Consider the following 57,671-nt stretch of genomic DNA (forward strand, 5'->3'; position numbering starts at 1 on the left):
CCAGGAAGGAGCTGCGGCCCGCGGTGGAGGGCCGCGCAGGTCACCCGGATCTACGTTCTGATCTTCGTGGAGCACGGTACGCGCCGCCCGCACATCGCCGGCGTGACAACCCGACCGGCGCCTGGGCCACTCAGCAGGCACGTAACCTGAGACACGCTGACGGTGTCGGTGGGAGCGGAGACGCGCTCCGGGACTCGTTCCGATGATCAGCCGTAGACGTGACAAGTCGGTGTTGTATAGCCTTTCTCAAGGTTCTCCCGGGACTCAAGGGGCCTATGAACAGGCTGGCTGATGAGGACTTGGCGCTGCTGCTGCTGATCCGGTCCTTCGAACAGAAGCTGCTCGCGCTCTTCGAGCGGGGCGAGCTCCACGGCACCACCCACACCTGCCTCGGGCAGGAGTACGTCCCCGTCTCCCTGCGCCCGCTGCTGAGCGATGGTGACTGGGTGTTCAGCAACCATCGCGGTCACGGCCACTACCTGGCCCGGTTCGAGGACCCCGAAGGGTTGCTCGCCGAGATCATGGGACGGAAGGGCGCCGTGTGCGATGGGGTTGGGGGCAGTCAGCATCTGCGCCGCGACCGCTACCTGTCGACCGGGGTGCAAGGGCAGAGCCTGCCGGTGGCCGCCGGGGTCGCCCTGCACCTGAAGCGGCACGAGCCCGGCGCGCTCGCCTGCGTGTACATCGGTGACGGGACGTGGGGCGAGGGTGCGGTGTACGAGGCGTTGAACATGGCGCAGCTCTGGCGGTTGCCGCTGCTCGTGGTGGTCGAGCACAACGGCATCGCCCAGTCCACGCCCACCGAGCTCCAGATGGCGGGCACGGTCGCGGGGCGGGCGGCCGCCTTCGGGATCGGGTGCACACAGGTGTCGAGCTTGGATGTCGCCGAAATACGGCGGCATCTGGCGCCTTTGGTGGAGACCGTCAGGGATGGCTCGCCGCTGGTGGTGGAATTCGCCACGCACCGCCTCGGCCCGCACAGCAAGGGTGACGACACGCGCCCGCCGGATGCCGTTCGCCTCGACTGGTACGCCTCTTACCAGGCCGAACACCCCGACCAGTCGGCCCGGATCGAAGCGGTGGCCCGCTCCCGCATGGACACGATCGCCGAAGAGGTGGCCGCCCGGCCCCTGGCCGCCTGGACCGCCGCGTGAGGGTGGGCGAGAACCTCAACCAGGCCCTGCACGGCCTGCTCGGCGACGACCCCGGCGTGTACGTGCTCGGCGAGGACCTCCTGGACCCCTACGGCGGCGCCTTCAAGATCACCCGTGGCCTGTCCACCCGCTTCCCCGACCGGGTCCTGACGACGCCGCTCAGCGAGAACGCGATCGTCGGCGCCGCCTCCGGCCTCGCACTGGCGGGGGAGAAGGCCATCGTCGAGATCATGTTCGGCGACTTCGCCGCGCTCGCCTTCGACCAGATCGTGAACTTCGCCAGCAAGTCCGTCTCCATGTACGGCCGGCGCGTCCCCATGCCGCTGATCATCCGTTGCCCCTCCGGAGGCAACCGCGGCTACGGCCCCACGCACAGCCAGAACCTGCAGAAGCACTTCATCGGCGTGCCCGGCCTCTCCCTCTTCGAGATGTCGCCGTTCCACGACAACCGCGCCGTCCTCGACCGCATGCTCGCGCTGGAAGAGCCCTGCCTGCTCTTCGAGGACAAGGTCCTCTACACCCGCCGGATGTACGACGTGGACGAGCTGTTCACCTGGGACCTCATGGAAGACGTCGCCGTGGTGCGGTTCGACGGCGACCTCGACTACGCGCTGATCGCCCCCGGTGGCGTGGCACACCGGGCCATCGCCGCCATGCGGACCCTGCTGCTCTCCCATGACCTCGCCGGCGCCGTGCTCGTCCCGTCGCGCCTGTACCCGTTCGACCCCGCCGCGCTGCTGCCACTGCTCGGTCAGGTGGGACTGATCTGCGTGGCGGAGGACGGCAGCGCGGGCGGCACCTGGGGCGGCCACCTCGCCGCCGACCTGCACACCCGGCTGTGGGGCTCACTCCGGCGGCCGATCCGCCTGGTCAGCTCGGCCGACAGCGTGATCCCCACGGCCGCTCACCTGGAGCGTGACGTGGTGTTGCAGGACAGCACGATCTGCAGGGCCGTACTGGAGGCGCTCGATGGGTGAGATCCGGGTCCCGAAGCTGAACAACAACGACTCGGAGTACACGCTGCTGGAGTGGCTGGCGGAGGACGGCGCGCCGGTGCGGCGGGATGACCCGCTGGTGACGCTGGAGACGTCGAAGACAGTGGACGAGCTGGTCAGCGAGCAGGACGGGGTGCTCACCCAGTTGTTGCGGACGGGCGCGACGTGCACCCCGGGCCAGCTGATCGCCCGAGTCGGCCCGGTGCCCGCCGCGGAGCCTGACCCCGATCCGGAGCCGGTGCCCGCCGCCGACGGGCCGATCATCACGGCGCCGGCGCGCGCGTTGCTGGACGAGCTCGGCCTCGACCCCGCGCTGGTGGCCGGGCTGGACGTCAAGGTGGTACGGCGAACCGACGTGGAACGGCTCGCCGCCGCCGAAATGTCCACCGGCAGCGGGCAGCCCCGTACGCTGTCCAACCACCAGCGCGCCGTCGGCCGAATCGTCACCCTTTCGCACCAGACCATCCCCGCCGGATACACCGCAATAAAGGTGGACGTAACCCCCGCCCTGACGACGGCCCGGACCCTGACCAGACGACTACGCAGGCTGGTGGGCCTCCCTGACCTGCTCATCGCCGCCGTCGCCCGACTGCACGACGACTTCCCGATGTTCTTCGCCGAGCTCATCGACGACCGGACCGTCCGCATCCCCGATCAGCCACGCGTAGGCGTGACGATCGACATGGGAACCGGCCTCTACGTGCCGGTGATCCGTGACCGCCTGGCCGTGCCCGACATCGCCGAGCGCCTGGCCGAATTCCGCAAGCTCGCTCAGCACGGCGGCTTCAGCGAAGAGCACCTCACGGGCGGGAACATCGTCGTCACCCTCCATCACGACGCCGACATCATCATGGCCATCCCGATCATCTTCCCCGGCCAGGCCTGCGCCATCGCCCTCACCTCGCCACAGCCCGAAGGCGAGCGCACGGTGGCGGCGATCGGCCTGGCCTACGACCACAGGATGATCAACGGCAGAGAGGTCGTCCTGTTCCTCCAGGCGCTGAAGGAGATCCTAGAGCGTTCGTCCGAGGGCCTGTAGCCCGACCAGGTCGTCCGGGGTCGCGTCGGCGCTCCTGTCCAGTAGCCCCGGCAGTCTCGATCGCAGCGCCACCACCGCCAGCACCGCCATCGCCAGGGCGAACAGCAGGTACATCAGCCCCACCCCGCGCCCGGCGCCCGTCCCGATGAGCGCTCCGACGGTCGGCGCGAGCGACCCGTCAGGGGCGAGCAGCGGGTCGAACACCGCGGCGCCGTACGGCGCCACGAGCCCGAAGCCGAGCGGCAGTGTGGACCAGGCGATCAGCGTGTTCAGCGCGAACACCCGCCCATGGAACCGCTGCGGTACCTTGACCTGCACGATCGTGGCATAGATGCCGTTCAGCAGCGTCACCCAGAGCGACATCCCGAACGCCCCGATCCCGATCGTGACCAGATCCGCCCGCAACCCCGTCACCAGGCAGAACACCGCCAGCGCCAGCGTGCACCACAGAACCGCCCGCATCCGCCCCCGCCTGGGGCCGCCCCAGGCCGTCATGGTCAGACCGCCGAGGAAGACCCCCAGGCCGGACACGAACGAGATCCGGCCCACGTCCGCCAGCGTGCCGAAGGAGAGCACCAACGGCGAGATCAGCAGGAACAGGGGCGACAGGAAGATGTTCAGCACCGCGAAGTACAGGAGCATCTGGCGGAACCCCGGGTTCCGCCAGGAGTAGCGGAACCCGGCCGTCATCTCCGCCAGCACCGGCTCCTTCCGGCGCCAGGCCATCGCGGCGGGGAAGCGCACCAGCGACGTCACCACGATCGCGAACACGTAGCTGGCCACGTCGAGCACGAGTATCCCCTCCAGCCCGATCGCGGCCATCAGCCCGACGGCTGCGAGGGGGACGAGCAACTGCGTCATGCCACCGGCCATCTGGACGATGCCGTTGGCGTGCCCGAGATAACGCTTGGGGACGAGTTGCGGCACGGCCGAGGTGTAGGCCAGCCGCTGGAATGTGAGCGCCACGGACAACACCGCGAGGAGGGGGTAGACGTGCCAGGTCTGCAGGTTCCCCGTCCAGAGAAGTGCCCCGAAGAGGAGCTGGGTGCCGACGGCGGCGGCGTCGCTGCCGAGCATGACGGCCCGCCGGTTCCCCCGGTCGACGATCGCGCCCGCCAACGGGGCCACCACCATCCCCGGGACCAGCCCGATCACGGAGAGCAAGGCGAACTGCGCCAGCGAGCCCGTGGTCAGATAGATCCAGATGGGGATGGCGAACCCGGTCAGCGCTGACCCCAGGAGAGACACCAACTGACCGGAGGCGACGGCCATGAACCGCTTCATGCTCGGCTGCGGCCCGGTCGCGGCGGCCCGCGCTCCGGCTCGCGACACCTCCCGCACCCGCCAACTGACCCCACCTATGGCCTCTGGACCCGCCTCTGGGGCTGTGACCGGGGCTGAGTCCGGGGCTGAGTCCGGCTCGCTCGGTCGGGTGGCGAGGTGTTCGGTGGCGAGGTGTTCGGTGGCGACGTTTTCGGTGGCGAGGTGTCCGATGGCGGGGTGAGTGCGGGTGACGATCTCGGCGAGCTCAGCCGCCCGATATTTCAGGAAAAAGTGCCCAGCCTCGTCCAACTCCACCACGGCGGCCGTGGGCGTGAGGAAGTGCCACTCGCGATACCGCTCTTCGAAGTACTCGGTCGCCGGGTCGTGCTCTCCCGCCACGCTGATGATCGGCGCCCGCAACCGCTCCACCGAGCTCTCGAACAGCCCGGTGAAATACTCCTCCGCGGCCTCGCTGTCACGCCGCATGTTCTTGATGATGTGCCGAGCCTGCCCCGGCTCCAGGTCGCCCATGTCCAGACCCATGGACGTCAGCCAGTTGACATAGCTGCGGTCGCTCCGCAGGAACTCGCGCCTGGCCAGCTTGGACAGCGCCGCCATGGGCCCGTTCCCCGGGCGGGCGAACGGGAAGATCGCCCCGATGTACACCGCTTCGAGCTCGCGCCCCGCTGCCTCCAGCCGCCGCGCGATCTCGACGATCAGGGCCGACCCCACGCCGCAGTGCCCGTACAACGCGACGGGCCCGTGCACCTTCTCCTGGATCTCGCTCACGCACCTGCTCGCCACCTCGTCCAGCGGCAGCCGCTCCTCATCCAGGCCGACATCATGCCCGGGGATGGCGAGCGACCACAGGGCGTACGTCTCCGGCAGGGCATCCGCCAGCGGCTGGTAGACCACCGCCGCGCCTCCGCCGTACGGCACACACACATAGGTGAGCTCAGGAGGTGCGGCACGGCGAGGCGTCAGCTCGTGCAGGAGGCCCCGCGACGCGGTAGCGGTGCCGTCGGCCAGCGCGGCCAGCTCGCGGACGGTCGGGTGCTTGAACAGGTCCACCACGGCGATGGGCGCCGCGCCGGGTGGCAACACCCTGCGTAGCCTGGCCACCACCTTGATCGCCAGCAGGGAGTGTCCGCCGACGTCGAAGAAGTCGTCATCGACCCCGATGGCCGCGCCGTCAGGGGTGGCCACGTCGAGTACCTCGGCCCAGACCGCGGCGACCAGGCGCTCCGCCTCCGTGGCCGGCGCGATGCGCTCGCCCGCTTCCGCCCGTTCCACCGATGACGTGGGGGCGGGGAGGCGGCGCCGGTCCACCTTGCCGTTGGCCGTCAAAGGCAGCTGGGGGAGGGGGACGAAGAGGCTGGGGATCATGTACCCGGGCAGGGTCTCGGCGAGATGGGCGCGCAGGCGTACCGGATCCGGCTCGCCGACCACGTACGCCACCAGCTGGGCCTGGGTGCCGGAGCCGTGGGTGGTGACCACGCACTCGGTCACGTCCGGGTGGCGGGAGAGGTGGGTCTCGATCTCGCCCAGTTCGATGCGGTAGCCGCGGATCTTCACCTGCGCGTCGGCGCGGCCGAGGAACTCGATCGTGCCGTCCGGGGCGTAGCGGCCCAGATCCCCCGTCCGGTAGAGGGGCTCGCCGGTGCGCGGGTGGGGGATGAAGGCGGCGGCGGTTCGGTCTGGGTCGCGCCAGTAGCCGGTGGCCACGCCCGCTCCGCCGATGTAGAGGTCGCCGGGCACGCCCACGGGCACGTCGCACAGGCCGCGGTCCAGGATGTGGAAGGACTGGTTGGCCAGCGGGCGGCCATAGGGGATGGACGACCACCCCGGGTCCACCTCGCCGATCGGGTGGAAGATGGACCAGATCGAACCTTCGGTGGCGCCGCCCAGACTGATGATCTCGGCCTCCGGGGCCAGGGCGCGGATCCGGTCGGGGAGGGTCAGCGGGATCCAGTCGCCTGACATCATCACCAGGCGCAGCGAGCTCAGGTCGGTGCCTTCGTGCTCGGCGTGGTCGACCAGGAGCTCCATGAGGGCGGGGACCGAGTTCCAGACGGTGACGCCGTGCTCGGTGACCAGGCGAGCCCAGGCGGCGGGGTCCTTGTCGGCCGACGGCTCGCCCATGACGAGGGTCGCCCCGGCTGCCAGGGCGCCGTAGACGTCGTACACGGAGAGGTCGAAGCTCAGGGCCGACAGGGCGAGGACCCGGTCGGCGGGGCCGACGCGGAAGCGGTGGTTGATGTCGCGGATGGTGTTGAGTGCGGCTCGGTGCTCGATCATCACGCCTTTCGGCGCGCCGGTCGAGCCCGATGTGAAGATCACGTAGGCGAGGTCGCCGGGCGACGCCGGGCACTCGGGGTACGCGCTGTCCGCCGGGGACGCGGTGGGACAGGTCACTGTCACGCGGGTCACGTCGGCGGGCCAGGTCAGGTCGAGCCGCGGCTGGGTCACCGCGACGCGGCACTCGCCGCGTGCCATCAGCTCGAAGCGTCGCTGGTCCGGCAGGTCCGCGTCGATCGGCAGGTACGCCGCTCCGGCCTTGCCGATGGCCAGCACCGCGACCACCTGCTCCCACCCTCGCTCCATCACGACCGCGACCAGTTCGCCACGCCCCACGCCCGCTGACGTCAGCTCGGCGGCCAGCAGCCCGGCCCGCCGGTCCAGCTCCGCGTACGTGATCTCGCCGCCCGGGTGGGTCACCGCGACGGCATCAGGCGCGTACGGCACCCGCTCTTCGAACGGGCGGTGCAACAGGCCGGCCGCGCCGAGGTCGAGCCCTGTGTCGTTCCACCGCTCCCGTTCCGCCCGTTCCGGTGCCGTGAGCAGCTCGATCGTGGAGACGGGGGCCGAGGGGTCGGCCGCGATCCCGTCGAGCATGGCGCTGAGATGCCCGGCCATGCGCGAGATCCGCTCGGCGGAGAACAGTGCGACGTTGTAGACGAACAGGAACGAACCATCGCCGCCGGTGTACAGCTCCAGATCGAATCGGGTGGCCCACACTCCCGGCGAGAACCCTTCGACGGCCAGCTCGCCAGTGGATGACGGCTCGCCACCGTAGTTCTGCATCGCGAACAGGACCTGGAACAGCGGCGACCGTGACACGTCCCGCGGCACGTTCAGCTCCGAGACCAGCCGTTCGAACGGCAGCTCCTGATGCGCGTAGGCGTCCATGGACATGTCCCGCACCCGGTGCGACAACTCCAGGAACGACGGATCGCCCGACAGATCCACCCGCATAGGGAGCATGTTGATGAAGCAGCCGACGAGCCCGTCCAGCTCCGGCAGCGACCGCCCGGCCACGGGGGAGCCCACCGCCACGTCCTCCTGCCCGGCGTAGCGGCCGAGCAGCGCCGCGAAAGCCGCCAGCAGCACCATGTACGGCGTGGCGCCGTGCTCCCGCCCGAGCCGCTCCAGCCGCGTGACCAGAGCGGGGTCCACGGCGAAATGGTGTGCCGCACCGCGGTAGGTCAGCTCGGGCGGCCGGGGGAAGTCCGTGGGCAGCTCCAGCGGCGGCAGGCCGGCCAGCCGCTCGCGCCAGTAGGCCACGTCGTCCGCGTCGCCGGGCCGCCCGCGCTGCCAGGCGGCGAAGTCCCCGTAGGTGACGGGCAGTTCGGGCAGCGGATCCCGGTCGTAGCAGGTCAGGATCTCGCGGAGCAGGATGTTCGCGGACCAGCCGTCGGCTGCGATGTGGTGTACGGCGATGGCCAGCACATGATCGTCGGCCGCCAGCCGTACCAGCAGGGCTTTGATCACCGGCCCGGTCGCCAGGTCGAACGGCTCGGCGAGGAAACGGTCGGCCAGAGCCCGCGCCTCGTCGGTGGAGCACCCAGTGGATCCCCCAGCGGGGGAGGTGAGGTCGGCGACGGTGAGCGGGACCGTGACGGCGGCCGAGACCGTCACCGCGGGCTGCCCGTCGTCACCGACCGGGAAGCGGGTCCTCAACGGCTGGTGGCGGGCGGCGACCCGGTTCAGTGCGTCGCCCAGCAGGTCCGCGGAGAGCGGGCCGCGCAGGCGCCGTACGAACGGGATCGTGTGCGCGGGGTTGCCCGGCGCGTACTGCTCCATGAACCACAGCCGCTCCTGGGCGTAGGACAGCGGCGGCGCCTGCCCTTCCCGCAGCGCCGGAATCGTCGCCGCGCTCTTGCGCCGCCGCAGCCGCTGGGTCAGCAGCGCCCGCTGGGCCTCGGTCAGCTCGGTCACGCCGTGTCCTCCGGATCCAGCATGCTCAGCGCCTGTTCGTCGGACAGCCCGGACACCTCCGCCAGCAACGCCTCCTCGACGGCGCGCGCCAGTTCGGCGACGGTCCGGCGGGCGAACAGCGTACGGATCGGCAGATCCACACCCGCGATCGCCCGGAGCCGGGCCGCCACTCTGATGGCGAGCAGCGAGTGCCCGCCGAGCGCGAAGAAGTCGTCGAACGCGCCCACCTTGTCCGCGCCGAGCACCTCGGCCCAGACGTCGGCGACCAGCTCCTCCGCGTCCGAACGCGGCGGCGTGGCCTCCTGGCCCGCGGCGCGGCCCGGCTCCGGCAGCGCGCCGCGGTCGAGCTTGCCGTTCGCGGTGAGCGGCAGCGCGTCGAGTACGACCCAGCGAGTGGGGACCATGTACGGCGGAAGCCGCCCGGCCACATGGTCGGCCAGTCCGGCCACCTCGCCCACCACATAGGCGACGAGCTCGCCGTCCCTGGCGACAACCGCGGCCTGCCGCACGTCCGGATGCGTGCGCAGGCAGTGCTCGACCTCGCCCGGCTCGATGCGGAAGCCCCGCACCTTGACCTGCTCGTCCATCCGCCCGAGGAACTCCAGCAGACCGTCAGGGCGCAGCCGGACCCGGTCGCCGGTGCGGAAGTACCGGCCGCCGTCGGGGAGCCGGACGAAGCGCTGGGCCGTCAGCTCCGGCAGGCCGAGATAGCCGCGGGCGACGCCCGGCCCGCCGATGTACAGCTCACCGGGCGCGCCGGGCGGTGTGGGCGCTCCATGGGCGTCGAGGACGCGGATCGTGGTGGCCTGGATCGGGCGGCCGATCGGCGGGTGCGGATCGTCGCCGTAGGTCGTCCGTGGCGGCGCGCCGCCACCCTGCCGGCCGGCGCCGGGGCCGCCCGCCAGGTCGGCGGCGGTCGCGACGATCGTGGTCTCGGTGGGGCCGTACGTGTTGACCAGCCGCACCCGATCGCCGAAACGCCGCCGCCAACGGGTCAGCGCGGTGGCGTGCACCTGTTCGCCGCCGATGACGACCAGGCGCAGGGCGGCCGGCCAGGCGATCTCGTCGATCAGGTCCACGAGCTGGTGGAAGTACGCCGTCGGGAGGTCGAGCACGGTGATGCCGGGACGTTCGGCGAGCAGATCGGGGAGGGTGGCGCCGCCGTCGGGGACGAGCACGACCGTGGCGCCGGTGGTCAGCGCCGGGTAGAGCTCCTCGGCGTGGGTGTCGAAGCTCAGGGAGGCCAGCTGGACCACCTGATCTCCGGGACGCAGGCCGTACTCGCGGCGCATCCACCGGACCCGGGCGGCCAGGCCGGCGTGCTCGACCGCCACCCCCTTGGGGGTGCCGGTGGAGCCGGAGGTGTAGATGACGTACGCGAGGCCGTCGCCGGGGTCCTGGCCGAGGTGGGGACCGTCCGGGACAAGCCGATCGTGGGGATCCCGGTTCGTGCCGGAGGCGGAAAGGCCGCCTGAGATGCGCAGGCCGTCGGAGACGATCAGGCGGGCGCCGCTCGTGGTGATCATGTGCTGGTGGCGCGCGGCGGGATAGCCGGGGTCGAGGGGCAGGTAGGCGGCTCCGGTGCGCCAGATCGCCAGCATCGCCACCACGGCGTCGACCGACCGGCCGAGACGGAGGCCGACGACGTCACCACGCCCCGCGCCGCGCCGCGTCAGTTCGGTGGCCAGCCGGGACACCCGCTCGGCCAGCTCGCCGTAGGTCACGCTCTCGGACCCGCAGACGACGGCCGGCTCATGGGAGTGGGCGGCGACGGCTTCCGCGATCATCTCCGGCACGTCGGCACCCGGCACGGCGTTCCCGTCGCCACCCGCCGAAGCGATCAGCTCCGAGTCGGCGGCGGTGAGCATCGGCAGGCTCGACAGGCGGGCATGCCGGTTGTCCGGGTCGGCGATTCCGCGTAGCAGCACCGCGAACCGTTCAGCCAGCCCCGCCACCGTCTCCGGGTCGAACAGCCCCGCGTCGTACCCGAACGCCACCCGCAGCCGCCCCGGCGCCCGCCAGGCCTCCACCACCAGATCGAATTTGGCCTGACGACAGCCATCGTCGAAGTACGACATCTCCAGCTCGTCGCCGAGCCGATCCTGCTCCCCGTCCGCCGTCTGGCTGTTCAGCGTCAGCATGGTCTGGAACATCGGCTTCCTGGTGATGTCCCGCTCGACATCCAGATCCGCCAGCAGCCGCTCGAACGGCACGTCCTGGTGCGCCATCGCGTCCAGCACCGTTCGCCGCGTCCTGGCCAGCAGCTCGTCCAGCGTGGGGTCGCCCGACAGGTCACCGCGCAGCACCAGCGTGGTGCTGAGATAGCCGACGATCGGCTCCAGCTCCACCCGGTCCCGCCCGGCGGTGGGCGAGCCGACCAGGACGTCCGTCTGACCGGTGTGCCGCGCCAGCAGCACCTGGTAGGCCGTCAGCAGCACCATGAACAGCGTGCTGCGCTGCCTCCGCGCCGTCGCGTCCAGCGCCTTGGCCAGATCGCCGGGGATGTCCAGCACGTGGAAGTCACCCCGCGCCGGACCCGGCGTGTGCGGCCGGTCGGTGTGCAGCGCCAGTGTGGGCGGGTCGGCGAGCCGTTCCCGCCAGTACTCCAGCGCCGCGGTCCCGTCCTGCTCCCGCTGCCACCGCGCGACATCCCCGTGCTGGACGACCAGCGGCGCCAGGCCCCCCGCCCCGCTCGACAGGGACTCGCTCGACAGGGCCTCGGTGTACAGGGCGGCCAGGTCGTTCAGGAGGACGGTGATCGACCAACCGTCGGCGATGATGTGGTGGAGCACCATGCACAGCACGTGATCGTCGGCGCCCAGACGGATCAGCGTGATCCGGAGCGGCGGCGCCGTACCGAGGTCCATGGGGGCATTGGTGCGGGCGGCGACCCACGTACGGGCCTCCGCCTCGTCACGCGCGTCGAGCCGTTCGACGGCTGCGGGCGCGGCGTGCTCGACGACGGCGACCGGCCGCCCGTCCACCTCGGGAAAGCGCGTACGCAGCGACTCGTGCCTGGCGAGCAGCGCGGTCAGTGCCCGTCGCAGCGCCTCGGGGTCGAGCGGGCCGCGAAGCCTGCGCACGATGTACATGTTGTACGAGGCGTCGTCCGGATCGAGCCGGTGCAGGAACCACAGCCGTTCCTGGGCGGCCGAGAGCGGAGGCAGCGTGCCGGGCGGGCGCGGGGCCGGGGGACGGCCCGGTTCGTCGGGCAGACCCTCCAGCGTCGCCGCGAACCCGGCCACGGTCGGCTGCCCGAACAACGTCCGCAGCGGCACCGTCGCCCCCGCGGCCTCCAGCCTGGCGATGACCTGGGTGGCCAGCAGCGAGTGCCCGCCGAGGGCGAAGAAGTCGTCGTCCACGCCGATGTCGCCGATCCTGAGCACGTCGCCGAAGATCTTGGCCACCTGCCGCTCGCGGGCGGTGCGCGGCCTGCCTCCCCTGCCCGCCACCGGCCCCTCCGGCGCGGGCAGCGACAGCCGATCGACCTTGCCGTTGGGCGTCATCGGCAGCGCGTCGAGCGCCACCACGACACGGGGCACCATGGAGGCGGGCAACCATCCGGCCGCGTGTTCGAGCAGGTCCGCCGGGTGGCCCAGGGGACCGGCGGTCCGGGCGGGAGGCGTGCTCACCACGTAGGCGACCAGTTCGTCCTCGCGGACGACGACGACCGCCTGCCGCACCTCCGGATGCGACTCCAGGGCGGTCTCGATCTCGCCCAGCTCGATCCGGTGCCCGCGCAGCTTCACCTGGCCGTCGCCCCGCCCGAGGAACTCCAGGTTGCCGTCGCCGAGCCACCTGACCCGGTCGCCGGTCCGGTAGAGCCCGTTCGCGAAGCGCTCGGCGGTCAGCTCCGGCCTGCCCAGGTAGCCGAGCGCGAGTCCGGCCCCGCCGATCGCCAGCTCGCCGGGCACGCCGACCGGCGCCGGCGCGCCGGCGCGGTCGAGCACGTGGACGTGGGTGCCGGCGATCGGCCGTCCGATGCTCACCCGGCCGGGCTCGGCGGGGACCTCCCAGGCGGTGGACCAGATCGTGGTCTCCGTCGGGCCGTACATGTTGAACAGCCGCGCCACCCTCCGTCGCAACCGCCTGGCCAGCACCAGCGGCAGCGCCTCGCCACCCGCCAGCGCCACCAGCCCGGACGCGTCGAGCCCGGCGGACAGCAGCATGTTCCAGCCCGACGGGGTGGCCTGGACGTGCGTGACGCCCGACGCGGAGATCAGCCCGGCCAGCGCGGTGCCGTCGCGCACGGTCTCGTCGTCGGCCAGCACCAGCCGCCCGCCGGTCACCAGCGGCAGATAGAGCTCCAGCCCCGCGATGTCGAAGGAGAGGGAGGTGCTGCCCAGCCACACGTCCGCCGGTCCCGCCCCGAGCAGGTGCTCCATCCCGGCCAGCAGGTTCACCAGCGCCGAGTGGGGCACGGCCACCCCTTTCGGGCGGCCGGTCGAACCGGAGGTGTAGAGCACGTAGGCGGCGGCCCCGCCGTCAGGCCCGCCGTCGGGCCCGGCGGTGGCGGGTCCAGAGGTGATGGCCGAGGGTGGGTCGTCGCCGCCCAGGGTGAACCGGGCTCCCGAGTCCGTCAGCACGTAGGCGATCCGGCTCGCCGGAAGCTCCGGGTCGATCGGCAGGTAGGCGGCTCCCGTCAGCATCACGCCGAGCAGCGTCCCGGGCAGTTCCACCGACCGCCGCAGGCGGACGGCCACCACGGCTCCGGGCCCCGCGCCCCGCTCCCGCAGTTCGCCCTCGACCCGCAGGGCCTGGGCGGCGAGTTCGGCGTAGGAGAGGTGGTGGTCGCCGCACGAGACGGCGGTCGCGTCCGGACGCAGCCGGGCCTGCCGCATGACCAGGTCCACCACGGTCGCGGCCGGCAGCTCCAGGGGCGGGCCGTTCGAGGCCCGGTCGAGCAGCGCGCGTTCGGCGGCGGGAAGCAGGCCGAGCTCCGACAGCCGAGCCTCGGGAGAGGCGACGATCGAGGCGAGCAAGGTCAGGAAGCGGGCCGCGAGCCGGGCCACCGTCTCCCGGTCGAACAGCTCGGTGCTGTAGAAGAACGCCCCGTGCCAGCCCCTGCCCGACGGCCAGAGATCCATCCGCAGGTCCACCATGGCCGGAGGGGCCCCGTGCGGGAACGGCAGGCTCGTCATCCCGGCGAACGACTCCGCCTCGCCGTAGCCGACCGCGGAGTTGTGCAGCGCCAGCATCGCCTGGAACAGCGGCGTACGTGACAGGTCGCGCTCGATGTCGAGCGCGGACAGCACCCGCTCGATCGGCACCTCGCGGTGCGCCATCGCCTCCAGCACCGTACGGCGGGTACGGCGCAGCAGCTCGGCGAACGGCGGATCCCCTGACAGATCCCCCCGGAGCACCAGTGTGGAGGCGAACAGCCCGACCATCGGCTCCAGCTCCGGCCGGTCGCGACCGGCGGTGGGCGAGCCGACCACGACGTCGTCCTGCCCGGCATGCCTGGCCAGCAGCACCTGGTACGCGGCCAGCAGCACCATGAACAGCGTCGAGCGCTCGGCCCTGGCCAGCCGGGAGAGCGCGTCGGCGAGTTCGGGCGGCAGGTCGAAGCCCACGTCGTCGCCCGCGCTGCTCCGCTGGGCGGGACGCGGCCGGTCCGTGGGCAGCTCCAGTGGCGTCGCCCCGGCGAGCCGGCTCGTCCAGTAGTCGATGCCGGCGCCGGTGCCGGAGATCCGCTGGGCGTCGGCGTACTCGGCGTAGCGGACGGGCAGGTCGGGAAGGGAGACCGGTACGCCTTCCGCGCGGGCGAGGTAAAAGGCGGCCAGGTCGTTCATCAGCACGTTCAGGGACCAGCCGTCGCCGATGATGTGGTGGAGCACCACGCACAACACGTGGTCGTCGTCCGCCAGCCGGGCCAGCGTGATCCGCAGGGGTGGGGTGGAGGCCAGATCGAAGGGCGTGTTGGCGCGCTCACCGAGCAGCCGCGCGACCTGATCGAGCACGGGCCCCTCCGGGCCCGCCCGTTCGAACGCGACGAGCTCCACCGGGACCGCCCCCGGCGGGTCGATCACCGCGACCGGCAGCCCGTCCTGGTCAGGAAACCTCGTGCGCAACGATTCATGCCGCTCCACGACATCCCCGAACGCCCCCGTCAGCGCCTCGACGTCGAGCGTCCCCCGCAACCGCCGTACCACCGCCACCCGGTAGGCCGCGTCGGACGGGTCGAGCCGCTGCAGGAACCAGAGCCGCTCTTGACCTAAAGAGATCATGGCCGCAGCCCGTCGATGGCCGCGGCCACCCCCATGATCGTCGGATCGTCGAGGAACACGTCGAAGGGCACCTCCACCCCGAGCCGTTTCCTGATCCGCGCGCTGATCTGCGTGATGGTCAGGGAATGCCCGCCGAGGTCGTAGAGGTCCTCGTCCGGCGCGATGTGGTCCATCCGCAGGACCTCCATCCAGATCAGCCGCACCTGCTCGATCAGCTCCTCCTCGATCGGCTCGGCTCCGGCGTGCGCGGGCCCGGCCTCCGGCGTGGCCCCAGTGGTGTGCAGGGTGACGTCCAGAGGGGCAGTGGGGAGCGGCAGGTCGGCGAGTCGCACCTCCGGATCGGCGGAGACCGCGCGCAGCACCGCGGCGAGGTGGTCCGCGGCCAGCTCGACGTCCTGCCGGGAGATGACGTCCGGGCTGTAGTGCAGCGTGAGGAGCAGGCCGTCGGCGCCGTCGACGGCCTGGAGATGGAGGGCGTTCCTGACCATGTGGTTGGACATCTTCCACTCCACCGACAGCCTCAGCCCCGGGAAGACCTGGTCGGGTGCGCGCCGCCGGAAGCTGATGGACACCGGCGCGAGCGCAGCCCTCGGCTTGATGCCGCCCACCGCCCTGGCCACCGGCACCTCGCGGAAGGCGTTCAGCTCGCGTACCTCGTCCCTGATGCCCAGGGCCAGCTCGCGGAAGGAGCCCCCGGACGGGAACGACGAGAACACCGGCAGCTCGGTGGCGAACAGGCCGATGTGGTCCCGGGTCTCGGCGGTCCTGGTCGACATGGCCACGGCCACGGACGTGTCGGCGTTGCCGTACCGGTGAAGGAGGGCGTGCACGGCGGCGAGGAACACCTGGAATCTGGTCACGCCGGGCAGGTCGGGCATGTCGTGAGTCAGGTCGCGCAGCACGGTCTCGCCGCGCTCGGCCAGTTGCGGTGTCCTGGTCACCCCGTTGATCACCACGTGCGGCACCTCGCGCCAGCGCGCCCGCCAGTACGCCTGCGCCTCCAGCGAGGGCTTCTCCGCAGTCCCGTACGGCATGGGCAGGGGCGGAGACGGGGCTCCGGAGTAGGCGGCGGCGAGATCCCGGACGAGCAGGTCCTTCGACATGCCGTCGAAGACGAGGTGATGACCCACGAACAGCAGCAGGTGCCGCGACGGCGAGATCTCCACCAGAGTGAACCGGGCCAGCGGCCCGGTGGACAGCTCGAACGGCAGCGCGATCTCCCGCTCGATCAGGGTCCGCGGGTCCGGCTCCACGACGAACACGATCGGCGGGACGCTCGTGGCGGGCACCAGGTGCAGCGAGCCGTCACGCTCCTCGAAGGCACAGCTCAGCACCGGGTGCCGCGCGACCACGGCCTGGCACGCCGCCAGCATCGCCTCCCGGTCCAGCGGGCCGTCGAACCACATGGCGAACGGCATGTGGTAGGCCGTGCCGGTGCCGTGCATCACCTCGGTGATCCACATCCCGTGCTGCGCCTGCGACGCCAGGACCATGTTCACTCCTCTGCCATACTGCGCAGTTCTCGCTTGATCACTTTTCCGGCGGTGTTCCTGGGCAGCGCGTCCACGCACAGCAGCCGGGTGGGCAGTTCGTGCTGGGCGAGCCGCTCGGACAGGAAGGCCCGCAGGCCCGCCAGCGTCACCGGCTCGCGGGACACGACGGCCGCCGCCACCGCCATGCCCATGACCGGGTGCGTCACGCCGAACACCGACGCCTCGGACACGGCCGGATGCTCGTGCAGCGCGGCCTCGACCTGGAGCGTCGAGACCTTGAAGGCACCCGACTTGATCACGTCGCTCTCCCGGTCGACGAGGTACAGGTAGCCCTCGTCGTCGAGGTAGCCGAGGTCGCCCATGCGTACCCAGCCGTCCCGGAAGGTGTCGTTCCGCTGCTCGCCGTAGTAGGCGCGGGAGTGCGCCGGGGTACGCAGCCACACCTCGCCGGTCTCGCCCGGCCCGGCAGGGTTCCCGTCGGCGTCCGCGATCTTCAAGCTGCCGGCCGCGTGCCCGAGAGCGCCCGGCCGGTCGGGGTCGTAGATCATGACGGTCTGGGCCGGGGCCGCCTCGGTCGAGGTGTAGTAGTTCGCGACCGTCGCGTTCGGGAACGCCTCGCTCAGCTGGGCCGCCACCTTCGGCGGCAGCGCGGCGGCGGCCGAGCCGAGCAGCAGCACGCTCGACAGGTCGTAGCGGTCCTGGACGCGCGCGCCGAGCAGTTCGATGGCCATCGCGGGCACGACGAACACGGTCCCCGCCGCGTACGACTCGATGAGCGCCGCGAAGCGGGCCGGCGTGAACAGCGGCGGGGTGACCACGGTGGGCGCGGCGGTCAACGCGTGGAGCAGCATGACCTGGCCGGCGTTCGTGCCGATGGGGAACGCGTGCACGAGATGCCTGGAGTGAGCGAACGGGCGGCGTTTGGGGTGGACGGGCGGGGAGGTGAGATTCGCGTGGCTCGCGGCCACGCCCTTGGGCTGCCCGGTGGTGCCGGAGGTGTAGAGGATCTGGGCGAGGCCGAGCGGATCGGCCTCGAACGGGACCGCGTCGGACTGGACGGGGCCGGACGCGCTCGGGCCGGACGCGCCATTGAGCTCGTCGCCGCGCCGGATGGTCGTCGTCGCGCCGCAGTGCTCGATCAGGCGGGCCAGCTCCGGCGCGGCCAGGCGGTCCGACAGCGGGACCGCGACGGCGCCCGCCTTCAGCACGGCCATCCAGCTCACCGCGTAGTCGAGCCAGTCACCGCCGCCGAACACCAGCGCGACCCGGTCACCTCGGCGTACGCCCCGGTCGAGCAGGCCGTGTGCGGCGGCGTCGGAGCGCTCGTCCCACTCGCCGAGTGTCAGGCCGCCCGTTCCGGCGACGATGAGAGCTTCGTGGTCGGGGGCGGTGGCGGCTCGTGAGCGTAGTAGAGCAGGGACAGGAAGGGCCGACTGAACCACCCCCCAAAATTATTATCGGGCTGCCGCAAGACGCTAGAAAAAATGCACAATTGCGTCAACCCCTTACCGGTAGGCGCTTGCCGCCATCTGGCCCCGCATGACACACTCGCCCCGGATTTCCCTGAAACGGGAGGACTTTTCCAGGTGCAGACGGACAAGGAGCTACGCGGACGGCTCGCCGATCTGGTCGCCAAGGCCACCGACGGCGAGGTCGAGGCAGCCGAGGTGCTGGCGGGCGAGGCCAGGCTGGCCGATCTCGGCGTCACGTCGCTCGGCTATCTCAGGCTGATCGACGCGGTGGAGGCGGAGTTCGGCGTCGAACTCGACCTGGCGTCGGCCGACAGCCTGGACGAGCTGGTGGACTACCTGCGGCTCCATGCTTGAGTCGCCGCTCACCTGGGGGCAGCAGGACATCTGGCGGGCCGTCGTGGCGGCGCGGCCGGAGGAGCACTATCTCAACATCGGCCGGATCTTCGCCGCGCCGAAGCGGCCCGTGACCATCGAGCGCGCCGTCAAAGCCCTGGACGAACTCGTCGCCAGGCATGAGGCGCTGCGTACCCGGCTCAGCGGGCCCCGCGACCGCCCCCGGCAGCGGATCTCGCCCATCGCCCGGCCGTATGTCGAGGTGACGGACGAGCCCGCGCAGGTGGTGTGCGACCGGTTGTCGGCCGAGCCGTTCGACTATTGGGAGGAGTGGCCGCTGCGGGTGGCGTTCCTCGTGACCGGCGACCATGTCCGGCATGTCGTGCTGGTCCTCTGCCACCTGGCCGCCGACGGGCACGCGGCCGAACTCCTGGTGAAGGACTTCCGGCTGCTCCTGCTGCGCGATTCGCTGCCACCGGTGGAGACCGCCACGCCGCGCGAGATCGCCGAGTGGCAGCGCTCGGCCGAGGGCATGCGTGTGTCGGACGAGGCCCTGTCCTTCTGGCTGTCCGAATACCGTCGCATGGACCCCGTGATCCTTTCAGACGTCCCCCGGCACCCGCGGTTCTGGGAAGCCACGATGACCTCCACGGCGATCGCCGCGGCGGCGCAGGCCGTGGCGGCCCGAGAGCGGGTGAGCTCCTCGACGGTGCTGCTCACGGCCGCGGTCCGGCTCGCCGGGCGGCTCACGGGCCAGCGGTTCTGCGGCATGCGGGTGATCGTCAACAACCGGTTCGCGGCCGATCGCCGCGACGTGGTCTCCACGATCTCGCAGGAGGGGCTCGTGCTCCTCGACCTGCGCACCTCGGACTTCGGGGAGCTGGTGCGGCAGGGCTGGCGAGTGGCCCTGCGGGCGTATCGGCAGGCCCAGTTCGATCCGTACGCGATGGAGGCGGCGGTGTCGGGCGTGGGGCCGGGGATCAGGTCGTTCGGCTGCTTCAACGACCAGCGGCTGGTGCAGAGCGACGGGGCGACAGGACTGGACGAGCGGGCCATCCGCGCCTCGATGGAGCGCACCGAGCTGGCCTGGACGGACACCATGGACCGCAACATCTGCGACTTCCGGCTGCACCTCGGCGGCGAGCCGGGGCGTATGGAGGTGTCGCTGTACGCCGACACCGCGCTGCTCGCGCCGCCGGGGATCGAACGGTTCCTGCTCGACATGGAGTCGATGCTGGTCGAGGCGGCGGTCGCATGAGCCTGTACGCGGCGACCACGTCGTGCGCACAGGGCGAGACCCTCCGGTTCCACCTGCTCGGGGACGGGGGCGCGATCAGCGTCGAGGACGTGCCGTCAGGGCGGGTCGTGCTCCGGGACACGGCCGACGGCGACACCTGGACGCTCAAGGTGGGCTCGGACTGGCCCAGCTCGCTCTATCGCGCCGTCCTGGGCGACGGGTCCGCATATTTCGTCGTACGGGGGAGTGCGCCCGCTTCGTCGGTGCTGGTGGCGATTCCTTTTCCCACCTGGGAGGCGTACAACCGGCCCGGCGTCCCCGGCGAGGGGCTCTACCAGTCCGAGCAGCCCGATCGCGCGGTCAAGGTCAGCTTCGACCGGCCGGGGGCGGGACCGCAGGTCGAGGAGTGGGAGCTCGGGCTGCTGCGGTGGCTCGGGCCGTCGGGGTACGCGGTCGACTACTGCTCGGGGCTGGACCTGCACGACGGTCTCGACCTGCTGAGCCGCTACCGGCTGCTGGTGATCAACGGACACGACGAGTACTGGTCGTGGGAGATGCGGGACGCGGTGGAGGCGTTCGCGCGGGGCGGTGGAAATATCGCCATATTCTCCGGCAACACCTGCTGGTGGCAGGTCCGCTTCGAGGACGACCTTCGTACGATGGTCTGCTACCGCGACGCCGTCGCCGACCCCCTCTCGCGCACCGACCCCGGCCGCACCACCGTCGAGTGGCCCAGCGACCCCGTCAACCGTCCCGAGAACACCCTCACCGGGCTGACCTTTCGCAACGGCGCCGGCTGCTGGGTCGACTCGCGGGTGATGTCCCAGGAGTCCTACACGGCCCGCTTCACCGACCACTGGGTCTACGCGGGCACCGGCCTGCGGGACGGCGACACGTTCGGCAGGGGCGCGCTCGGTTACGAGACGGACGCCGCCGACCTGGAGTGGCTGGACGGCGTACCCCGGGCCACGGGCCGCGACGGCACGCCACCGTCGTTCGTCGTCCTCGCCACGGCGGACCTGTCGCACTGGCGCAGCTACGGCAGGGGCGGCGCGGCCACCATGGGCGTGCACCGGCTGGGGGCCGGGACGATCTTCAACGCGGGCACCATCAACTGGGGCAACACCCTGGCCACCGATCCGGTCCTGGCTCGCATCACCCGCAACGTCCTGGACCGCCTCTCCCGCCCTCCTGGCCCGCCGCAGTGGGAGGACATCGGCCCGGCCGGCCCACTGCGTCCCGCCTCGGAAACCGCGCGGCTCCCGGCACCGGAGCCCCAGCCGCTCCCGGCCGCGGAAGCCCAGCCGGTCGCGCTCGTCGTGTGCGAGAACCGGCTTTTCGCCGCCGGGTCCGGCGGAGTGCTGAGCATGCGCGACCTGTCCGGTCAGAACCTGCCCTGGCGCCCGATCGACGTCACCGACGCCCAGGCGCTGGCCGCCCCCCGCGAGGCCCACGGCGGCCCGCCGGCGGGCCTGTACGGCCTGGCCGCCGACGGCGCCATCCGTTACCGAGACCCCGTTCTCTCCTCGGCCCCGTGGACGGACGTGAGCCGAGCTCCGGAGCGCACAACGGACCTGGCCGCCGCCGACGAGGCCCTGTTCGCCCTCACCTCGGACAACGAGCTCTGGTACCTCCCCATCCGCAGGCTCGCGGACGCCGCCTGGGCCCGGATGGGCGGCGGGGGAGGGGCCACGCGCTTGACGGCGATGAACGGGCGCCTGTTCGCCATCGCGGGCGACCGCGTCCTGACGAGAACGGTCGACCGTCAGGACATCGAGTGGACCGACCTCGGCCCGGCCTGGACCACGACCATCCCCGCATCGGCACCCTCCGGGAGCGGCGGCCCCGGACCGGCTCTCGCCGGGAGCCGTGTCGCGCTGGCCGCCGCCTCAGGACGGCTCGTCATCGCGGCTCCCGACGCACGACTCCGATGGCGGCTCTACTGGCGATCGCTCTCGTAGGCCAGCCACTGCGCACACGTGTGCAGGCCGTAGTCGAGATCCACCTCCGGCCGCCACCCCAGCTCGCTGAAGGCCCGCTCGACGTCCACCGCCGCCCCCGCCGCCCCCGCGTCAGTACCGGCCTCGACCGGTACGGGACGGACCGCCTTGGCCACCGCCTCGGCCAGTTCCAGCCCGCTCACCGGCCGCGGGCCGGCGATGTCGTACACCCCTGCTCCGCGGGTCAGCGCGGCGATGACGGCAGCGGCGACGTCCCGCACGTGCACGAGCTGCCCCGCCTGGCCACCGGCTCGCAGCGGCCGGTTCAGCGACGACCGCAGCACCTGCTCCATCACCGTCCCGCCCTGCGGCATCCCCGGCCCGTACGGCTCGCCGAGGCGCAACACCACCGCCTCCTCGACTTCGATCCCGCGCGAGCCGCCTGGGCTGAGCAGGATCTTCCGCCCGGCGAAGCCCGAGAAGGCCGCTCGCGCCAGCCGTACCTCCTCGGCCGGGTCGGCGTCCGGGTCCGGCGCGCAGACGTGCACCACCGCGTCGGGATCACGGGAGGCCAGGTAGCCGCGGTCCGCGAGCGCCCACGTGACCTGCTCGCGCAGCCACGTGTCAGCCCCCGTCACGGCCACCGTCTGTCGTTCGAGAGCCTGTGGGGACGCCGCGAGCCCCGCCGCGAGCCCGTTCCGCGCGACGTCGTGGAGCTCGTCCGACAGCCGGGCCAGCTCGCGAGACCCGAGCTCATGACAGAGCCCACCGGCACCCATGGTCCCCAACGCCCGATCCAGCACCCGGCGATCCCCCGAACTCTCTTGGACCACGCCCATGGTGAAGGCCGTGAGCCAGAGCGGCCACCAGCGGCCTTCGAAACGCGCCCGCAGGCTGCCGACGTCGAAGCCCCGCCCGTCCAGGTAGTCCTCACAGCGGATGTCCCGCCACCCCGAGGCGCCGGGCACCGCGCACTGCGCCACGCCTCGCTTGAAGAACGGGATCGCGGTCAAAGTCCCGAGCACCCGATCCTCACCGGAGAGTGGCTCGTCGGCGAAGAAGCAGGGCGAGCGCCGCAACCCCTGGAAGTCGTTCTCCACCAGACTCGCCAGGTCCTCGTGCTCGGCCAGGCTGGGCACCGCGACGTACACCGGCACACCGGCCTGCCGGAGATAGCGGCCCATCAGTACGTCGTCCGGCCACGTGTCGCCCCGATCGCGCGCCCATTCCACGTACCCCTCGGCCACCCGCCGGGGCAGCAGCAGCGCCGCGACGGGCGTGTACTCCCCGGCCCCGCGCACCCAGCGTGCCCCGGCGAGCGCGCCCAGCCGCACGGCGGCGCCGTTGCGCGAGTTCCAGAACGCGAACAGCGCGAGCGCCGCGTCCGGCATGGCCTGGGCGGCCGTTGCCGCCCGCTCGAAGAACGTGTCCGACAGCACCATGTCGTCATGGAGCAGCACGTGGTGGGTGGCTCCCTCGGGAATGCTCGACCACGCCAGCAGCGACGTCCGGAACGCCGACGGCCGCCCTCCCGGATCCGGATCGGTGACCACGTCCAGGACGCCGCCCGCCAGGCTGATGGCCGCCTCCCTGCGCTTGGGATGCGCCATCACCGCCCCGGTGAGCGTCACGTCCCCAGGCATGTGCCTACCGGGAGTTCGCCGGACTCCAACAGGGCCAGCGCGTCATGTCGTCCGGCGTCCTCCCACTGAGCCTCGCGGACGACCAGCAGCCCGGAGCCGCACGCCACCAGCACTCCGGCGCTGCCGGTCGACCAGACCGGCGCCAGCACGGTGCCCGGCGGCTCTCGGTGCTCACCCCACTCGATGAGGTCCGCGCTGTGCACGAGCAGCTTGCGCCCGTCGACGAAGGTGAAGGCTCCTGGGTACGGCGCGGCCAGCGCGCGTACCCAGTCGTAGACCTCGCCAGCGGGTTTGGACCAGTCGATCAGGCCGTCCTCCGGCCGCCGCCGCTCCCACACCGATCCGCCCGGCGGCTGCGGGCGCCCCACCACCCGGCCGGCGAGCAGCAGCGGGACGTACTCGGCGAGCAGCCCGATGTTGATCTCGGTCACCTTGCGGTACACCTCGGTGACGTCGTCGCGGCGGCTCACCGCGAACTCGCGCTGGGCGATGAGCTCGCCTTCGTCGGCACCCTCGTTCAGGAAGAACAGACTGACCGCGCTCGACCGGATGCCCTTGATGATCGTCCAGGGCAGGGGAGCCCGCCCCCGGCCCTCGGGCAGCCGGGTGGGGTGCAACCCGACCGAGCCGAGCGGGCACGCCGACAGCAGCGGTTCGCGGACGAGCTGTGACCAGCCGGCGACCACGAGCAGGTCGATGCCCAGGTCGGTGATCAGCTTGTGCGCCCGGCCGTCGTTGATGTCGGCGGTCTCCAGCAGCGGGATGTCGTACTTGGCCGCCGCCTCCTGCAGCGGTGCGTAGCCCGAGCGGTGCCGTAACTGGGGCGGGTAGCCGATGAGCAGCGACGGGGGAGTGCCCTGAGCGGCCATCACGTCCACGGCCGGTGCCGCGAACTCCATACCGGTGCAGAACGCGAACGTCTTCACAGAACCACCCTTACAGGACCTCCCTCAGCACGCCGAACGCCTCGGCGTATGTGACTCCGATCTCAGCGCCACGCAGCGTCGCCAGCGCCGTCACCGACTCCTCGCTCCTGATGTGCGGCGAGGGGCGGTGCTGGCTCTTGTAACCGCGCAGCGCCTCCAGCTTGCGTTCCATGTGGGCGCTGATGTCGCAGTAGGCCGTCGAGCGCGGCATCGGCTCAGCCGCCCACTGGATCTTCGACATCTCGTACAGCAGCACGGTCGGCACGAGCCACTTGCCGAACTGCTGGGCGATGGGCCTGGCCGCCGCGAACCCGGCACCGAACACCGCGAGATGGTCCTGGTCGTAGTCGGCGAAGCTCGGCAGCAGCAGCAGGTCGGGCCGCCGCTCGTTCAGGGCCTGCTCGAACAGGTCGACCAGCTCCCTGCGCGGCAGCGTGTCCAGCCGCTCGGTCAGGTCCATGTCGCCGTACGCGATCTCGTAGGAGAAGCCCAGTGTGGCCCGGACGGCCTCGATCTCGTCCAGCCGTTGCCGGTAGGTGGTGGCGCCGTCGAGGCCGTAGTGCCGCATGCCGTCGACCGCCAGGTACAGGACGTGGACCTCGGCCCCCGCCCCGACCTGCGCGGCGATCAGACCGCCGCAGCCGAGTACCTCGTCATCGGCGTGGGGAGAGATCACCAGCACACGGTCAAAGCGGCGCATTCACTGCCCTCCGGTCCTCGCGGGCGCGATAGTACGCTGCGGTGCTCAGGATCAGCTCGTCGAGCGCGATCCTGGGCTGCCAGCCGAGGCCGGTCGCCGCCCGCAGCGCCGGGATCTTGTGGAACGACTCCGCCTCCGCGTAATACGGCCCGTGCACGCTCCTGCCGTCGACGCTGACGATCGGCGACGCGCTGCCGAGGAGGTCCTTCACCCGATGGGCCAGCTCCATGATGGTGATGGCGTTCGCCGGGTTGCCGACGTTGATGACGATGTCGTCGCTGTCCAGCGCCGCGTCCATGTAGTCGATGAGGAAGCCGGTCAGGTCGCTCGCCGCGATGAACGCCCTGACCTGCTCGCCGCCCGCGAACACGGTGATCGGCTTCTCGGCCAGCGCCTGCTGGACGAACGTGGGCATGACGAACCCGCCCGCCCGGGACTGCCGCGCCCCCGCCACGTTGAACGGCCGGATGACGACGCCGCGCAGACCGCGCCGGCGACTGTTGGAGACCATCGCCTCGGCCAGCGTCTTGGCGATCGCGTACTCGATGCGGGTGTTGTACTGCGTCGGTACGACGATGTCGTCCTTCTCGTCGAGCACGCCGCTGCGCCCGTACACCTCGGCCGAGCTGAACAGGCACAGCGGCGCACCGGCGCCGATGCAGGCGTCGATGACCGGTGCGGTGCTGCCGATGATGTCGTGGCCGAGCCGGCCCGCCCTGGACAGGATGCTCGCGGGACCGACGTATGAGGCCGCGTGGATGACGCGGTCGGCGCCGGCGAAGTCGCCGCCTGCCGCCAGGTAGTCCTCCACCCGCTGCCGGACGACCGTGCAGCGGGGGTCGGCATCGTAGTCCTCGCCGTCGATGACCGCGCCCGCGTTGGAGTCGATGATCGTTACTCGGTGGCCCGCTTCGAGATACGCGTCCACCAGATGTGAGCCGATGAAACCGAGACCGCCCGTGACGATGACTTCGCCACTTGGAGCTCCCACGAGCCTGCCTTTCCCACGAAGCCGCGATTTCGAGGAAACAGCCACACCGGGCTTGTGCCGTCCCGGTGGCACCTAGCGTGGGATTAAAACAGTTTTCGCCACGCTTGTCACGCATGGCACAAGTTTTCACCACTTGTTATGATCCGGCCAGCTCGTCGAGGTCGTCCCGTTCCACCCAGAGCCCGAAGAAGGCTTCATCGAACCCGTGCGCCGCCAGCAGTCCATACTGATCATGTTCTGGTCTGTCCAGTGATCTCTGCGACGTTGACGACGCTGTTGGCGCACCCAACAGGTCACCCGCGGCCATCGGCCACTGCTAGGCCGAGCCACCCACGACGATGTCGGTCGGCAGGTAGACGCCCGGCTCGCCCGTGGGGCCCTCCTCGATCTCGCGCAGGCAGCGCTCCACCAACGCGGCAGCGGCCTGCTCGAAAGGCAGCCGCACTGTCGTCAGCGGCGGATCCGTGAGCCACTGCAGGGGACCGCCGTCGAAGCCGGTCACGGCCACGTCGTGGCCGACCCGCAGCCCCGCCGACCGCACGGCGCGAATCGCCTCGACGGCCAGCCAGTCGGCCGCGGTGACCACCGCGGTGGGGCGCCGCCGCCCGGACACCAGCCGGCCCACGGCGGCCTCGACCTTCTCCCGCGGCTCCTGCACCACCCATGAGTCGGGCACGGACAGCCCGTGGTGCCGCGTCCGGGCGAGAAAACCCTCCAGCCGCTCGCGGAACCAGTAGCCCGGCTGACGGGGCCCCACGTAGGCGATGTGCTCGTGTCCGCTGCCGACCAGGTAGTCGATCATGGAACCGATGCCCGCGACGTTGTCGACGTCGACCCACGACTGTGGCAGGTCGGCCTCGGTACGCCCGAACGAGGCGAAAGGCATCCCCACTCCCGCCAGGTAGCGGGCCCGCGGATCGTCGATGCTGGAGTCGGTGATCACGAATCCGTCGACGCTGTGGGCCGCCACGAGCTCGCTCAGCCGGTCGGTCACGTCGCCGCTCGAGGTGAAGACGAGGATCTGGTAGCCCCGCCGCTCGGCCTCACGCAGCAGATGCGATACGAAGGACACCGCGAAGACGTGATGGGGTTCCAGCAGCTCGCCGGAGACGTGGAACCCGAGCTGACGGGTGCGCTGGAGTCGCAGGCTGCGTGCCTGGCGGTTGGGCTGGTAACCGAGATCCTCGACCGCGGTCAGCACCCGCAGGCGGGTCTCCTCCGGGATGCCGCTGCCCGGACGCTCGTTGATGACGAACGAGACGGTGGTCGGCGAGACACCGGCGAGCCGGGCCACATCCGCCATGGTGGGACGCCGCCTCCGTGACCGGGCCCCCTGCCTGCCGGCGGTGTCGTGCGGTTGCATCGTGCCCTCCCCCTCGGCCCCGGGCGTGATCAGCGTAGCGCAGGCGCTCCGGCCGTTGAGCACCCCTGATCGTGACTCTTCTGTTGGAACGTGATCGAGCGTGACCACACTGGCTCGCGCTCGATCCGAACGGGCGGACATCCGTTCCCCGGGAGTGCCCGGCGCCGGCCGTGACCGGGCCGGGCACTCCGCGCGTCGGCCCGCTCACTGGAACAGGGCGTTGACCTGCTCGTTGGCCTTGCTCAGCGAGCTCGCCGGGGCGGTGCCGCCGATCACGGCGTCCATGGCCGGCTTCATGACGGACTCGATCTGGGCTGCGTGGTCGGTGATCGGGAAGAGGAAGGTCGTCTTGTCCGTGACGTTCACGGTGAATGCCTCGGCGTCGACGCCCTTTTCCCCGAACTTCTTCTGGGCGACCTCCACCGCGGCGGGGATGGCGGGGAAGACGACCGCGTGCTCGCCGACGACATTCTGGCAGGCGGGAGAGGCGAGATACTTCACCCACGCCCACGCGGCGTCCTTGTTCTTGGTGCCGGCGTAGATCGAGTCGGCAAGGCCGTTGAACATGCTCGTCCGCGTGCCGGTAGGGCCGGCGGGCAGCGGGGCGAGCGCCGGCTCGAACTTGTCGGACTTGGAGCCGAACACCGAACCGATCATCCAGCTGCCGTTGGTCGCCATGGCGCCCTTGCCCGCGGAGAGCATGTCATTCCAGGCCACGCCCTCGGTCGCCTTGAGCGGCGGCATGTAACCCTTGTCGATCAGGCTCTTCCACCAGGTGATGGCCTCCTGGAACTTGGGGTCGTCGTAGTTGTAGTGGCTGCCCCACGGGTTCTTGTCGGTGAACTTCCAGCCGTTGCTGACGGCGTACATGCTCCACTGGGTCTGGCCCACGCCGTTGCCGGAGCTCTCCAGCCACAGGCCGTAGGTCTCGACCTTGCTCTTGTCGAAGCCGGGCTCGTCACCGCGCTTGCCGTTCTTGTCCACGGTCAGTTTGGCGATGATCTTCTCGTAGGTGCCGCCGTCGGCCGGGTTCCAGGCCATCTCCTTCAGCTGCGCATCGGTGATCCCCGCCTTCTCGGTGAGCTTCTTGTTGTAGAAGACGGCGATGGTGTCCCAGTCCTTGGGCAGGCCGTACCGCTTGCCGTCGGCGCCGACCCACAGGTCGGCCAGACCCTCCGCGTAGATGCCGGTGTCCACCTTGTCGTTCTTGACGAAATCGTCGATCGGCAGGATGGTGCGCTTCGTGACGAACTCCGGGTACTTGGCCAGGTGGTCGGTGAACACGTCCGGCGCGGACCCGGAGACGAAGCCCGTGGTGAGCTTGGTCCAGTAGTCGTCCCAGCCGAGCTGGGTGATCTTGATGGAGATGTTCGGATTGGCCTTCTGGAAGTCGGCGGCGCACTGCTGGTATGCCGGCTGCTGGTTGGCATCCCAGAGCCAGTAGGAGATGGTCGCCTTCCCGCCGGCGGAGGCGGTGTCTCCGCTGGTGCCGCCACCGCACGCGGCGAGGGTCAGCGAGAGCAGGGCGACGCCGGCGACCGCCGGCACCTTCTTGATCATCAATGTGTCCTTTCCTGTGGAGCTTGGCGAGGAGATCGGGGGGTCACTTCACGCCGGAAAACTGGATGGAGTTGACGATGCGCTTGCCGAACGCCGCGAACAGCAGGAGCACCGGCAACGCCGCGACGAGCGTGGCGGCCATCAGCCCGGCCCAGTCGGGGCTGCCCTGCGGCGTCTGGGACCTGAACAGGCCGAGCGCCACGGTGAGCACGCGGACGTCGTTGTTCGTGGGATCGGTGACGAGCAGCGGCCAGAAGTACTCGTTCCAGGAATTGATGTAGGTGAGGATGGACAGCGTGGCGATCGGCGCTGCGCTCATGGGCAGGATGAGCCGGAAGAAGATGCGGGGATAGCCGGCGCCGTCGAGCATCGCGGCCTCCTCCACCTCGCGGCTCACGTTCAGGAAGAACTGCCGCAGGAAGAAGACGGCGAACGGGGTCATGAACAGGTACGGCAGCACGATCCCGGCGAAGGTGTTGAGCAGCCCCAGGTTCTTCATCAGCTCGAAGTTGGGCAGATGGATGAAGATCGGCGGGACCATCAGCGCGGTCAGGAACAGGAAGAACACCTTGTCCCGGCCCGGCCAGCGCAGCCGCGCGAACGCGTAGGCCGCCATGGCGCTGAAGAACACCTGGCCGATCGTGATGACCGTCGCGACGATCACGGAGTTGCGCAGGTACAGCCAGAAGCTGATGGAGGCGCCCGAGCCGCCCTGCGCCTGGGCCTCCTGGATGGTGGCCAGCCCGAACACCCGCTCGTAACCGCCGAGGGTCGGGGCCACGGGCAGCCAGGACGAGGGGTCGGAGAACAGCATCCGATTGTTGGACAGCGACGTGCGCAGCATCCAGTAGAACGGGAACAGCGTGATCAGGACGAAGATCCAGAGCAGCGCCCAGGCGGCGATCCGGCCGACGCGGACACGACGTCCGTGGCGCTCGGCCGGCACCGGCCTGGCCGCCTCGGCCTTCGCCGAGGGCATGCTTATCGCGGTCATGGCAGCGCTCCTCTAGGACAGGTCCGACTCGCCCGCACGCAGCAAGCGCATCTGGAACAGCGAGACACCGGCGAGGATGGCCATCAGGGCGACTCCCATCGCGGAGGCGTAACCGAAGTCGAACTGGCTGAAGGCCTTCTCGAAGATGTAGTAGTAGACGACCTTGGAGGCGTCCGCCGGGCCGCCCTGGGTGGTGACGGCCACGGTGTCGAAGATCTGGAACGACCCGATGACCGTGATGACCAGCACCATCGCCAGCACCGGCCGCAACAGGGGCAGGGTGATCCGCCAGAACGAGCGCCACTCCGTGGACCCGTCCACCGCCGCCGCCTCGTAGAGCGACCTCGGGATCGCCTGCAGGCCGGCGAAGATCAGCAGCGCCGTGTAACCCATGTGCCGCCAGACGTTCACCAGCGCGATCGTCGGGATCACCAGGTGCTCTTCCCCGAAGAACCCGTAGGGGCCGAGCCCGATCCAGCCGATGAACTGGTTGACCACACCGAGGGTGTAGTCGGCCATCCAGTACCACACCAGGGCGACGACCACGTTGGCGACGAGGTACGGCAGCAGCAGCACGCCGCGCAGCAAGCCCGACTTGGTCAGCCGGTGCATCAGGACCGCCAGCACGATGGCGACGATCGTCTGCACCCCGATGTTGATGACGACGTATTCCAGGGTCACCCCGAGGGAGCGCCAGAAGGAGGCGTCCCCGATGAGCTTGGCGTAGTTCGCCGTCCCGGACCACTCGGGCGGAAGCAGCAGGCTGTAGTCGGTGAAGCTCAGGTACACGCCGCGGATCGTGGGCCACAGGTAGAAGACCGCGAACCCGAGCAGCGCCGGGAGGATGAAGAACAGCGCTGCCCGATGGTCCCGCCTCTCGTGCGATCGGGCCTGCGGCGGCGTGTGGCGCCCGGCGGGCGCCCCGGGCCTTGGCGTGGGTATGGAGACGGTGTCCGCCATCGATCACTCCCTGATCAGCCGGAGCAGCAGTAGGTGTTCGGGATAGAGATCCGGAGCCTGGATGCCGGCCCGCCCCAGCACCGACCCGGGAAGCCGGAGCTCGCCGCGGGCCAGCCACGGCGGGAGTACGTGGTTCACGCCCGCGGCCACGTCGCCCGGCGCGAGCGGCTCGACCCGGTACACCGCACTCGGGTCCAGCCCGGGCAGGCGCACCCGCCCGGGCGGCGCGACGACCGAGGTGGCGACCGCGACCAGCGCGAAGATCGCCTCGGAGCGGTCCTCCGCGACCACCCCGTGCACCCACAGCGCGGGGTCGGGGTGGTCGGCGCGGACGACCCGCCCCGTGTGCAGCAGGCCGCGCACGTCCTTGTAGAGCGCGATCCAGCGGGCCAGCTCCGCTACCTCGGCCGCCGAGGCCGAGGTGAGGTCCCATTCGATGCCGAAGTGGCCGAACAGCGCCGTTCCCGCGCGGAAGGCGAGGTCGTGGCGGCGTCCGGTGGTGTGCGCGTGCGCGGCGCCCACGTGGGAGCCGATGAGCTCGGGCGGGAGCAGGAGCTGGGTCCAGCGCTGGATCGACTGGCGTTCCAGGGCGTCGATGCAGTCGCTGCCCCACACCCGGTCCGTCCGCTGGAGGATGCCGAGGTCCACCCGCGCTCCCCCCGAGGAGCACGACTCGATCTCCAGGCCGGGGTGGCGCCGCCGCAGCTCGTCCAGCAGCCGGTAGACCGCCAGCGTCTGCCGGTGGACGGCCGGCTCTCCGAGCGGGCTGTGGCCCGCGTCGATCAGGTCGCGGTTGTGGTCCCACTTCAGGTAGTCGAGGGCGTACTCGCCGATCAGCCGGTCCAGGCGGTCCAGCACGTACGCGTACGCCTCGTTGTGCACGAGGTCGAGCACCTGCTGGTGGCGCACCTCCGGCGGCATCCGCCCGCCCGTCGACATGATCCACTCCGGGTGGGCCCGGGCCAGGTCGGAGTCGGGGTTGATCATCTCTGGCTCGACCCACAGCCCGAACTGCATCCCGAGCGCCCGCACGTGATCGACCAGGGGGTGCAGGCCCCGCGGCCAGACGGCCTCGTCCACGTACCAGTCGCCGAGGCCGGCGTGGTCGTCGCGGCGGTGGCGGAACCAGCCGTCGTCCAGGACGAACCGCTCCGCCCCCACCTCGGCCGCCCGGTCGGCGAGCACGCGCAGCTTGGGCAGGTCGTGGTCGAAGTAGACGGCCTCCCAGGTGTTCATGACCACGGGACGCGGGGCCGCCGGGTGGCCCGCCCGGGCGCGCAGGTGCCGGTGGAATCGGCCGGACACGTCGTCCAGCCCCTGGCCGTAGGCCGCGTACAGCCACGGGGTCGTGTACTCCTTCCCTGGTTCCAGCCGCACCTCGCCCGGCAGGAGCAACTCGCCGCCGCCGATGACGGCCCGCCCGTCGGGCAGGCGCTCGGCGTAGCTGACGTGGTTGCCGCTCCAGCCCACGTGCACGGCCCACACCTCGCCCGAGCCGAATCCGAAGCCGGGGACGCCCGCCGCCAGCAGCAGCGACGCGTCCGCCCCGGTGCGGCCGCGGCGGTTCTCCCGGACCCGGGAGCCCACGGTGAACGGCTGGCGCTGCGGTGACCGCTCGCGCAGGTGCCGCCCGGTCAGGTCAAGCAGCTCGGCGGCCTCGGCGGGCACCGGCAGGTTGAGCACGAGGCCGTCCAGCACGTACGGCTCGGCAGGATGCCGGTTGCGTACCGCGGCCCGCATCGTGACCAGGCCGGTGGCGTCGAGCGCGATCCACAGCGTCAGCTCCAGGCCCGCGGCCTCGTCCACGGCCTCGACGCGGACCTGCGTGCCGTCGGCGCGCGCGGACGTCAACGTGAACAGCGGCGCCCAGGCCGTGCCGCCGCGATGCCCGCGCAGTCCCGGCAGCCCCGGCCAGCCGGTCCCGTGCTCGGCGAGCACCGAGAGGTCGGCGGGCGTGTCGGTGCCGCCGGAGACGACGGGGGGAACGGCGGCGAGCGCCAGCTCGCGCAGCCGGGCCGGGGGGACGTCTCCGAGGTCGCCGCCCCAGTGCAGCACGCTCGGCAGGCGCGGGCCGCCTGCGTCCAGGACCAGGCTGACGCCGCCCGCCCGCAGGTGGATCGGCTCCGGCCGGCTCCGTGCGGCTCCGTGCGGCGCCGTCGGCTCCCCGGCTCGCGTGCTGGTCTCTTGCGGCACTGCGCATCTCCGTTCAGGGGGATTAAAGATTAGTAAATCGATTTAGTAGACCAAGCTACAGACGGCGATCAACAGGAGAGAGTCGTGATTGACGATGGCCAGTTTCGATTTACTAATTGGATTTAGCAACTAAGCTGGCCTTCAAAGTGCCCCGGCCGGAACCGCATGTCAATCCCTCGTTACGAGTCCGTTACGCAAAGCCCGCAAGCGGCTCCACGAGCCTGTGATGCGTCCCCACCTCTCCCGCTTGGAGCGTCATGACCGAGGTGCGTATGCCCGATGAGGTGTTCGTCCTGCACCACGACCGCGCCGGGCCGGACCCGGCCCGGCGCGGCCACGCCGGCTTCGCCACCGCCGCTGTGGCGGTCGACCTGAGCCCGGCGGGCGAAGGCCTCGCGATCCACCTGAGCTCTCCGCGCCGCGGCCTGTCCCGGGTGGCCCTGCGGTGGCGCGATCCCCTGCCGGAGCGGGCCCTGATCCTCGGCGACGCCTGGGAACGCTCCTACGGTGACCTGCAGTGGCGGCACCGGCAGCCGGACCGCGTCATGCCCTGGTACTGGCTGGGCCACGACCCCGCCACCGGCCGCACTCAGGGCATGGGCGTGCGGGTCCGGCCCGCCGCCTTCTGCTCCTGGAACCTCGACGAGGACGGAGTCACGCTGTGGCTGGACGTGCGCAACGGCGCCGCGCCGGTCGAGCCGGGCCCGCGGCGGCTGCACGCAGCGACCGTGGTCCGGCTCGGCCCGCGCGCGGACGCGTCGCCGTTCGCCGCGCTGACCGAGCTGTGCCGGGCCATGTGCGACGACCCGGTGCTGCCGGCCGAGCCGGTCGTCGGCGCCAACAACTGGTACTACGCCTATGGCGGCGGCTTCGGCCCGGGCGAGGTCCTGCGGGACGCGCAGACCATCGTCGAGCTGGCCGACGGCCACCCGATCCGCCCGTTCTGCGTGGTGGACGCCGGGTGGAGCCCGGGCGGCGAGGCCCCCGGCGGGCCGTGGACGGCCGGGATCCCCGGCCTCTTCGACGACATGCCGGGCCTGGCTGGTGGCATCGCCGCCGCGGGCGCCCGCCCCGGCATCTGGCTCCGTCCGGCCGCGCTGTCCGTCGTCGACGACCCCAACCGGTTGCGGGCCGGCCCGCGACCGGTCCCGGAGCAGCCGCTTGACCTGAGCATCCCGGACAACCTGCACGCCATCGGCGCCGACGTCCGCCGCCTGACCCGCTGGGGCTTCGAGCTGATCAAGCATGACTTTTCCACGTACGACCACTTCGCCCGGTGGGGCTTTCACATGGGCCGGCGGCTCACCGAGCCCGGCTGGGCACTGGCCGACCGCACCGTCACCAACGCCGAGGTGCTCGTGGGCCTGTACCGGACCATCCGGGAGGCGGCCGGCGACGCGATGGTCCTGGGCTGCAACACGGTCGGCCACCTGGCCGCCGGCCTGGTCCACCTGCAGCGGACCGGAGACGACACCTCCGGCAGGTTTTGGGAGCGGACCCGCCGGATGGGGGTCAACACCCTCGCCTTCCGGCTGGCCCAGCACCGGACCTTCTTCGCCGTGGACGCCGACTGCGTGCCTTGCACTCCGGCCACCCCGTGGGCGCGCAACCGGGAGTTCCTCGATTTGGTGGCCCGGTCGGGGACCGCGCTGTTCGTCTCGGTGGACCCGCGGTCACGCACCGGCGGCGTGGACGCCGATTTGCGCGCCGCCGTGCGGATCGCGCTGGACGGTGGTGAGCCGGGCGGTGTGGAGCCCCTGGACTGGCTGCACACCAACAGCCCGCGCGACTGGCGGATCGGTGACGGGCGGCACCGCTACCGGTGGCTGGAGCCGTACGGCGCCGGACCGCTGATGGACGGCACGGAGCTGCCCGGGTTGTGACGCGCCCGCGGCGGGGCTACTTCCCCTTCCATCGGACAGCCGCGTAAAACTGCGCCGCCGCGGACCTGCAGCTTGGCTTCAGGTATGCCTTCATGCCGCTGCATGTCCTGAGCATGTCCTGCAGGAGCGCCTGGTCGACGCCCTTGCGATAGGTGTCGTTCCACCTCTTGGTGCTGACCAGATCCTTGAGGTTGCGGTAGCCGAAGTCGTGTCGCATGCACGGGATCGCGAAGATCTTCCCCCAGGATTTGACGCTCGGTATCTTCTCCGCGTCCTTCACTGTGCAACCGTCGCTGTTCCAGCTGAAGTTGTACTGCTTGACGGAGTCCTTGTTCCTGTTCGCCCGAAACTTGACCCACGCCCAGAAGCTGTCCTCCGTCGCCAACGTGAGCTGGACCGCCACGGCCAGTTTCTTCGCCTTACTCGGCTCCGCGTTCGCCACTGCCGGAGCGCTGATCAGGGTCAGCGCCGCTGCGGTGCCCGCGAGCCCGCTCGCGATGATCCTCGTCTTTTTCACTGCCGTCCCTTTCTCTGAGTGGAGTCGGCCATCAGATTGACGGCACGTGACACGGCAGGACAACTGATCATGGGCGCGACGGTCCGCGAACATACCGCCGACATACCGGGAGGAGAGGGACGCTTCAGCCGCCGGTGAAGACCTCGATCCAGAAGCGCTGCCGCTCGCCGTCCACTCCCACCAGATAGGTGGCCTTGAGCTTGGGCGGAAGCAGCGGAGCCAGGCGAGCGGCCGTGCTCCGATGGGCGCGGAGCTGCGGGAGTTCGGCGTTGGCCAGGATGCGGTGCACGACGTCGCTCGCGTCCGTGCCCTCCGGGGCCTCGTCCGCCGCCCGGCGCAGCCGATCCGTCCAGCCGTCCAGGTCGTCGGCCAGCTCGCGGAGCCCGGTCACCTGACGGTCGGCGAGCCTGGCCTCCAGGTCGGCGAGTGGGACCGGTGCGTACTCCCCGTCACCCAGGTAGATCTTCGCCATCTCCAGTGGCAGCCCGCGTCCGTGCAGCCTGATCAGACGCTCCAGGGTGCGCTTGGTGATCCAGGCGCGTCCTTCGTCGTCGATGTCGTTCTTCCACCACTCCAGCACGGTCTCCGCGACCGCGCCGTAACGCTCGATCAGCCACTCGTTCGCCGGGATGTCGTCCGGGCCGATGTCCAGGGAGACCGTGAAGCGGGAGGCCTGCGCGATCGTGTTGCGCGCGACCAGCAGCTTCCGGCCCAGATGGTATGGCGGGTTCTGCAGCGCGACCTGGGCCTTGAGCCCTTCGATGCGCCGCCCGGCCAGCGACCACTCCTGGGTGATCTCCATGAGCCTGGCGAAGGCCGATCTGTCCTTGGGCCGGTTGTATTCGTCCCACACGATCGCCTTCGCGTCCGGGCCGATGAAGATCCCGGCGAGCAGGTTGTCGAGCGTGCCGTCGGCGGTGGGGAGTGGCACGCAGAGATCCTCGACGTTGGTGACGGGCAGCGAGAAGTAGATCGGGTCGCGGCCCAGTTCGTCCCGCACCACCTCCTTGACCACCTCGGTCTTGCCGCAGCCCGGCGGACCCTGGATCAGCACGGCCCAACGCCGCCGCAGCGCCTCGCGGACGACCCTCCGCACCGCGTCGGGCAGGTGTCCGGGCGCGGGCACGTCCGCCCCCGCGCGGCGCAGCTCCGCGACGATTCGCTCCAGGATCCGCGGCGCCTCGTCCTGGCCCGGCGTGCCGTCGGCACGGGGCGCGGCCAGGTGCAGCCGCTCGCCGTTGACCAGGGGCAGCCCCCACTGCGGCGGCAGCCCGGCCAGCGCGCAGTCGAGCACGTGCTCCAGCGTGCGCGGTGGGAACAGGCGGCGCAGCTCGGTCGGCAGCGCGGCCCAGACGCGGAAGACCCCGGACAGATCCATGTCGCGGAACTTGCGCGAGAGCGCCTGCCGCCACGCCGTGTCAGCCGCCGTGATCCGCAGGGTGGCCATGCGGTCCAGGATCGCGAGGTCGGAGCGGCGTGCGGCTGTCTCGGCGAGCGACTCGTTGTCGGTGAGGAAGACGCCCGCGCAGCCGAGCGCCCGCAGGTCGTGCTCGCCCAGCGTCCACGAGCAGGCGATCTGCATGAGCTGCGACTGGATGGTGTCTCCGGCCTGCAGCGAGTCGTCGATGAGCAGGACGAAAGGACGGCCGGGCTTGAGCTGGCGCATGATGAGCTGGCGCAGGACGAGCTCGCCGTCCTGCCGTACCGGAGCGTTGACGAGCAGGTCGTCAGGGGTCAGGTTGGCGGCGGGCACGTACACCAGCCGGTACCTGTCCCTGAGGTGGGAGAAGAACGTCGAGGTCTTGCCGATCCCGTGCTCGCCGAAGATCTGGCCGGTGATGCCCAGATCGATCATCGCGTCGATGAAGTCAGCCAGCTTCGACGTCACCTGTGTTCCTCCCATGGATCCCAGTAGAGCGGGGCAGACCCAGCAATATCATCTGATTTGTGCGCGACGATGATGTGCAGGTGTGCCTGAGGGTGCTCTCCGAGCTGGCCGAGGCGCCTGACGGCGATCCCGATCTCGTACGTGTCCAGCACGCGGTCAGCGCCTTCATCAAGAGGACGCGTCGGAACGAGCAAGCCAGGAAGCGGCGGCAGCGGGCGGAGGAGGACGCGGCCGCGCTGGCCACCGGGACTGCCCCTGTCATCACGACCGGCGCTGCCGGCCCGGGCGAAAGGGTTGCCGCCTGGTCGCCTGCCCCGCCGGCCGCCCTGTCGCGCCGCATCGACCGACTGACCAGGTGTTACGCCTGTAAGGCCCACTTTCGCGAGGTCGATGAGCTCTACGACCGGCTCTGTCCGGTGTGCGCCGAGGAGAACAGGCGGCGGCGCACGGCCCGCACCGACCTCTCCGGCAGACGTGCCATCGTCACCGGCGGCCGGGTGAAGGCCGGGTTCGAGCTGGTGCTGAAGATGGTGCGGGACGGGGCGGCGGTGACCGCGCTCACCCGGTTCCCGCAGGATGCGCGCCGCCGCTTCGCCGCCGTGCCCGACTTCGGCGAGTGGGGTGACCGGCTCACCGTCACCGGCATGGATCTGCGTGACCTCCCCTCGGTGGTGCGGTGGTGTGACGAGCAGGTGGCCGCGGGCGAGCCGCTGGACATCCTGGTGAACCTGGCCGCCCAGACCGTGCGCCCGCCCGCCTCCTCCTACGAGGCGCTGCTCGCGGGCGAGAACACGACCGAGCTGACCACGGGGCAGGTGTTCCTGCCGGAGGGCACGGTGGACGTCGCGGGCCTGCTCCCCGACCCCTCGCCGGACAACTCCTGGACCCGGCTGGTGCACGAGATCGACCCGGTGGAGCTCCTTGAGGTGCAGCTCATCAACATGACCGCGCCGTTCCTGCTGATCGGCAGGCTGCGCCCGCTGCTCGTGCGCTCGCCGCGCCCGCGCAGGTACGTGGTGAACGTCTCGGCCGCGGAGGGCCAGTTCGGCCGGGTGTACAAGGGGCCCGAGCACCCGCACACCAACATGGCCAAGGCCGCGCTCAACATGCTGACTCTCACCAGCGCCGCCGAGCTGGCCGCCGCCGGGGTCTATCTCACCAGCGTGGACCCGGGCTGGTTCTCCGACCAGCAGCCCGACCCGGATCAGCGGCGCAGGGCCGCCGCCGGGTTCCGGCCGCCGCTGGACGTGGTGGACGCCGCCGCCCGCGTGTACGACCCGATCGTGCGTGGTGAGGCCGGCGATCCGCCGTACGGGTGCCTGCTGAAGGACTACCGCGTCGCCCCCTGGTGAGGTTCAGACGGCGACCGCGCCCGCCGTGGCGAGCAGCTCGGGCAGGGTCCCGACGAAGCCCTCCTGGAGCAGCCGCAGCGCCACCATCCACGCCTCGGGACGCCCGCCGAGATGCCGGTGGACCAGCTCGGCCAGCCGGCGTAGCACTCGGAGATCCGGCATGGCGCGGGGCCCGGGCGCGAGCACGGCGTCGGGCGTGACCATGGACAGCACCTCGTCGGCGGTGAGCTCGCCGCGCCGCCGCAGCGCGGACGCCACAACCTGGCCGTAGAGCGCTTCGGCGTCCCAATGGGACCGCTCGCCCGGAGTCCGCAGGCGGCGGCGCGGGCCGAGGCCGGTCTCGTCGATGACGAACGGGCGCAGAGGCACGTCGCCGTCCCGGCCGAGCAGTGTGCGTACCGCCGCCGTGCCCCGCAGGCCCGGCAGCCACAGCGACTCCGTGTACAGGTCGAGCACTTCGGACGGCAGGGCCGCGACGATCTCCTCGGCGGTGAGCGTGGCCGCGACATAACCGTTCCCCGCGACCTTCACCACCGCACCTGCGCCGATGATCGGAAGGCGGTCGCGGACCAGGGCGAGCAGCGCGGGCGACGGGCTGGGAACGAGTGGCGCGAGCTCGGGATGATCGGCGATGGCCAGAAGCAGTAGCTCGTCGGGGACGTCCGTGCGCTGGGCCATAAGCCTGGCCGCCCGGTAGGGCAGCGGTCCTTCGCGCCGCCGCCGCTCCGGCTCGCCGTCCACCAGGGCGGGCCAGTCCACCCGGGGAATCGACGGGTGCCGCCGGTGGACGACCGAGCGGACCAGCGCTCCGTCGCCGAACGGCGCGCAGGCGGCGGCGTCGGCCAGTTCGGCGGCCGAGCGCAGCCATTCGGGGCGCCGTACGCGCTCGCTCAGCTCACGCAGCCGCGCCGCGCCCTCCTCACCGAGCAGTGCCGCCCGCACGTACGCGCTCACGCTCGGTTCCGACCCGTCAGGACCCCAGCGGGCCTCGGGCAGCACGCTGTTCCTCACCAGCTCGGCGAGCTCAGCGGTACGCCCCGCGGCCAGCAGCGTCCGGCATGCCCGGATCGCACCGTGCGGGTCCGCGCCCCTGCCGAGGCTCCGGAGGGCCTGGGCCGCCGTGCCGGGGTCGGCCGCGTGGAGCAGCAGGGACTGGAGTCTCTGCGTGACCGCCTTGTCCCGCACGTCCGAGGGAAGGGGCACCGGGGTGACGCCGTCGCGGCGGGAGGTCTGGTGCGCGAGTTGCCTGAGCAGGTTGCGTGGCATCTCACCGGAGAGGAACAACTGGCCGTTGACCTGGGGGTCGTCCAGATCGAGTAACTGGCCGAGCAGGGACGTCTCAGGATCGAGGAGTGCGTCTGCGGGCGGGAGGTTCTTTATGCCCGGACGGCGCAGCAGGGCCTCGGCGACCGGCCGGTTGAGCATGCCGTAGCTGAGGGAGGCGTGTCGGGTGAGCGGATCGCCGAGGAGCGTGTCCACCTCGTCCGGGGCGGCGAAGCGCAGCAGACCAGCGGCGCACGCGTGGATGTCGCGGGCCCTGACGGAGGTGACGGTCGTGGCATTCACGATCCGACACCGTAGGGGCTGGGATCATCCGGCGCCACCGGGCGTACGCGGTGGCAGGCCATCGGCGGCCGGTGCCGGTCCGGCCAGTCGTCGCCGCCCGGCGTGATCAGCCAGATCCACTTGTCCGGCTCGGCCGGCGTGATCGGCGGGGCATGGCCGTCGGTGAGCACGATCACCGTGTCCGGATGTTCTTCGAACCGCTCGCCGTTCACCGCGTGCCGGCCTTCGACATAGTCGCGGACCAGGCCGAAGTTCGTCCCGCCGCCACCGTGCACGCGCTCGCCCGGACGGAACGGCATGATCGCGCCGTCGAAGCTCAGCCAGTGCACCTCTACCCCGTCGACCTGCCCGGCCAGCTCGGTCACCCATCGCACCACCGGGTCCGGCATCGATCCCGAGGTGTCCAGGGCGATCACCAGCCTCTTCACTCGCTCCGGACCGCGCCGGACCAGCACGGGGTCGTGCCCGAGCGCGGCCAGCAGCGCTCCGCGCTTCTTCGGATAGATCAGCCGCTCGCCGGGACGGAGCTTGGAGGCCAGCACGTCCACCAGCCACTGCTGCCACCAGTGCACCCGGCGGGTGGCGACGGTGCGGCCGCGCAGGGCGTGCGCGCCGAGATCGCCCCAGAGCCGGTCCACGCGTTCGCCGGCGCCCTGGGTGCGGTCGAGCAGGTCGAGCAGCTCCCCATGGGCGAGCGCGCTGCCGCGCCTGGCCGCGATCAGCACGCTGCGCAGCACGTCGGAGCTGATCCTGTCCACGGTCTCCTGGTCGAGCCCGTCGCCGTCCAGGAGGAGGTGAACGCAGAGCGGTCCGGGCACAGGCGGGTTCCGCATGCGGCGCAGTTCCCGGTAGACGTCCATGTCCGTGGCCGCGAACCGGTCGTAGGCGAGCCAGTCGAGCCCCTGCGCCTCCAGGTCGTCGCGGTAGGCGCGGTGGATCACGCCGGGATCGACGCCGACAGGCTCGCCACCGATCTCCGGCAACCCTGCCTGGCGCAGCCGCACCATGGCGACGTGATTGATCGTCACCTCGCACGCCAGCGTGAAGACCGGGTCGTCGCGCAGGTCGGGATCGGCGAAGAGGTGCCGTTGCACCAGGTGGCGGGCCTCATGGAACAGGACGAAGCGCACGCCCTCCAGCCCTAGGGCGACGAAGAAGTCAGGGTTGTAGAGGAGCAGGCAGGTCCCGTCGCCGGAGGCGAGCACGGCCGCGGTGTCCACGGCCGTGGTCGGGATCTGGTGTGAGCACTTGCTGTAGATCCAGGACGCGATCGTGCTGTGCGTCATGCCGAGATCGAGCAGCGCCTGCTCCTTCAGCCGCCGTGCCCGTGCCACCGTCTCCTCATCGGCCGGCTGCCAGCGCTCCAGGGCACGGCGGTCGCTCAGCTCCACCACGGGGAGCCTGATCCTGCCCCTCTTTCCGTACACCATCCGCCAAGCGTGGCGGAATCAGACGCGGGTCACCAACTGACATACGCCGGCCTCGTGCCGCAGTCCACGGAGACGATACGTGTCCTGCCGGCCGCCGAAGGCGCTCGGCCAGGTCCTCCGGGCTGTGAGTCAGCGGGCGGCGAAGTCCTGCGTCCAGTAGATCTGCCCCTGAGCGTCCTTGGCCGCGCCCACCCCGATGAGGGTGTACGAGCAGTTCATGATGTTCTGCCGGTGGCCGTCGCTGTTCATCCAGCCCTGGACCACCTCGGCCGCCGACCGCTGGCCCATGGCGATGTTCTCGGCCAAGGCCGACCCGGTGAAGCCGGTCGCGCGAATGCGGTCGACCATGTCGCGGCCGTCCTGGGAGTCGTGGTCGAAGTAGTCGTTCTCCGCCATGTCGGCCGAGTGCCCGAACGCGGCCCTGCGCAGCCGTGCGTCGTGTTCGAGCGGGTCGCAGCCGCCCTTGACCCGTTCGGCGTTGGTCCGCCGGACGACCTCGTTCTCCAGTGTCGTGCCGACGGAGGCGATGGCCTCCTTCCTCTGGGGAACCGGCGCCGCCCCGGTCTCCCGCGTCGTGGAGGCGGGGGTGGGGGTGGGGGTGGGGGTGACGCAGGTCAGCCGTGTGGCCTTGGACTTGGCGGTGCCGCCCCGGTAGTCGGTGGCGACCGCGTAGTACGTGCCCGGCTCGCAGGGCAGCTTCAGGGTGATGCGGCCCTTCCTGGTGGCGCCGCTCTTGATGACCGGATCGTCGCCGGGGACCGCGCGCTTGACCTGGATGCGCAGCAGCGCCGGGTGCACACAGCCACGGCGGACGGCCGAGGCCTGGATCCTGAGGGCGGAGATGCCCGGCTTGACCACGTTCACGCGGCACTCGTCCGATTCGGTGGTCGGCTCGGGAGTCGCCTCTTCGGTCTGCGTCGGCGTCGAGGCCGGCGCCGCACCGTCCGCCGGCCCGGTCACCTCAGGCGCCGCTCCGGCCGCCCCGCCGCTGGATGGGGCGCAAGCGGCGAGGCCGGCGACGACGGCGAGCACCCCTAGGGGTCGACGCATGAGGTTTCCTCCAGTGGAGGGAGACGCTGGTGGTCCGCATTCTGTCGGCTCCATTACCGACTTGTCACGACAATACGGACATTTCGCCCTGTGAGTAATGTCAACCAGGCGCTAAGGACAGTCCATCGGTACCTGGTGGCAAATGGGAAGGTTCGCGCCGCAGGGACAGGGGCGATGGTGATCTTCGAGATGGAAGTTCGGCGCATGTTTCCCCTGACGGATTGTGCAAATCGTTTTGGACGGTTAGTTTCCAGCCTGTGAGCAGAGACGACGGCGGCAGGCTCGTCATCCGCGGATGTGACGTGCTGCGGATCCCGGCCGAGGGCGAGTGTGATGTCCTGCGGGCGCAGGACATCACGGTGGCGGATGGCGCCATCGAGTCCATCAGGCCGACGCGTGAGGCGGAAACCGCCGGTGAGGTCATCTCCGGGCACGGCTTGCTGGCCGTGCCCGGCCTCGTCAACGCGCACACGCACAGCCCCATGGTCATGATGCGCGGCGCGGCCGAGGACGTCTCCGTCGAGGAGTGGTTCAACGAGCGGATCTGGCCGATGGAGGTCAACCTCACCCCCGAGGACGTCCGCCTCGGGGCCGAGCTGGCCTGCGCGGAGATGATCTCCTCAGGGGTGACCGCCTTCGCCGACCACTACTTCTTCCCCGAGCAGATAGCCGACGCGGTCACGGCGAGCGGCCTGCGCGCCGACATCGCCCCCACCTACTTCAGCAGTCAGGGCGAGAAGGCGCTGGAGGCCACGGCGGAGTTCGCGGAGTCGTGGCACGGTGCCGCCGGTGGCCGCGTGACGGTGTCCATGGGCCCGCACGCGCCGTACACCGTGAACGACGCCGACCTGCGCACCGTCTCCGAGCACGCGCGCCGGCTGGGGGTGCGGATCCACATCCACGCCGCCGAGAACGTCGAGCAGACCCAGTCGAGCCTGGAACGCCGCGGGATCACCCCCATCCGAGTGCTCCACGACACCGGCGTGCTGGACGCCGGAGCCCTGATCGCGCACGGCTGCGGCATCGTCCCGCAGGACCTGCCCTTGCTCGCCGAGCACTCCGGCACCGTCGCGGTGGCCTGTTCGCCCAAGGGATATCTCAAGCATGCGTTGGTGCCGTTGACGCCCGTCCGCGCGCTTCTCGACGCGGGCGTCACCGTGGCCGCCGCGACCGACGGCCCGGCCAGCAACAACAACCTCGACGTCTGGGAGTCCCTGCGGCTCATCGCCCTCACCCAGAAGCAGGCCGAACGCGACGCCACGTGGATGACCCTCTCCGACACCCTGCGCCTGGCCACGCGCGGGGGTGCGCACGCGCTCGGGCTGGGCGACCGGATCGGCTGCCTGGAGCCGGGCAAGCGCGCCGACATCGTGCTGATGGACCTGTCCGGAGTGCACTGCCGTCCGCTCCACGATGCGCGGGCGGCGCTCGTCTACAGTGCCCGCGCCAGTGACGTGCGGACTGTCCTGGTCGACGGGCGGATCCTCATGCGTGACGGCCGGCTGACCACCATCGACGTGCCGGCCCTGCTCGGCGAGATCGACGGACGCGTGGCCCGGCTGCTCGACATCTCGCACGGGACGGCGGTGCAGCACTATGACCCCTGACGGCAGGCGGCCCCACGTGCGCAAACCGGCCTCCATCAAGGACGTGGCGGCCGAGGCCGGCGTGAGCGCGACGACGGTTTCCCACGTGCTCAGCGGCAACCGCCCGGTCAACGAGCAGACGGCGGCCCGCGTCCGGAGCGCGGTCAAGCGGCTCGGGTACGTCCCGGCGTCGCTCGCGCGCAGCCTGCAGGCCGGTGCGACCTCGGTGATCGGCCTGCTCATCCCCGACATCAGCAACACGTTCTTCGCCGAGCTGGCCAAGGGCGTCGAGGACGCCGCGCACGACCTGGGCTACGGCGTGATCCTGTGCAACACGGAGTTCGACGCGGACCGGGAGGACCGCTACCTGGGCCTGATCCAGAGTCGCTTCATCGACGGCATGGTCTACGCCGCCGGCTCCCCTCCGTCGCGGCAGCGGCTCGAATCGCTCGTGGGACGCTTCCCCATCGCGCTCGCCGATGAGGAGGTCGACGGGCTCACCGGGACGCTCATCGCGACGGCCGACCACGAGAGTGGAGGACGCCTGGTCGGGGAGCATCTGCGGGCGCTCGGGCATCGCCGCGCCCTCATGCTGACCGGTCCGCCGAAGCTCAAGAGCGGCATCGCGCGGGCGTCCGGCTTCATCCGGGCGTTCCACGGCGAGGTGTTAGAAGCCATCGGCGACTTCAAGGAGCACTCTGGACACCGCCTGGTCTCCGAGGCGCTCCGGGCGGGCCGGCTCCACCAGACGGCCGTGTTCGCCGCGAACGACCTGATGGCCTTCGGCGCCATCGCCGCGCTGCGGGACGCCGGCCTCCGCGTGCCCGACGACGTGTCCGTGGTCGGCTTCGACGACATCAGGGCGGCCTCCCTGACCGCGCTGACGACGGTGCACCAGCCGGCGTACGACGTGGGCCGCACGGCGACCGCCCAGCTTCTGCAGTACGTGTCGCGCGGCGAGGTGCCGCCCGCGTCCAGGCACACTCTTCCCGTCGAGCTCAAGGTGCGGGCCAGCACCGCGCCCCCCGCTTCCTGACCTCGCAACGACGCCAGCCCCCCGATGTCCGGGCGGGCCGGGCCGCCACGCCCAGAAAGGGATGATCCTCATGTCCAGAGTGCTCGTCGTCGGCGAGTCCTGGTTCACCTACTCCGTCCATCAGAAGGGTTTCGACGCCTTCTACACCTCCGAATACGTCGAAGGCGCAGGTGTCTTCCTCGACGCGCTGCGTTCGCGTGGGCACGAGGTGACCTACGTTCCCTCGCATGAGATCGCGCACCGGGTCCCGGGCTCGGCCGGCGGATTCGCGGCCTACGACGTGGTGGTCATCAGCGATGTGGGGGCCAACAGTTTCCAGCTCGCACCGGAGACCTTCGGCCGGTCCATCCCCACGCCGGACAGGTCGGAGCTCGTCCGGTCCTTCGTCGAGGGTGGTGGCGGCCTCCTCATGGTGGGCGGCTATCTCAGCTTCAGCGGCATCGACGCCAAGGCCCGGTGGGGACGCTCGCCTCTCGCCGCAGCCCTGCCCGTCACCATCCTCGATCGCGACGACCGCGTGGAGCTGCCCGCGGGGGCGGAGCCCAAGGTCGTGTACGCCCACGAGATCGTCAGCACGCTGGACGGCGTCTGGCCCACGCTGCTCGGACTCAACGAGGTGACGGCCAAGGAGGGGGCCACCGTGCTGGCCGAGTGCGGCGGACACCCGCTGCTGGTCGTGGGGGCCCACGGCGCGGGGAGATCGGCAGCGTTCACCTCCGACGTGGCACCCCATTGGGCTCCGCCGGGCTTTCTCGCCTGGGACGGCTACGCCGACCTGTGGGACCGGCTGGTCCGCTGGCTGGCGGGTGGTCTGTGATGGCCACCCCGCACATCGGCGCCGCTCCGGGAGAGATCGCCCCGCTGGTGCTCATGCCGGGCGATCCGCGCCGTGCGACGCGCATCGCGGAGGCACTCCTGACGGACGCCCGGCTGGTGACCGAGGTGCGCGGCATCCTCGGCTACACCGGGCTCCACGACGGCGAGCCGATGTCGGTCCTCGCCTCCGGCATGGGCATCCCGTCCATCTCGATCTACGCGACGGAACTGTTCAGGTTCTACGGTGTCCGCCGGATCGTGCGGGTCGGCACGGCCGGTGCCATCCCGCCGTCGGTCGCGGTGGGCGACGTGGTCATCGCCTCGGCCGCGCACACCGACTCCAGCGTCAGCCGGTTGCTCGTCGAGGGTGTCACGCTGTCGCTGAACGCGTCGTACGACCTGTTGAGCGCCGCGGTGGCCGCGGCGGGCGCGGGCGCGCACGTGGGGCCGGTGTTCACCAGCGATCACTTCTACCTGGAGCGCTCCAGCGTCTTCGACCAGCTGGAACGATACGGGACCCTGGCGGTCGAAATGGAGGCGGCAGGGCTGTACGCCGTGGCGAGCCGCGAGGGCGGCGAGGCGCTGGCCGTGCTCACCGTCAGCGACCACATCCGTACGGGCGCCTCGATGTCCGCCGAGGAACGGGAGACCCGCTTCGCGCGGACGCTGCGCATCGCCGCCGCGGCGCTGGCCGGCCCTCGCCGGCCCGGCCACGTCCACGCCGACCCGCACTGATCGCGCAGGTCAGCGCCGGAAAGCGCGGAACCTGACCGCCATACGAAGGCAACCTAACGGCAACACGCCAGCCGTAGCCAAAACGTTTTGCAAAGCTTACTGTCGTCCCAGCCCCATCGGACAAAGCGCCGGAAAGAGGCCTCCATGTTCGTTTCCAAGAAGTTCGCCGCCCTGGTGGTGGCAGGCGCGTTCGCCCTGACGGCGTGCGGCGGCTCCGGTGGTTCCGGTGGTTCCGGCGATACCGCCGCTTCGGCCGGGAGCGGCGCGCAGCAGAGCCCGGCCGCGGCCAATCCCCGCATCAAACTGGTGATCAACGGAGGTCTCGGCGACAAGTCGTTCTTCGACTCGGCCTACGAGGGCCTCCAGCGGGCCCAGCAGGAACTCGGCTACGAGCTCAAGGTGGTCGAGCTCGGCTCCGACCGGACGAAGTGGGAGCCCGGCTTCGAGGACGCCGCGGCGGCGGACGACTACGACATCCTCGCCGCCGGGACGTTCGACGTCGTCGACTACATCGGGAAGCTGGCCCCGGAGTACCCCGGCAAGAAGTTCTGGGTCTTCGACGCGCCGGTGGACTACGGCGGCGCGAACGGCGCCTGCTCCAACAAGTGCGCGAACGTCTATTCGGTCACCTTCAAGCAGAACGAGGGCGGCTTCCTGGCCGGCTTCCTCGCCCAGAAGGCCGTGGACGCGAAGGCCCTGCCGGGCGCCGAGTCGCTGACGAAGGTCGGCGTCATCGGCGGCGTCAAGATCCCCGTCATCGACGACTTCATCGTCGGCTTCAAGGCCGGATACTCCCAGGCCGGAGGTAAGGACTCCGACGTGCTCGTGCAGTACGTCGGCGGCGACAAGCCGTTCGGCGACCCGGCCAAGGGCAAGGAGGTCAGCACCGCCATGTACGGCCAGGGCGCCGCCATCGTGTGGCCGGTCGCCGGGCTCTCCGGGCTGGGCGTCTTCGAATCGGCGGTGGCGAGCAAGCGCTACACGTTCGGCATCGACTCCGACCAGTACCAGACCCTGACGGATCCGGCCCAGCGCGGCACTCTGATCACCTCGATTCTCAAGAACGTCGGGAACGCGCTGTTCAAGGCGGCTCAGCAGGAGAAGTCCGGTTCGGTGAAGTACGGCGCGATCGAGTCCGTCGGTCTCGCCGAGGACGCCGTCGGCTACGTGGACGACGCCCACTTCAAGCAGCTTGTGCCCGAGCAGGTGCGCCAGGAGCTCCAGGAAGCGGCGGAGAAGGTCAAGTCGGGCGCCGTCAAGGTTCCGAGCGCCTTCTAGACGGCTTCCCACCGGTTGGAGGAGAACGATGGCGGTATCGCAGGCGGCGAGCGGCCCGGCGATCGGCCCGGCGATCGGCCCGGCGATCGGCGCTGTCGCGGTCGCCAAGACGTACGCCAACGGCGTGCGCGCGGTGCGCGGCGTCGACCTCATGGTCCAGCCCGGCGAGATCCGGGCGATCGTGGGGGAGAACGGGGCGGGCAAGTCGACGCTGATGAAGCTCTTCTACGGGCTGGAGCAGCCGACGTCCGGCGAGATCGTGCTCGGCGGCCGCCCTCGGCGCCTGTCCGGGCCCAGCGCTGCGATCGCTCTCGGTGTGGGCATGGTGCACCAGAACCTCATGCTGGTGCCCTCGTTCACCGTCGCCGAGAACGTGGTGCTCGGCGTCGAGCCCGGCCGCGCCGCGCGTGTGGACCTGCGGGCCGCGGCGGAGAAGACCGCGATGCTGGCGGAGCAGGCGGGGCTCGCGGTCGAGCCCGGGGCCCGCATCGCCGACGTGTCCGTCGGGATGCGCCAGCGTACGGAGATTCTCAAAGCCCTGCACCGGGGCGCCCGCGTCCTCATCCTCGACGAGCCGACCGCGGTGCTGACGCCGCAGGAGGCCGAGGACCTTTTCACCTCCGTCCGCCGGCTGCGCGACGGCGGGATGACGGTGCTCTTCGTCTCGCACAAGCTGCGGGAGGTCCGCGAGATCAGCGATCGGGTCAGCGTCATGCGGGCGGGTTCACTCGTGGGGACCGTGGACACCGCTGAGGCGACGGAGCGGTCGCTGGCGGCGATGATGGTGGGGCGCGACGTGGGACCGCAGTCGGCCAAGCGCACGGCGACACCCGCGGGCGTCGTGCTGCGGGTGCGGGATCTCGGCCATCGGCCCGCCTCTGGTGGCCAGGCACTGGACGGCATCGACTTCGACGTGTCGGCCGGCGAGATCGTCGGCCTCGCCGGAGTGGAGGGCAACGGGCAGATCGAGCTCGCGGAGATCCTGGCGGGATTGCGCAGGCCGGCCTCGGGAGCCGTCCACGTCGACGGGAAGGACATGGCGGGCCTGGACGTGGCGGGGCACCGCAGGACCGGCGTCGGATACGTGCCGGAGGACCGGCTGTCCAACGGTGCCGCGCTCGACCAGTCCATCGCGGACAACCTCATCGTCGACCTGCACGCCCGGCCGCCCCTGGCCCGCCGCGGCCGGCTGCGGTTGCGCCGCGTACGCGCCCATGCGCAGCGGCTGATCCAGGACTACGCGATTCGCGCGCCCGACCCATCGGTTCCGGTCGGAGCGCTCTCCGGCGGCAACATGCAGAAGGTCATCGTGGCACGGGAGCTCTCCGCGGCCCCCCGGCTGCTCGTCGCGTCCCAGCTCACGCGTGGCGTGGACATCGGCGCGATGCGATTCATGCACGAGCGGATCATCCAGGCGCGGGACGGCGGAGCCGCCGTCTTCCTGGTGTCCGCGGACCTCGCCGAACTGCTCGCGCTGGCCGACCGGCTCCTGGTCATCAAGGACGGCCGGCTCGTGGCGAGGTTCGACGACGTGAGCGGTCTGACGGAGAAACAGGTGGGGCTCTACATGCTCGGCGTGGAGCGGCATGATCGCGCGCACGTGGCGGCCGGTCTTCAGGAGCCGGTCTCGGCGCGCGGCGGTGAGGCGACATGAGCGTACGGCTCGCGGCCGAGGCCGACGACCGGACGGAATACCGGGCGGCGCGGCGGCGCGGCCTCGCGGTGGACGCGGGCATGGCCGTGATGACCGTCCTGGTGGCCCTGTCCATCGGATTCGCCGTCATGCTGGCCACCGGGAACGACCCGGTGGAGGCGTACCGCACGATGCTGACCGGGCCGTTGGAGCGGTCGCCGCGGATCGGCCGCTGGCTCGAGGACGCCACCACGCTGGTCCTGCTCGGGTTGTCGGTGGCCATCCCGTTCCGGGCCAGGCAGATCAGCCTGGGGGCCGAGAGCCAGCTCTACGCCGGGGCCCTCGCGGCCGGGCTGGTGTCCATCCTGCTCCCGCTGCCGCCTGTGGTGGCGATGATCGTGCCGCTGGCCGCCGCGGCCGTCGCGGGCGCGGGGATGGGGCTGATCCCGGGTGCGATGAAGGCACGGCTCGGCGCCAACGAGATCGTCGCCACGCTGATGCTGAACGCGATCGTGGTCCGTGTCTACGACTATCTGATCAACAACCAGCTCAAGGAGCCGGGCAGCAGCGCGGTGCATTCCGCGCGCGTCCAGAGCGATGCCGTCCTCACGCCCCTGCGGGAGTGGTTCGGCGTCCCCCTCGGCCGGGCCAACGCCGGGCTCGTCCTGATGCTGGTGGCCGCGGCCGGCCTGTGGTTCCTGGTGACGCGGACGCCGCTCGGCTACCGCATCAGAATGGTCGGCTCCAACCCCGGCTTCGCGGAGTACGGCGGCATCCGCGTCCCCCGGGTCATCGAGTGGAGCTTCGTCATCGGCGGAGCCGTCGCCGGGCTGGCCGGTGCCCACCTGGTCCTCGGCGTGTACGGCCGGCTGGAGCCGGCCCTCGCCGGGAGCCTCGCCTTCGAGGGCATCGTCGTCGCCCTGCTGGCCCGCAACAACCCGCTGGTCGTGGTGCTCGCCGGCTTCTTCTACTCCTACCTGCGCGTCGGCGGCGACATCATGGAGCAGCAGACGGAGGTCGGCACCGAGATCGTCGTGATCATCCAAGCGGTCATCGTCCTGCTGGTAACCGCTCAGGCCCTGTCCGAGCCGCTCAAACGCCGGCTGGCCCGCAGGCGGGCGGCGATGGACGGGCTCGCCGGCGACCGGAGAGCCGAGCCCGGGCCGCAGGGCGATCTCGGCGTGTTGTCACGCGACGGTGCGGAGGAGACATCGTGAGCTCGGTCATGGACGTCCTCTTCAGCACCGCCTTCCTGGCGGCGGTGTTCCGCGTGGCCACGCCCTACCTCCTGGCGGCCTTCGGCGGCCTCGTCGCGGAGCGGGTGGGCGTGAGCAACATCGCCCTCGAGGGCCAGATGCTGGCGGCCGCGTGCACGGGGGCATTGGTCTCCGGCTACAGCGGCTCCACCACGCTGGGCGCGGTGTCCGGCGTCGTGGTGGCGGCGCTGCTGGGGCTGCTGCTCGCGGCGCTGACGCTGAACCTCGGCGCGGACGCGATCATCGCGGGCATCGGACTCAACCTGCTGGCGTCCGGCGCCACCGCGTACGCCGTCTACAGCCTGCTCGACGACAAGGGCGGCACCTCCGGCCTGCCCAGCGGGAGCCTGCCCGCCGTCCGCATCCCCGGCGTGGAGAGCATCCCCGTGGTGGGCGACGTGGTCAGCGGGCAGAACCTGATGACGTACGTCGCACTGCTCGCCGCGCCGCTCGTCGCCTGGCTGCTCCACCGGATGCGTTTCGGCTTCCACCTGCGCGCCGTCGGGGAGATGCCGGAGGCCGCGCGCTCCGTCGGCATCCGGGTGCGCCGCGTCCAGTACCTCACGCTCGCCCTCAGCGGCGTGCTGGCCGGGCTCGCCGGGGTGTTCCTCAGCATGGGCTATGTGTCGTTCTTCGTCAGGGACATGACGGCGGGCCGCGGCTTCATCGCATTGGCCGCCGTCTTCCTCGGCGGACTGCGGCCCTGGGGCGTCTTCTTCGCCGCCTTGGGGTTCGGCGCCGCGGAGGCCCTCGCGGTGCAGCTGGGCAGCCTCCAGGTGCCGCCGCAACTCGTCTCCGCGATCCCCTACGCGTTCACGCTCGTGGCGCTGGCCGTCTACGCCTACCGGCGGCGGGCCGGATCGAGGTCCGCGCGGGCGGGCCAGGCCCTCCGGCCGTGACCGCCGGTCTTCCCGGCCACCGCTGACTCCCTTTTCCTCGCCCGCCGTTCTCTTCCGCATGCCCTTGCCACTTAGATCACCGGAGTACCCCATGCGACATCGCTCGCGCTTCGGCCTCATAGGCGCCGGAGCTCTCCTCCTCTCCCTGACCACCGTCGTCGCCCAACCGGCCGCACAGGCGGCGCCCGCCGCTGTGCGCCTGCTCGACACCATCACCGTGCCCGCCGGGACGAGCGAGTCCGGCACGCCGTTCGGCGGCCTGTCCGGCCTCGACCACGACCCCGGCTCGGACACGTACGTCGCCCTCAGCGACGACCGCTCCGAGAACGGGCAGGCCCGCTTCTACACGCTCAAGCTCCCCATCGACGGAACGGCTTTCGCCGGTCGCAAGCCGGACGTCACGGGTGTCACCGTGCTGGCGGACGTCAACGGGCAGCCGTTCCCCCGCAGGGCCGTCGACCCGGAAGCCGTCCGATGGTCCCCGGAGGGTCAGGGCCTGATCTGGACCAGCGAGGGCGCCTCCGCCTCCGGCCAGCCCGCGTTCCTGCGGGAGGCGGCCGCGACCGGCGCCTACGTCCGCGAGCTGGCCCTGCCCGACGCGTACCGGCCGATACTGGCGTCCGGGACGCAGGTCGCGGGCGTACGCAACAACCAGGCACTCGAAGGACTCTCGCTGTCATCGGACGGCTCGAAGGTCATCACGATCACCGAGAACGCCCTCGTCCAGGACGGCCCGGCCGCCGGGCTCACGGCCAAGAGCGCTTCGCGGCTGCTGGTCCTGGACCGCGCGACGGGCCGGCCGGTGGCGGAGCACGTGTACCGGGTCGATCCGATCTCGGACGCCCCGGCGGCCCCGCTGGCGCCACCGGTGAACACCTACTCCGCCGACCGGGGCGTCTCCGAGATCCTCGCCGTCAACGAGACCGACTACCTCACCGTCGAGCGCAGCTTCGCCTCCGGCGTCGGATTCTCCGTACGGATCTACTGGACGAGCACCATCGGCGCCACCGACGTACGCGGCAAGGAGTCGCTGTCCGGCTCCGAGAAGACCATGCCGAGGAAACTGCTCTACGACTTCACGGCCTCAGGCGTCGCCCCCGACAACGTCGAAGGCATCACCTGGGGGCCCGAGCTGGCCGACGGCTCCCGCTCCCTGGTGCTCGTCGCTGACGACAACTTCGGTTTCAACGGCAGCGTGACGAAGTTCCACCTGCTCTCCGTGCCCGCCGGCCTGCTCGCACGGCACACGCCGGACGTCGACGGCGACGGGCACGTGGACGCCGGTGACCTCAGCGCCGTCCGGCGGGCAGGGGCGGCGGGAGACCTCGACGGCGACGGCCGGACGGATGACGCCGACGTCACCCTGTGGATCGCGTACACGCTCGCCTTCCCGACCGCGCCCCGGCCGCCGGACACGGTGGACCTCCAGCTCCTGGCCTTCAACGATTTCCACGGCCACCTGGAGCCGCCGCCGGGCCGGGACGCGACGCTGGGCGCCCGGCTCGACCCGGCCTCGACCCAGGTCGGGGGCGCGGAATTCCTGGCGGCCAAGCTGAAGCAGCTTCGCCAGGGGACCGACGCGTCGCTTACCGTGGCGGCGGGTGACGTGATCGGAGCGAGTCCCTTCCTGTCCGGGCTCTTCCACGACGAGCCGACCGTGGAGTCGATGGAGAAGCTCGGCCTGGACGTCGCCGGCGTGGGCAACCACGAGTTCGACGAGGGGACGGAGGAGCTGCTGCGCATGCAGCACGGCGGATGTCACCCCGAGGACGGCTGCTACATCAAGGACGAGCCGTTCGACGGCTCTGCTTTCCCCTGGCTGGCCGCCAACGTCGTCGACCGCGAGTCGGGCGCGCCGATCCTCGCGCCCACGTGGGTCGAACGGGCCGGCGGAGTGCCGGTCGGATTCATCGGCATGACGCTGGAAGGGACGCCCGAGGTCACCGGACAGTCAGGGATCCGGTCGGTGCGGTTCCTGGACGAGGTCGAGACCGCGAACCGGTCGGCGAAGGACCTGCGCCGCCGCGGGGTCAAGGCGATCGTCGTCCTGCTGCACGAAGGCGGCGTGCAGGGCGGATCGTACGGACAGTGCGCCGGGGTCTCCGGCCCCATCGTGAGCATCGCCCAGGGCCTGGACCCCGCGATCGACGCCGTGGTGACCGGCCACACCCATCAGCCGTACATCTGCTCGATCCCCGACCCGGCGGGCCGGCCGCGGATGGTCACCTCGGCCTCCTCGTTCGGGCGCGTGGTGACCGAGCTGCGGCTGCCCCTGGACCGGCGCAGCGGAGAGGTCGTCCGGAACGGCGTCCGCGCCATGAACCACCTGGTCAGCCGGACCGTGCCGAAGGACGCGGAGCAGACAGCGTTGATCGACAAGTGGAAGGCGCTGTCGGCCCCGCTGGCGAACCGCGTGGTGGGCTCGATCACCGGCGACATCGTCCGTTCGGAGACGCGGGACGCCGAATCGGATCTCGCCAACCTGGTGGCCGACGCCCAGCTGGCGGCCACCGCAGCGCCGGAACGGGGTGGGGCGCAGATCGCTCTGATGAACCCCGGTGGCGTGCGCGCGGACCTGGTCCACGCTTCCTCCACTGGTGGTGAGGGTCCTGGAGAGATCACCTATGCCGAGGCGTTCGCCGTGCAGCCGTTCGCGGGATCGCTCGTGTCGATGGACCTCACCGGCGCCCAGATCGAACAGATCCTGGAGGAGCAGTTCGACGGCACGGGAACCCGGGCGCCGACCTTGGTCCTCGGCGTTTCCCGGGGCCTGAAGTACTCCTTCTCCCGCAGCGCCCCGGTCGGCGACCGCATCGACGCGGCGTCGATCACCCTCAACGGGGAGCCGCTGCGGTCCGACGCCAGGTATCGGGTCACGGCCAACACGTTCCTCGCCGCGGGCGGCGACGGGTTTGTCACGTTTGCGAAGGGCACGAACATCGTCGGCGGCGGTGACGACATCGCCGCGCTGACCGGCTACCTCTCCGCGTACAGCCCGGTGTCGCCTCCGGGCACCGATCGGGTGACCGAGCTGCCGTGATCCTGGGCCGGCCCACCACCGAGTGACGGCACGGCCACGACTGAAACGTACTGGTGGGCTCAGCAGTGACTCACTCCGGATCCGGCAGGTCCATCGACGCGAGCCTCGCCGGGTCAATCACGGTCGCAATGGCGACGATCCGGCCCTCGACGACGGTGAACGCCATGACCGAGAGCGGAGTTCCATCCTCTCGCCAGGAGACGAACCCGGGAAGGCCGTTGACGAGCACCGCTCGCCCTCGCGCGGCCGCGCCGGCGGCGACTCGCGCGGTTGCGCCGGCGGCGACCTTGGTGGCGCCGAGGACGACGACCACACCGTTGGGGGTGTCGACGGTCAGCCGCACCTCGGGGTCGAGCACGCGCAGCAATCCCTCGAAGTCGCCGCGGCGAGCCGCCGCCAGGAAGGCCTGGACCACCTCGCGCTGCTTCCGTCCGGCGGCCGCCGGCCGCTCGGTCGCCTGCACCTTCCTGCGGGCGCGGCTGGCGAGCATCTTGGTGGCGTCGGTGGACTTGCCGAGGATCTGGCCGATCTCGTCGAACGGCACCGCGAACAGGTCGTGCAGCACGAACGCCAGCCGCTCTCTCGGCCCGAGCGAATCCAGGACGACCAGGAGCGCAAGCCCGACCGAGTCCGCGAGCGCCACGGCGTCCTCTGGCGCAGGGCCGTCGTCGACCGTCACCACGAGCTCGGGCAACCGGTCGTCGTAGGACGCCTCAGGGTGGGCCTGGCGCGATCGCAGGACATCCAGGCTGATCCGGCCGACCACAGTGGTCAGCCAGCCCGCCAGGTTGTGGATGGTCGCCGTGTCCTGCCGGGAGAGCCGCAGCCAGGCCTCCTGGACCACGTCCTCGGCGTCTGCGTGCGATCCGAGCATGCGGTAGGCGACCGCGCGTAGCCGGTCCCGCTGGGCCTCGAACGCCTCGCCCACCGGGTCCGCCGGGCTGATGTCGGACATGTTGTTACCTTCCTCGGATCTGCTCCGTCATGGGGATGACGGGCCCGGACGGGCGCAGGTAACCGATGAAGGAGCAATACTGATGGAAGCACGCATGAAGAGCGCGGCGAACGCCGACGTGATGACGGCGATCCAGAGCCTCTACAAGGCGATGTACTCCGGTGGTGTCGACCCGCGCGTACTCGAGTTGGTCCACCTGCGGGCCAGCCAGATCAACGGCTGCAGCCCATGTGTGTTCGGCGGGATCGCGTCGGCCAAGAAGCACGGAGAGACCGAGGAGCGGCTGCACAACGTGGTCACGTGGCGCGAGACGCCATTCTTCACCGAGGCGGAGCGGGCAGCGCTCGCGCTGACCGAGGCCGCCACCCGGATCCAGGACGGCGCGCCGGGCGTGACCGACGACATTTGGGACGCCGCCGCCGCTCACTTCGACGAGAAGCAGCTGTCTGCGATCATCTTGGACATCGCGCTGACCAATTTCTTCAACCGGATCAACCGCACGATCCGGGAGCAGGCGGGCAAGACCTGGTGAGCCGGGCGGTGCGTCATCCGCTCCAAGGCCGAGCCTCCCTGATCACGGGATGATGGCGCTTCGCAGGAGAGGCGGCGAGCCCGGCCACGCTGTGACCAGCCCACTCCGCCACCCGCGTGGCCGGTACGCCGGCGTTGAGCTATGCCGAGACGCGGGCGTGGCGGAGGTCGAAAGGTCGTTCGGCCAGTGGTGACCGCACCTCCTGCCGGCGGTGACACAGCGCGGCGCAGGGATGCGTCCCCGAACCCCGATCTTCGGGCACACCTCCCTGCCGTCGCGTCAAGACCGGGCCGTGGCGTCGGCCACGGACACTCGCCGCCACCTCGCCGCTCGTGACGGTCATCCCAGTGCGGGGCCTACCACGGCTGGTTGACATCAGCCGTGCGCTACCGCGGTTGGTGGAAGCGAAAGTCCACTCAGCGGCTGACGATCGCCAGGCGGCTGATGGATACCTTCGTCATGTGGGCCGGGGATCGCCCGGGGGCGGTAATCCGTGGAGGAACTCGCCGGTGTGCGTACCATCCTGCTCCGTCGGTGTGGGCCGCCTGGCGGTCCCGGACGGGACACGCGCTCGCGGCGCCAAGATGATCGCCCGGCCGTGCCTGAACAGCACGTCCCAGGAGCGGGAGCTGTACGGCTCCAGCTGAGGTACGGGGGCTGAGGCGGCGACTCGACGCCGTCTCAACAAATCCTCAGCATCCCCACGGCCATCAATCGTCCAGGAGGTACACGATGAAGACATTGGGAACGCTGGCCGCCGCCGGCGCCCTCACCGTTCTGTCTCTCGCGGGCGCGTCCGCCGCGTCCGCCGAATCCGCCGCGGCGCTCGGCTGCCCGCGCCCGATGGTGGCCAACCTCGACCCGGGCTCCGGCGTCATGAAGGGCGCCTTCAACCTCAAGGTGGGGCCCTACGCGGGAACCAAGTGCCCCATCGTCAGCAAGGCCGCCAAGGGTGCGGTGCTCTATTTCCACTGCTGGGTGGAGAACAGCCGCGGCACGCTCTGGGTCTACGCCAGGGTGAAGGGCACGGCGAAGCACGGCTGGATGTCGATCGACAACCTGACCGGCTTCAAGAACGCCACCTTCCAGCCCTGCCCGCCCCGACGCAGGTAGGAGCGGCCGCTCGGCAGGTTCGCCAGGCGGCTGTCATGTACGCGACGGTTCATAGGTGGAGGTTCGATGCGTTCTGCCAGTGTGGTGCGCCTCAGACGGGTTCTGCTCGCTCTGGTGTTATGGACGGGGATAGGCGTGGCCGCACCCGTCGAGGCCAGCGTGGCGCCGGGGACGCCGCTGCTCGACACCGGGCAGGCGTGGTACCCGCGGGTCATCCGGCTGCAGCACGCGAGCGCCACTCACAACGGCCGCATCCTGGCCTCCACGAACACCGGCACCGGCGGGACGATCCACGAGAGCACCGACGACGGGCGAACCTTCCGCCGCATCAGCCAGATTCCCACCAGCCCCGGCGCCGGTGAGTTCTCATGCTGCTCGGCGCTGTTCGAGTTCCCGCGCCGGCTC

At 70.9% G+C, this 57,671-nt stretch carries 40 protein-coding genes (1 of these 40 cut by a window edge); 21 read left to right on the top strand and 19 right to left on the bottom strand.

Translation table 11 applies throughout. From position 1 onward, the window contains the following. The first annotated feature begins 275 nt into the window (after positions 1-275). Genes ACIBX3_RS44405 through ACIBX3_RS44415 form a run of 3 tightly spaced genes read left to right on the top strand, consistent with a single transcriptional unit; the run spans position 276 to position 3,188 of the window. The gene (locus tag ACIBX3_RS44405; protein WP_397126650.1) at positions 276-1,154 is read left to right on the top strand and encodes a thiamine pyrophosphate-dependent dehydrogenase E1 component subunit alpha; all 879 of its coding nucleotides are present in this window, start codon (positions 276-278) and stop codon (positions 1,152-1,154) included. Next, a complete protein-coding gene (locus tag ACIBX3_RS44410; RefSeq protein WP_397126651.1) occupies positions 1,151-2,131 on the top strand; it encodes an alpha-ketoacid dehydrogenase subunit beta in 981 nt (326 codons plus the stop codon). Before ACIBX3_RS44405 ends, ACIBX3_RS44410 begins: the two co-directional genes overlap by 4 nt. Further along, positions 2,124-3,188, top strand: a complete 1,065-nt coding sequence (locus ACIBX3_RS44415) for a 2-oxo acid dehydrogenase subunit E2 (protein ID WP_397126652.1) — start codon at positions 2,124-2,126, stop codon at positions 3,186-3,188. Before ACIBX3_RS44410 ends, ACIBX3_RS44415 begins: the two co-directional genes overlap by 8 nt. Here the strand turns inward: ACIBX3_RS44415 and ACIBX3_RS44420 are convergent. The 4 genes from ACIBX3_RS44420 to ACIBX3_RS44435 are packed head-to-tail and all read right to left on the bottom strand — an operon-like array spanning position 3,162 to position 17,831. After that, a complete protein-coding gene (locus ACIBX3_RS44420; RefSeq protein WP_397126653.1) occupies positions 3,162-8,669 on the bottom strand; it encodes an amino acid adenylation domain-containing protein in 5,508 nt (1,835 codons plus the stop codon). The genes ACIBX3_RS44415 and ACIBX3_RS44420 overlap by 27 nt on opposite strands. Continuing rightward, entirely contained in the window at positions 8,666-14,896 is a 6,231-nt protein-coding gene (locus tag ACIBX3_RS44425; RefSeq protein WP_397126654.1) for an amino acid adenylation domain-containing protein, read from the bottom strand. The genes ACIBX3_RS44420 and ACIBX3_RS44425 overlap by 4 nt, the downstream gene beginning before the upstream one ends. Then, positions 14,893-16,389: a condensation domain-containing protein gene (locus ACIBX3_RS44430; protein ID WP_397126655.1), complete on the bottom strand. Its 1,497-nt coding sequence runs from the start codon at positions 16,387-16,389 to the stop codon at positions 14,893-14,895. Before ACIBX3_RS44430 ends, ACIBX3_RS44425 begins: the two co-directional genes overlap by 4 nt. 2 nt (positions 16,390-16,391) lie before the next feature. Next, the gene (locus ACIBX3_RS44435) at positions 16,392-17,831 is read right to left on the bottom strand and encodes a class I adenylate-forming enzyme family protein (RefSeq protein ID WP_397126656.1); all 1,440 of its coding nucleotides are present in this window, start codon (positions 17,829-17,831) and stop codon (positions 16,392-16,394) included. Positions 17,832-17,975: 144 nt separating this feature from the next. Between ACIBX3_RS44435 and ACIBX3_RS44440 the strand changes: the two genes are divergently transcribed. From ACIBX3_RS44440 to ACIBX3_RS44450, 3 genes are read left to right on the top strand one after another with little or no spacing between them, the layout of a single operon-like run. After that, positions 17,976-18,215 carry an acyl carrier protein gene (locus ACIBX3_RS44440; protein WP_397126657.1) on the top strand — a complete coding sequence of 80 codons (240 nt, stop codon included), beginning with the start codon at positions 17,976-17,978 and terminating at the stop codon, positions 18,213-18,215. Further along, on the top strand, positions 18,208-19,452 hold the full coding sequence (locus tag ACIBX3_RS44445) for a condensation domain-containing protein (protein WP_397126658.1): 1,245 nt from the start codon (positions 18,208-18,210) through the stop codon (positions 19,450-19,452). The genes ACIBX3_RS44440 and ACIBX3_RS44445 overlap by 8 nt, the downstream gene beginning before the upstream one ends. Further along, positions 19,449-21,392 carry a N,N-dimethylformamidase beta subunit family domain-containing protein gene (locus ACIBX3_RS44450; RefSeq protein WP_397126659.1) on the top strand — a complete coding sequence of 648 codons (1,944 nt, stop codon included), beginning with the start codon at positions 19,449-19,451 and terminating at the stop codon, positions 21,390-21,392. The genes ACIBX3_RS44445 and ACIBX3_RS44450 overlap by 4 nt, the downstream gene beginning before the upstream one ends. Here ACIBX3_RS44450 and ACIBX3_RS44455 read toward each other — a convergent pair. From ACIBX3_RS44455 to ACIBX3_RS44495, 9 genes are all read right to left on the bottom strand, one after another. Further along, positions 21,371-23,014, bottom strand: a complete 1,644-nt coding sequence (locus tag ACIBX3_RS44455) for a hypothetical protein (protein ID WP_397126660.1) — start codon at positions 23,012-23,014, stop codon at positions 21,371-21,373. The genes ACIBX3_RS44450 and ACIBX3_RS44455 overlap by 22 nt on opposite strands. Continuing rightward, positions 22,999-23,940 (bottom strand): methionyl-tRNA formyltransferase, encoded by a 942-nt coding sequence (locus ACIBX3_RS44460; RefSeq protein WP_397126661.1) that lies wholly within the window; start codon positions 23,938-23,940, stop codon positions 22,999-23,001. The genes ACIBX3_RS44455 and ACIBX3_RS44460 overlap by 16 nt, the downstream gene beginning before the upstream one ends. Positions 23,941-23,950: 10 nt before the next feature. After that, the gene (locus tag ACIBX3_RS44465) at positions 23,951-24,616 is read right to left on the bottom strand and encodes a PIG-L deacetylase family protein (RefSeq protein ID WP_397126662.1); all 666 of its coding nucleotides are present in this window, start codon (positions 24,614-24,616) and stop codon (positions 23,951-23,953) included. Positions 24,617-24,626: 10 nt separating this feature from the next. After that, entirely contained in the window at positions 24,627-25,631 is a 1,005-nt protein-coding gene (locus ACIBX3_RS44470) for an NAD-dependent epimerase/dehydratase family protein (protein ID WP_397126663.1), read from the bottom strand. Positions 25,632-25,947: 316 nt separating this feature from the next. After that, positions 25,948-26,934 (bottom strand): LacI family DNA-binding transcriptional regulator, encoded by a 987-nt coding sequence (locus tag ACIBX3_RS44475; protein ID WP_397126664.1) that lies wholly within the window; start codon positions 26,932-26,934, stop codon positions 25,948-25,950. Positions 26,935-27,198: 264 nt separating this feature from the next. After that, the gene (locus tag ACIBX3_RS44480) at positions 27,199-28,554 is read right to left on the bottom strand and encodes an ABC transporter substrate-binding protein (protein WP_397126665.1); all 1,356 of its coding nucleotides are present in this window, start codon (positions 28,552-28,554) and stop codon (positions 27,199-27,201) included. Between the two features lie 43 nt (positions 28,555-28,597). After that, complete coding sequence (locus tag ACIBX3_RS44485) at positions 28,598-29,548, bottom strand: carbohydrate ABC transporter permease (RefSeq protein WP_397126666.1); 951 nt, start codon at positions 29,546-29,548, stop codon at positions 28,598-28,600. Between the two features lie 12 nt (positions 29,549-29,560). Next, positions 29,561-30,508, bottom strand: coding sequence for a carbohydrate ABC transporter permease (locus tag ACIBX3_RS44490; protein WP_397126668.1), 948 nt, complete (start codon positions 30,506-30,508; stop codon positions 29,561-29,563). A 3-nt stretch (positions 30,509-30,511) separates the two neighbouring features. Further along, positions 30,512-32,626, bottom strand: coding sequence for an alpha-galactosidase (locus tag ACIBX3_RS44495; protein ID WP_397126711.1), 2,115 nt, complete (start codon positions 32,624-32,626; stop codon positions 30,512-30,514). Positions 32,627-32,958: 332 nt separating this feature from the next. On the opposite strand from ACIBX3_RS44495, the gene ACIBX3_RS44500 reads away from it, so the two are divergent. Beyond that, on the top strand, positions 32,959-34,584 hold the full coding sequence (locus tag ACIBX3_RS44500; RefSeq protein ID WP_397126669.1) for a hypothetical protein: 1,626 nt from the start codon (positions 32,959-32,961) through the stop codon (positions 34,582-34,584). 16 nt (positions 34,585-34,600) lie between these two features. Here ACIBX3_RS44500 and ACIBX3_RS44505 read toward each other — a convergent pair whose 3' ends face one another. Together ACIBX3_RS44505 and ACIBX3_RS44510 are read right to left on the bottom strand one after the other, a co-directional pair. Continuing rightward, positions 34,601-35,194: a phospholipase A2 gene (locus ACIBX3_RS44505; protein ID WP_397126670.1), complete on the bottom strand. Its 594-nt coding sequence runs from the start codon at positions 35,192-35,194 to the stop codon at positions 34,601-34,603. A gap of 31 nt (positions 35,195-35,225) precedes the next feature. Then, positions 35,226-36,989 carry an AAA family ATPase gene (locus ACIBX3_RS44510; RefSeq protein WP_397126671.1) on the bottom strand — a complete coding sequence of 588 codons (1,764 nt, stop codon included), beginning with the start codon at positions 36,987-36,989 and terminating at the stop codon, positions 35,226-35,228. A 59-nt stretch (positions 36,990-37,048) separates the two neighbouring features. Here ACIBX3_RS44510 and ACIBX3_RS44515 point away from each other — a divergent pair, with 59 nt between their 5' ends. Beyond that, on the top strand, positions 37,049-38,341 hold the full coding sequence (locus ACIBX3_RS44515) for an SDR family NAD(P)-dependent oxidoreductase (RefSeq protein ID WP_397126672.1): 1,293 nt from the start codon (positions 37,049-37,051) through the stop codon (positions 38,339-38,341). A 3-nt stretch (positions 38,342-38,344) separates the two neighbouring features. Here ACIBX3_RS44515 and ACIBX3_RS44520 read toward each other — a convergent pair whose 3' ends face one another. The 3 genes from ACIBX3_RS44520 to ACIBX3_RS44530 all read right to left on the bottom strand — a co-directional run bounded on the left by ACIBX3_RS44520 (position 38,345) and on the right by ACIBX3_RS44530 (position 42,387). Next, complete coding sequence (locus ACIBX3_RS44520; protein ID WP_397126673.1) at positions 38,345-39,907, bottom strand: hypothetical protein; 1,563 nt, start codon at positions 39,905-39,907, stop codon at positions 38,345-38,347. Then, entirely contained in the window at positions 39,904-41,337 is a 1,434-nt protein-coding gene (locus ACIBX3_RS44525; protein WP_397126674.1) for a hypothetical protein, read from the bottom strand. The genes ACIBX3_RS44520 and ACIBX3_RS44525 overlap by 4 nt, the downstream gene beginning before the upstream one ends. A gap of 129 nt (positions 41,338-41,466) precedes the next feature. After that, a complete protein-coding gene (locus ACIBX3_RS44530) occupies positions 41,467-42,387 on the bottom strand; it encodes a CAP domain-containing protein (RefSeq protein ID WP_397126675.1) in 921 nt (306 codons plus the stop codon). 257 nt (positions 42,388-42,644) lie between these two features. Between ACIBX3_RS44530 and ACIBX3_RS44535 the strand changes: the two genes are divergently transcribed. From ACIBX3_RS44535 to ACIBX3_RS44575, 9 genes are all read left to right on the top strand, one after another. Then, positions 42,645-43,994 (top strand): amidohydrolase, encoded by a 1,350-nt coding sequence (locus ACIBX3_RS44535; RefSeq protein WP_397126676.1) that lies wholly within the window; start codon positions 42,645-42,647, stop codon positions 43,992-43,994. After that, positions 43,984-45,009: a LacI family DNA-binding transcriptional regulator gene (locus ACIBX3_RS44540; protein WP_397126677.1), complete on the top strand. Its 1,026-nt coding sequence runs from the start codon at positions 43,984-43,986 to the stop codon at positions 45,007-45,009. The genes ACIBX3_RS44535 and ACIBX3_RS44540 overlap by 11 nt, the downstream gene beginning before the upstream one ends. A 70-nt stretch (positions 45,010-45,079) precedes the next feature. After that, complete coding sequence (locus ACIBX3_RS44545; protein ID WP_397126678.1) at positions 45,080-45,826, top strand: glutamine amidotransferase; 747 nt, start codon at positions 45,080-45,082, stop codon at positions 45,824-45,826. Continuing rightward, positions 45,826-46,560, top strand: coding sequence for a purine-nucleoside phosphorylase (gene deoD / locus ACIBX3_RS44550; protein WP_397126679.1), 735 nt, complete (start codon positions 45,826-45,828; stop codon positions 46,558-46,560). Before ACIBX3_RS44545 ends, deoD begins: the two co-directional genes overlap by 1 nt. Positions 46,561-46,704: 144 nt before the next feature. Next, positions 46,705-47,838, top strand: coding sequence for a BMP family protein (locus tag ACIBX3_RS44555; protein ID WP_397126680.1), 1,134 nt, complete (start codon positions 46,705-46,707; stop codon positions 47,836-47,838). A gap of 28 nt (positions 47,839-47,866) precedes the next feature. Beyond that, a complete protein-coding gene (locus ACIBX3_RS44560; RefSeq protein ID WP_397126681.1) occupies positions 47,867-49,492 on the top strand; it encodes an ABC transporter ATP-binding protein in 1,626 nt (541 codons plus the stop codon). Then, positions 49,489-50,688 carry an ABC transporter permease gene (locus ACIBX3_RS44565; protein WP_397126682.1) on the top strand — a complete coding sequence of 400 codons (1,200 nt, stop codon included), beginning with the start codon at positions 49,489-49,491 and terminating at the stop codon, positions 50,686-50,688. The genes ACIBX3_RS44560 and ACIBX3_RS44565 overlap by 4 nt, the downstream gene beginning before the upstream one ends. Next, entirely contained in the window at positions 50,685-51,626 is a 942-nt protein-coding gene (locus ACIBX3_RS44570) for an ABC transporter permease (RefSeq protein WP_397126683.1), read from the top strand. The genes ACIBX3_RS44565 and ACIBX3_RS44570 overlap by 4 nt, the downstream gene beginning before the upstream one ends. Positions 51,627-51,717: 91 nt before the next feature. Continuing rightward, complete coding sequence (locus tag ACIBX3_RS44575) at positions 51,718-54,666, top strand: esterase-like activity of phytase family protein (RefSeq protein ID WP_397126684.1); 2,949 nt, start codon at positions 51,718-51,720, stop codon at positions 54,664-54,666. Positions 54,667-54,736: 70 nt separating this feature from the next. Here the strand turns inward: ACIBX3_RS44575 and ACIBX3_RS44580 are convergent, their stop codons facing one another. Next, the gene (locus tag ACIBX3_RS44580) at positions 54,737-55,621 is read right to left on the bottom strand and encodes a sigma-70 family RNA polymerase sigma factor (RefSeq protein WP_397126685.1); all 885 of its coding nucleotides are present in this window, start codon (positions 55,619-55,621) and stop codon (positions 54,737-54,739) included. An 82-nt stretch (positions 55,622-55,703) separates the two neighbouring features. On the opposite strand from ACIBX3_RS44580, the gene ACIBX3_RS44585 reads away from it, so the two are divergent. The 4 genes from ACIBX3_RS44585 to ACIBX3_RS44600 form a co-directional block, all read left to right on the top strand. After that, the gene (locus ACIBX3_RS44585) at positions 55,704-56,153 is read left to right on the top strand and encodes a carboxymuconolactone decarboxylase family protein (RefSeq protein ID WP_397126686.1); all 450 of its coding nucleotides are present in this window, start codon (positions 55,704-55,706) and stop codon (positions 56,151-56,153) included. A gap of 509 nt (positions 56,154-56,662) precedes the next feature. Next, positions 56,663-56,800: a hypothetical protein gene (locus tag ACIBX3_RS44590; RefSeq protein WP_397126687.1), complete on the top strand. Its 138-nt coding sequence runs from the start codon at positions 56,663-56,665 to the stop codon at positions 56,798-56,800. An 85-nt stretch (positions 56,801-56,885) separates the two neighbouring features. Beyond that, positions 56,886-57,266 (top strand): hypothetical protein, encoded by a 381-nt coding sequence (locus tag ACIBX3_RS44595; protein ID WP_397126688.1) that lies wholly within the window; start codon positions 56,886-56,888, stop codon positions 57,264-57,266. Positions 57,267-57,332: 66 nt separating this feature from the next. Then, a protein-coding gene (locus tag ACIBX3_RS44600; RefSeq protein WP_397126689.1) for an RICIN domain-containing protein crosses the window boundary here: on the top strand, positions 57,333-57,671 show its start. It continues 1,362 nt past the right edge of the window; only the first 339 of its 1,701 coding nucleotides appear in the window; its start codon is at positions 57,333-57,335; the stop codon falls past the right edge of the window.

This window comes from Nonomuraea sp. NPDC049480 (genome assembly GCF_044465905.1).
In the GTDB taxonomy this organism is placed as follows: Bacteria; Actinomycetota; Actinomycetes; order Streptosporangiales; family Streptosporangiaceae; genus Nonomuraea.

Excerpts from the sequence above, each read along its gene's own strand:
- ACIBX3_RS44580 (WP_397126685.1), bottom strand. The coding sequence starts at position 55,621 with ATGTCCGACATCAGCCCGGCGGACCCGGTGGGCGAGGCGTTCGAGGCC.
- ACIBX3_RS44405 (WP_397126650.1), top strand. The coding sequence starts at position 276 with ATGAACAGGCTGGCTGATGAGGACTTGGCGCTGCTGCTGCTGATCCGG.
- ACIBX3_RS44425 (WP_397126654.1), bottom strand. The coding sequence starts at position 14,896 with ATGATCTCTTTAGGTCAAGAGCGGCTCTGGTTCCTGCAGCGGCTCGAC.
- ACIBX3_RS44430 (WP_397126655.1), bottom strand. The coding sequence starts at position 16,389 with ATGGTCCTGGCGTCGCAGGCGCAGCACGGGATGTGGATCACCGAGGTG.
- ACIBX3_RS44565 (WP_397126682.1), top strand. The coding sequence starts at position 49,489 with ATGAGCGTACGGCTCGCGGCCGAGGCCGACGACCGGACGGAATACCGG.
- ACIBX3_RS44480 (WP_397126665.1), bottom strand. The coding sequence starts at position 28,554 with ATGATCAAGAAGGTGCCGGCGGTCGCCGGCGTCGCCCTGCTCTCGCTG.
- ACIBX3_RS44445 (WP_397126658.1), top strand. The coding sequence starts at position 18,208 with ATGCTTGAGTCGCCGCTCACCTGGGGGCAGCAGGACATCTGGCGGGCC.
- ACIBX3_RS44505 (WP_397126670.1), bottom strand. The coding sequence starts at position 35,194 with ATGTTCGCGGACCGTCGCGCCCATGATCAGTTGTCCTGCCGTGTCACG.
- ACIBX3_RS44555 (WP_397126680.1), top strand. The coding sequence starts at position 46,705 with ATGTTCGTTTCCAAGAAGTTCGCCGCCCTGGTGGTGGCAGGCGCGTTC.
- ACIBX3_RS44545 (WP_397126678.1), top strand. The coding sequence starts at position 45,080 with ATGTCCAGAGTGCTCGTCGTCGGCGAGTCCTGGTTCACCTACTCCGTC.
- ACIBX3_RS44500 (WP_397126669.1), top strand. The coding sequence starts at position 32,959 with ATGACCGAGGTGCGTATGCCCGATGAGGTGTTCGTCCTGCACCACGAC.
- ACIBX3_RS44525 (WP_397126674.1), bottom strand. The coding sequence starts at position 41,337 with ATGGTGTACGGAAAGAGGGGCAGGATCAGGCTCCCCGTGGTGGAGCTG.
- ACIBX3_RS44575 (WP_397126684.1), top strand. The coding sequence starts at position 51,718 with ATGCGACATCGCTCGCGCTTCGGCCTCATAGGCGCCGGAGCTCTCCTC.
- ACIBX3_RS44490 (WP_397126668.1), bottom strand. The coding sequence starts at position 30,508 with ATGGCGGACACCGTCTCCATACCCACGCCAAGGCCCGGGGCGCCCGCC.
- ACIBX3_RS44530 (WP_397126675.1), bottom strand. The coding sequence starts at position 42,387 with ATGCGTCGACCCCTAGGGGTGCTCGCCGTCGTCGCCGGCCTCGCCGCT.
- ACIBX3_RS44450 (WP_397126659.1), top strand. The coding sequence starts at position 19,449 with ATGAGCCTGTACGCGGCGACCACGTCGTGCGCACAGGGCGAGACCCTC.
- ACIBX3_RS44485 (WP_397126666.1), bottom strand. The coding sequence starts at position 29,548 with ATGACCGCGATAAGCATGCCCTCGGCGAAGGCCGAGGCGGCCAGGCCG.
- deoD (WP_397126679.1), top strand. The coding sequence starts at position 45,826 with ATGGCCACCCCGCACATCGGCGCCGCTCCGGGAGAGATCGCCCCGCTG.
- ACIBX3_RS44415 (WP_397126652.1), top strand. The coding sequence starts at position 2,124 with ATGGGTGAGATCCGGGTCCCGAAGCTGAACAACAACGACTCGGAGTAC.
- ACIBX3_RS44585 (WP_397126686.1), top strand. The coding sequence starts at position 55,704 with ATGGAAGCACGCATGAAGAGCGCGGCGAACGCCGACGTGATGACGGCG.
- ACIBX3_RS44540 (WP_397126677.1), top strand. The coding sequence starts at position 43,984 with ATGACCCCTGACGGCAGGCGGCCCCACGTGCGCAAACCGGCCTCCATC.
- ACIBX3_RS44455 (WP_397126660.1), bottom strand. The coding sequence starts at position 23,014 with ATGCCTGGGGACGTGACGCTCACCGGGGCGGTGATGGCGCATCCCAAG.
- ACIBX3_RS44560 (WP_397126681.1), top strand. The coding sequence starts at position 47,867 with ATGGCGGTATCGCAGGCGGCGAGCGGCCCGGCGATCGGCCCGGCGATC.
- ACIBX3_RS44475 (WP_397126664.1), bottom strand. The coding sequence starts at position 26,934 with ATGGCGGATGTGGCCCGGCTCGCCGGTGTCTCGCCGACCACCGTCTCG.
- ACIBX3_RS44595 (WP_397126688.1), top strand. The coding sequence starts at position 56,886 with ATGAAGACATTGGGAACGCTGGCCGCCGCCGGCGCCCTCACCGTTCTG.